General features: G+C 55.4%; 56 protein-coding genes (2 of these 56 cut by a window edge). 38 read left to right on the top strand and 18 right to left on the bottom strand.

The window, feature by feature from the left end:
* Positions 1-82, bottom strand: the beginning of a protein-coding gene (gene rpmB / locus D9N13_RS08065; RefSeq protein WP_290588047.1) for a 50S ribosomal protein L28. 155 nt of this gene lie to the left of the window's left edge; only the first 82 of its 237 coding nucleotides appear in the window; its start codon is at positions 80-82; its stop codon lies beyond the left edge, outside the window.
* A 260-nt stretch (positions 83-342) separates the two neighbouring features.
* Between rpmB and D9N13_RS08070 the strand changes: the two genes are divergently transcribed.
* Together D9N13_RS08070 and D9N13_RS24245 are read left to right on the top strand one after the other, a co-directional pair.
* Positions 343-1,992, top strand: coding sequence for a GMC family oxidoreductase (locus tag D9N13_RS08070; RefSeq protein WP_290588049.1), 1,650 nt, complete (start codon positions 343-345; stop codon positions 1,990-1,992).
* On the top strand, positions 1,985-4,453 hold the full coding sequence (locus tag D9N13_RS24245) for an alpha/beta hydrolase fold domain-containing protein (protein ID WP_317622477.1): 2,469 nt from the start codon (positions 1,985-1,987) through the stop codon (positions 4,451-4,453). Before D9N13_RS08070 ends, D9N13_RS24245 begins: the two co-directional genes overlap by 8 nt.
* On the opposite strand, the gene radC is transcribed toward D9N13_RS24245, so the two are convergent.
* Positions 4,396-5,070 (bottom strand): RadC family protein, encoded by a 675-nt coding sequence (radC, locus tag D9N13_RS08085; RefSeq protein ID WP_290588051.1) that lies wholly within the window; start codon positions 5,068-5,070, stop codon positions 4,396-4,398. The genes D9N13_RS24245 and radC overlap by 58 nt on opposite strands.
* Before the next feature lie 134 nt (positions 5,071-5,204).
* On the opposite strand from radC, the gene coaBC reads away from it, so the two are divergent.
* From coaBC to slmA, 4 genes are all read left to right on the top strand, one after another.
* Complete coding sequence (coaBC, locus tag D9N13_RS08090; RefSeq protein WP_290588052.1) at positions 5,205-6,440, top strand: bifunctional phosphopantothenoylcysteine decarboxylase/phosphopantothenate--cysteine ligase CoaBC; 1,236 nt, start codon at positions 5,205-5,207, stop codon at positions 6,438-6,440.
* Positions 6,441-6,531: 91 nt separating this feature from the next.
* Positions 6,532-9,177: a phosphomannomutase/phosphoglucomutase gene (locus D9N13_RS08095; RefSeq protein WP_290588054.1), complete on the top strand. Its 2,646-nt coding sequence runs from the start codon at positions 6,532-6,534 to the stop codon at positions 9,175-9,177.
* A gap of 61 nt (positions 9,178-9,238) precedes the next feature.
* Positions 9,239-10,141, top strand: coding sequence for an acetylglutamate kinase (argB, locus tag D9N13_RS08100; RefSeq protein WP_290588056.1), 903 nt, complete (start codon positions 9,239-9,241; stop codon positions 10,139-10,141).
* A gap of 2 nt (positions 10,142-10,143) precedes the next feature.
* On the top strand, positions 10,144-10,743 hold the full coding sequence (slmA, locus tag D9N13_RS08105) for a nucleoid occlusion factor SlmA (RefSeq protein ID WP_317622478.1): 600 nt from the start codon (positions 10,144-10,146) through the stop codon (positions 10,741-10,743).
* 1 nt (position 10,744) lies between these two features.
* Here the strand turns inward: slmA and D9N13_RS08110 are convergent, their stop codons facing one another.
* Positions 10,745-11,368 carry a hypothetical protein gene (locus D9N13_RS08110; RefSeq protein ID WP_290588058.1) on the bottom strand — a complete coding sequence of 208 codons (624 nt, stop codon included), beginning with the start codon at positions 11,366-11,368 and terminating at the stop codon, positions 10,745-10,747.
* Between the two features lie 89 nt (positions 11,369-11,457).
* Between D9N13_RS08110 and D9N13_RS08115 the strand changes: the two genes are divergently transcribed.
* Both D9N13_RS08115 and D9N13_RS08120 read left to right on the top strand, forming a co-directional pair.
* On the top strand, positions 11,458-12,216 hold the full coding sequence (locus D9N13_RS08115) for a sulfite exporter TauE/SafE family protein (RefSeq protein ID WP_290588061.1): 759 nt from the start codon (positions 11,458-11,460) through the stop codon (positions 12,214-12,216).
* 134 nt (positions 12,217-12,350) lie between these two features.
* The gene (locus D9N13_RS08120; protein ID WP_290588063.1) at positions 12,351-12,728 is read left to right on the top strand and encodes a PleD family two-component system response regulator; all 378 of its coding nucleotides are present in this window, start codon (positions 12,351-12,353) and stop codon (positions 12,726-12,728) included.
* Between the two features lie 15 nt (positions 12,729-12,743).
* On the opposite strand, the gene D9N13_RS08125 is transcribed toward D9N13_RS08120, so the two are convergent.
* The 3 genes from D9N13_RS08125 to rph form a co-directional block, all read right to left on the bottom strand.
* Positions 12,744-13,595: a CHAD domain-containing protein gene (locus D9N13_RS08125; protein ID WP_290588065.1), complete on the bottom strand. Its 852-nt coding sequence runs from the start codon at positions 13,593-13,595 to the stop codon at positions 12,744-12,746.
* Positions 13,596-13,690: 95 nt separating this feature from the next.
* A complete protein-coding gene (gene pyrE / locus D9N13_RS08130) occupies positions 13,691-14,353 on the bottom strand; it encodes an orotate phosphoribosyltransferase (RefSeq protein ID WP_290588164.1) in 663 nt (220 codons plus the stop codon).
* A gap of 6 nt (positions 14,354-14,359) precedes the next feature.
* On the bottom strand, positions 14,360-15,076 hold the full coding sequence (rph, locus tag D9N13_RS08135) for a ribonuclease PH (RefSeq protein WP_290588067.1): 717 nt from the start codon (positions 15,074-15,076) through the stop codon (positions 14,360-14,362).
* A gap of 160 nt (positions 15,077-15,236) precedes the next feature.
* On the opposite strand from rph, the gene D9N13_RS08140 reads away from it, so the two are divergent.
* From D9N13_RS08140 to D9N13_RS08150, 3 genes are all read left to right on the top strand, one after another.
* The gene (locus tag D9N13_RS08140) at positions 15,237-16,103 is read left to right on the top strand and encodes a YicC/YloC family endoribonuclease (RefSeq protein ID WP_290588069.1); all 867 of its coding nucleotides are present in this window, start codon (positions 15,237-15,239) and stop codon (positions 16,101-16,103) included.
* A 6-nt stretch (positions 16,104-16,109) separates the two neighbouring features.
* Entirely contained in the window at positions 16,110-16,820 is a 711-nt protein-coding gene (locus D9N13_RS08145; RefSeq protein ID WP_290588070.1) for a UPF0149 family protein, read from the top strand.
* Positions 16,821-16,986: 166 nt separating this feature from the next.
* Positions 16,987-18,204 (top strand): EAL domain-containing protein, encoded by a 1,218-nt coding sequence (locus D9N13_RS08150; protein WP_290588072.1) that lies wholly within the window; start codon positions 16,987-16,989, stop codon positions 18,202-18,204.
* Positions 18,205-18,207: 3 nt separating this feature from the next.
* Here the strand turns inward: D9N13_RS08150 and D9N13_RS08155 are convergent, their stop codons facing one another.
* Entirely contained in the window at positions 18,208-18,861 is a 654-nt protein-coding gene (locus tag D9N13_RS08155) for an alpha-ketoglutarate-dependent dioxygenase AlkB family protein (protein WP_290588073.1), read from the bottom strand.
* Between the two features lie 290 nt (positions 18,862-19,151).
* Between D9N13_RS08155 and D9N13_RS08160 the strand changes: the two genes are divergently transcribed.
* From D9N13_RS08160 to D9N13_RS08185, 6 genes are all read left to right on the top strand, one after another.
* Entirely contained in the window at positions 19,152-19,487 is a 336-nt protein-coding gene (locus D9N13_RS08160) for a hypothetical protein (protein ID WP_290588075.1), read from the top strand.
* A 22-nt stretch (positions 19,488-19,509) separates the two neighbouring features.
* The gene (locus D9N13_RS08165) at positions 19,510-20,172 is read left to right on the top strand and encodes a hypothetical protein (RefSeq protein ID WP_290588077.1); all 663 of its coding nucleotides are present in this window, start codon (positions 19,510-19,512) and stop codon (positions 20,170-20,172) included.
* A gap of 183 nt (positions 20,173-20,355) precedes the next feature.
* Positions 20,356-21,504: a mechanosensitive ion channel family protein gene (locus D9N13_RS08170; RefSeq protein WP_290588078.1), complete on the top strand. Its 1,149-nt coding sequence runs from the start codon at positions 20,356-20,358 to the stop codon at positions 21,502-21,504.
* Positions 21,505-21,613: 109 nt separating this feature from the next.
* Positions 21,614-22,033: a hypothetical protein gene (locus tag D9N13_RS08175; protein ID WP_290588080.1), complete on the top strand. Its 420-nt coding sequence runs from the start codon at positions 21,614-21,616 to the stop codon at positions 22,031-22,033.
* 120 nt (positions 22,034-22,153) lie between these two features.
* Positions 22,154-23,116 (top strand): polyphosphate kinase 2, encoded by a 963-nt coding sequence (gene ppk2 / locus D9N13_RS08180; RefSeq protein WP_411268142.1) that lies wholly within the window; start codon positions 22,154-22,156, stop codon positions 23,114-23,116.
* A gap of 16 nt (positions 23,117-23,132) precedes the next feature.
* A complete protein-coding gene (locus tag D9N13_RS08185) occupies positions 23,133-23,360 on the top strand; it encodes a phosphatase (protein ID WP_290588084.1) in 228 nt (75 codons plus the stop codon).
* A gap of 55 nt (positions 23,361-23,415) precedes the next feature.
* Here D9N13_RS08185 and D9N13_RS08190 read toward each other — a convergent pair whose 3' ends face one another.
* Positions 23,416-26,580, bottom strand: coding sequence for a methyl-accepting chemotaxis protein (locus D9N13_RS08190; RefSeq protein ID WP_290588086.1), 3,165 nt, complete (start codon positions 26,578-26,580; stop codon positions 23,416-23,418).
* A gap of 217 nt (positions 26,581-26,797) precedes the next feature.
* Here D9N13_RS08190 and D9N13_RS08195 point away from each other — a divergent pair, with 217 nt between their 5' ends.
* The gene (locus tag D9N13_RS08195; protein ID WP_290588087.1) at positions 26,798-27,193 is read left to right on the top strand and encodes a bacteriohemerythrin; all 396 of its coding nucleotides are present in this window, start codon (positions 26,798-26,800) and stop codon (positions 27,191-27,193) included.
* Between the two features lie 76 nt (positions 27,194-27,269).
* Here the strand turns inward: D9N13_RS08195 and D9N13_RS08200 are convergent, their stop codons facing one another.
* Positions 27,270-27,830 (bottom strand): hypothetical protein, encoded by a 561-nt coding sequence (locus D9N13_RS08200; RefSeq protein ID WP_290588089.1) that lies wholly within the window; start codon positions 27,828-27,830, stop codon positions 27,270-27,272.
* Between the two features lie 233 nt (positions 27,831-28,063).
* Between D9N13_RS08200 and D9N13_RS08205 the strand changes: the two genes are divergently transcribed.
* From D9N13_RS08205 to polA, 6 genes are all read left to right on the top strand, one after another.
* Positions 28,064-28,366: an antibiotic biosynthesis monooxygenase family protein gene (locus D9N13_RS08205; protein ID WP_290588091.1), complete on the top strand. Its 303-nt coding sequence runs from the start codon at positions 28,064-28,066 to the stop codon at positions 28,364-28,366.
* 142 nt (positions 28,367-28,508) lie between these two features.
* Complete coding sequence (gene gmk / locus D9N13_RS08210) at positions 28,509-29,120, top strand: guanylate kinase (RefSeq protein ID WP_290588093.1); 612 nt, start codon at positions 28,509-28,511, stop codon at positions 29,118-29,120.
* A 53-nt stretch (positions 29,121-29,173) separates the two neighbouring features.
* A complete protein-coding gene (gene rpoZ, locus D9N13_RS08215) occupies positions 29,174-29,443 on the top strand; it encodes a DNA-directed RNA polymerase subunit omega (protein WP_290588095.1) in 270 nt (89 codons plus the stop codon).
* A 73-nt stretch (positions 29,444-29,516) separates the two neighbouring features.
* On the top strand, positions 29,517-31,631 hold the full coding sequence (spoT, locus tag D9N13_RS08220) for a bifunctional GTP diphosphokinase/guanosine-3',5'-bis pyrophosphate 3'-pyrophosphohydrolase (protein WP_290588096.1): 2,115 nt from the start codon (positions 29,517-29,519) through the stop codon (positions 31,629-31,631).
* Positions 31,632-31,649: 18 nt separating this feature from the next.
* Complete coding sequence (locus D9N13_RS08225) at positions 31,650-32,033, top strand: Rid family detoxifying hydrolase (protein ID WP_290588098.1); 384 nt, start codon at positions 31,650-31,652, stop codon at positions 32,031-32,033.
* An 11-nt stretch (positions 32,034-32,044) separates the two neighbouring features.
* The gene (polA, locus tag D9N13_RS08230) at positions 32,045-34,744 is read left to right on the top strand and encodes a DNA polymerase I (RefSeq protein ID WP_290588100.1); all 2,700 of its coding nucleotides are present in this window, start codon (positions 32,045-32,047) and stop codon (positions 34,742-34,744) included.
* A 275-nt stretch (positions 34,745-35,019) separates the two neighbouring features.
* Here polA and yihA read toward each other — a convergent pair whose 3' ends face one another.
* Complete coding sequence (gene yihA, locus D9N13_RS08235) at positions 35,020-35,646, bottom strand: ribosome biogenesis GTP-binding protein YihA/YsxC (protein WP_290588101.1); 627 nt, start codon at positions 35,644-35,646, stop codon at positions 35,020-35,022.
* Between the two features lie 198 nt (positions 35,647-35,844).
* Between yihA and D9N13_RS08240 the strand changes: the two genes are divergently transcribed.
* The 10 genes from D9N13_RS08240 to D9N13_RS08285 all read left to right on the top strand — a co-directional run bounded on the left by D9N13_RS08240 (position 35,845) and on the right by D9N13_RS08285 (position 47,268).
* Entirely contained in the window at positions 35,845-36,141 is a 297-nt protein-coding gene (locus tag D9N13_RS08240) for a c-type cytochrome (protein WP_290588102.1), read from the top strand.
* Between the two features lie 46 nt (positions 36,142-36,187).
* Complete coding sequence (locus tag D9N13_RS08245) at positions 36,188-36,826, top strand: c-type cytochrome (protein ID WP_290588103.1); 639 nt, start codon at positions 36,188-36,190, stop codon at positions 36,824-36,826.
* 227 nt (positions 36,827-37,053) lie between these two features.
* Positions 37,054-37,728 carry a thiol:disulfide interchange protein DsbA/DsbL gene (locus D9N13_RS08250; protein WP_290588104.1) on the top strand — a complete coding sequence of 225 codons (675 nt, stop codon included), beginning with the start codon at positions 37,054-37,056 and terminating at the stop codon, positions 37,726-37,728.
* Positions 37,729-37,797: 69 nt separating this feature from the next.
* On the top strand, positions 37,798-38,655 hold the full coding sequence (locus D9N13_RS08255; protein WP_290588105.1) for an endonuclease/exonuclease/phosphatase family protein: 858 nt from the start codon (positions 37,798-37,800) through the stop codon (positions 38,653-38,655).
* A gap of 93 nt (positions 38,656-38,748) precedes the next feature.
* The gene (locus D9N13_RS08260) at positions 38,749-40,467 is read left to right on the top strand and encodes a GGDEF domain-containing protein (protein ID WP_290588106.1); all 1,719 of its coding nucleotides are present in this window, start codon (positions 38,749-38,751) and stop codon (positions 40,465-40,467) included.
* 185 nt (positions 40,468-40,652) lie between these two features.
* Positions 40,653-41,987, top strand: a complete 1,335-nt coding sequence (locus D9N13_RS08265; RefSeq protein WP_290588107.1) for a hypothetical protein — start codon at positions 40,653-40,655, stop codon at positions 41,985-41,987.
* Between the two features lie 4 nt (positions 41,988-41,991).
* A complete protein-coding gene (locus D9N13_RS08270) occupies positions 41,992-44,301 on the top strand; it encodes an efflux RND transporter permease subunit (protein WP_290588108.1) in 2,310 nt (769 codons plus the stop codon).
* A 22-nt stretch (positions 44,302-44,323) separates the two neighbouring features.
* Complete coding sequence (locus D9N13_RS08275; RefSeq protein ID WP_290588109.1) at positions 44,324-45,358, top strand: 3-oxoacyl-ACP synthase III family protein; 1,035 nt, start codon at positions 44,324-44,326, stop codon at positions 45,356-45,358.
* 1 nt (position 45,359) lies between these two features.
* Positions 45,360-46,256 carry a hypothetical protein gene (locus D9N13_RS08280; protein WP_290588110.1) on the top strand — a complete coding sequence of 299 codons (897 nt, stop codon included), beginning with the start codon at positions 45,360-45,362 and terminating at the stop codon, positions 46,254-46,256.
* Between the two features lie 19 nt (positions 46,257-46,275).
* Positions 46,276-47,268 (top strand): NAD-dependent epimerase/dehydratase family protein, encoded by a 993-nt coding sequence (locus tag D9N13_RS08285; protein WP_290588111.1) that lies wholly within the window; start codon positions 46,276-46,278, stop codon positions 47,266-47,268.
* A gap of 39 nt (positions 47,269-47,307) precedes the next feature.
* On the opposite strand, the gene D9N13_RS08290 is transcribed toward D9N13_RS08285, so the two are convergent.
* From D9N13_RS08290 to D9N13_RS08300, 3 genes are all read right to left on the bottom strand, one after another.
* Positions 47,308-47,673, bottom strand: coding sequence for a response regulator (locus D9N13_RS08290; protein ID WP_290588113.1), 366 nt, complete (start codon positions 47,671-47,673; stop codon positions 47,308-47,310).
* Between the two features lie 156 nt (positions 47,674-47,829).
* Positions 47,830-49,926, bottom strand: coding sequence for an ATP-dependent DNA helicase RecG (recG, locus tag D9N13_RS08295; protein WP_317622484.1), 2,097 nt, complete (start codon positions 49,924-49,926; stop codon positions 47,830-47,832).
* Positions 49,927-49,928: 2 nt separating this feature from the next.
* On the bottom strand, positions 49,929-50,840 hold the full coding sequence (locus D9N13_RS08300; RefSeq protein WP_290588117.1) for a hydrogen peroxide-inducible genes activator: 912 nt from the start codon (positions 50,838-50,840) through the stop codon (positions 49,929-49,931).
* Between the two features lie 133 nt (positions 50,841-50,973).
* On the opposite strand from D9N13_RS08300, the gene D9N13_RS08305 reads away from it, so the two are divergent.
* The 4 genes from D9N13_RS08305 to D9N13_RS08320 all read left to right on the top strand — a co-directional run bounded on the left by D9N13_RS08305 (position 50,974) and on the right by D9N13_RS08320 (position 53,845).
* Positions 50,974-51,822 (top strand): NAD-dependent epimerase/dehydratase family protein, encoded by an 849-nt coding sequence (locus tag D9N13_RS08305; protein ID WP_290588118.1) that lies wholly within the window; start codon positions 50,974-50,976, stop codon positions 51,820-51,822.
* 90 nt (positions 51,823-51,912) lie between these two features.
* Positions 51,913-52,509, top strand: coding sequence for a LemA family protein (locus D9N13_RS08310; RefSeq protein ID WP_290588120.1), 597 nt, complete (start codon positions 51,913-51,915; stop codon positions 52,507-52,509).
* Positions 52,503-53,228 carry a TPM domain-containing protein gene (locus tag D9N13_RS08315; protein WP_411268145.1) on the top strand — a complete coding sequence of 242 codons (726 nt, stop codon included), beginning with the start codon at positions 52,503-52,505 and terminating at the stop codon, positions 53,226-53,228. The genes D9N13_RS08310 and D9N13_RS08315 overlap by 7 nt, the downstream gene beginning before the upstream one ends.
* A complete protein-coding gene (locus D9N13_RS08320; RefSeq protein WP_290588124.1) occupies positions 53,228-53,845 on the top strand; it encodes a TPM domain-containing protein in 618 nt (205 codons plus the stop codon). Before D9N13_RS08315 ends, D9N13_RS08320 begins: the two co-directional genes overlap by 1 nt.
* Before the next feature lie 287 nt (positions 53,846-54,132).
* Here the strand turns inward: D9N13_RS08320 and D9N13_RS08325 are convergent, their stop codons facing one another.
* From D9N13_RS08325 to D9N13_RS08345, 5 genes are all read right to left on the bottom strand, one after another.
* On the bottom strand, positions 54,133-54,642 hold the full coding sequence (locus D9N13_RS08325) for a GNAT family N-acetyltransferase (RefSeq protein ID WP_290588126.1): 510 nt from the start codon (positions 54,640-54,642) through the stop codon (positions 54,133-54,135).
* 78 nt (positions 54,643-54,720) lie between these two features.
* On the bottom strand, positions 54,721-55,149 hold the full coding sequence (gene arsN2, locus D9N13_RS08330) for an arsenic resistance N-acetyltransferase ArsN2 (protein WP_290588128.1): 429 nt from the start codon (positions 55,147-55,149) through the stop codon (positions 54,721-54,723).
* Positions 55,150-55,282: 133 nt separating this feature from the next.
* Positions 55,283-56,026: an SDR family NAD(P)-dependent oxidoreductase gene (locus D9N13_RS08335; protein WP_290588130.1), complete on the bottom strand. Its 744-nt coding sequence runs from the start codon at positions 56,024-56,026 to the stop codon at positions 55,283-55,285.
* 161 nt (positions 56,027-56,187) lie between these two features.
* A complete protein-coding gene (locus D9N13_RS08340; protein ID WP_290588132.1) occupies positions 56,188-56,613 on the bottom strand; it encodes a GNAT family N-acetyltransferase in 426 nt (141 codons plus the stop codon).
* A 540-nt stretch (positions 56,614-57,153) separates the two neighbouring features.
* On the bottom strand, positions 57,154-57,274 hold the end of the coding sequence (locus D9N13_RS08345) for a VOC family protein (protein ID WP_290588134.1). Its footprint extends 272 nt past the window's final position; the window shows 121 of its 393 coding nt (coding positions 273-393); its start codon lies beyond the right edge, outside the window — the gene reads right to left on this strand; the stop codon is at positions 57,154-57,156.

The raw sequence follows: 57,274 nt of genomic DNA on the forward strand, positions 1-57,274 counted from the left end.
GGCGCTTGGTTTTGTTGTTTGCGTGTGAAACATTATTACCAGTGATCGGACGCTTACCGGTCACCTGACAAACCTTAGCCATTACTCGTCTCCAAATCGGCCATATCGCTGTCCGACACAACCTATCAATATAAAAACCGTTACCCTGATCTGGGGGGCTGCTTTATACCAAACCCCCTTGTCAAAATCAACAAATCCGTTAAAAACAGTAAACGCCATCCGCCAAAACGACTTTTGTTCACCTGGATTGTCACCTCCGGCCAGTGCCCGGGTGCCGGCTTTCGTTCTACACTGAGACACACAGAGGAAAAAGATCCCGGCATGATAATAAGGAGAAGGGACATGAGCGACAGCTTTGATTATCTGGTGGTGGGTGGCGGTTCGGCCGGCTGTGTCATGGCGGGCCGTCTGAGCGAGGATCCGAATACCAGCCTGTGTTTGCTGGAAGCCGGTGGCAACGGTACCGGCCCCCTGATCACCATTCCCGCGGGCCTGGTGATGATGGGCCCCACCGGGATCAACAATTGGGCCCTCGACACCGTCCCCCAGCCCGGCCTCAACGGGCGCCTGGGCTATCAGCCCCGGGGTAAAACCCTGGGCGGCTCCTCCGCCATCAACGCCATGGTGTACATCCGGGGCCACCGCAGCGATTACGATCACTGGGCCGAGCTGGGCAACCCCGGCTGGTCCTACGATGAGGTGCTGCCCTATTTCCGCCTCAGTGAACACAACGAGCGCATCGACAACCAATACCACGGCCGTAACGGCCCGCTCTGGGTCAGCGATCTGCGCACCGAAAGCCCGTTTCATGAGTACTTCAAGGAAGCAGCCCGGGAATGCGATATTCCCATCAACGACGATTTCAACGGGGCCACCCAGGAAGGCGCCGGGGTGTATCAGGTTACCCAGAAACACGGCGAACGCTGGAGCAGCGCCCGCGCCTACCTGCTGCCCCACCTGGAGAGCCGACCGAATCTCACGGTGGAAACCAAAACCCAGGTACTGCGTATCCTGTTCGACGGCAAGCGGGCCACAGGATTGGAAATCAAGCAGCGGGGCAAAATCCGCACCCTGCACGCCCGCAAGGAAGTGATTCTGTGCGCCGGCGCCTTTCAATCACCGCAACTGTTGCTGCTGTCCGGCGTGGGGGACCAGGGGGAGCTGGCCCGGCATGACATTCCGCTGGTGCAGCATCTGCCCGGTGTGGGCAAAAATCTGCAGGATCACCCGGATTTCATCTTCGGTTACCACACCTCCAGCATGGATACCTTTGGCTTCACCTCCGGCGGCATTGTGAAGCTGCTGCAGGGTATCAAGCGCTATCGCCGGGAGCGACGGGGAATCTGGACTTCCAACTTCGCCGAAGCGGGGGCCTTTCTGAAAACCCGCAAGGCGCTGGCAGCCCCCGATATTCAACTGCACCTGGTGACCGGCCTGGTGGATGACCACGGCCGCAAACGCCATTACGTACAGGGCTTCTCCTGCCACGTGTGCCTGCTGCGGCCCCGCAGCAGGGGCAGCGTGCGCCTGCGCAACGCCGACCCGCTGCAAACACCCCTGATCGACCCGGCGTTCCTGCAGGATCCACAGGATCTGGAGGATATGGTGGCCGCCTACAAGGCCACCCGGCGCCTGATGAATGCCCCCGCCATCGCCCGCTGGATCAGCGAAGACCCTTTTACCGCCAACGTGCACAGCGATGACGAGATTCGTGACATTCTGCGGCAACGGGTGGATACCGTTTACCACCCGGTGGGCTCCTGCAAAATGGGGGTAGACGACATGGCGGTGGTGGACCCGGAACTGAAGGTCAGAGGCCTGGAAGGGCTGCGGGTGGTTGACGCCTCCATCATGCCCACCCTGATCGGCGGCAACACCAACGCCCCGGCCATAATGATTGCCGAGAAAGCGGTGGACCTGATCCGCGGCCACAGCAGGGTGGAACAGGCGCCGCAGGAGGTTGCTCCCGAGCAGGAGTCAGCCAATGCCTGAACTTGATCAATCCGTCATTATCATCGGCAGTGGTTTTGCCGGTATCGGTATGGCCATCAAACTGCAGCAGGCCGGCTTCCCTGACATCCGGATACTGGAGAAAGCCGACCAGTTGGGAGGTGTGTGGCGGGATAACACCTACCCCGGCGCCGCCTGCGATGTGCCCTCGCATCTGTATTCTTTCTCCTTCGAACCCAACCCGGGCTGGACCCGGGCCTTTGCCCCCCAGTCGGAAATTCTGCAATACCTGAATCACTGCGCCGACAAATACAGTATCCGCCAGCGCATTCAATTCGGGGTGGAGGTGGAGCAAGCCTGTTACCAGGAGGACGAGCAACGCTGGCAGGTGCAACTGAAAGGGGGTGCCACCCTGTCCTGCCGTTACCTGATTACCGCCACCGGCCAATTAAGCCGACCGCAGTGGCCGCATATTGCGGGCCTGGACAGTTTCAAGGGGCACCGTTTTCACTCTGCCCGCTGGGATCACGACTACGACCTTAGCGGCAAAACCGTGGCCGTCATCGGCACCGGCGCCTCGGCAGTGCAATTCGTGCCGGAAATTGCCAAACAAGTGCGACAACTGCTGGTGTTCCAACGCAGCCCCAACTACATCATGGAACGCAAAGACCGCGCCTATAGCGGACCGGAGCTGCGCCTGATGCAGCGTTTTCCCTGGCTTACCAAGCTGTATCGGTTGCAGATCTTCCTGAATTTTGAATCCCGCAGCCTGGCCTTCAGCCGCTTTGGCTGGCTCATGACACCCATGGTCGGCTGGCCCTTTCGCCGACTGCTGAAGCGGCAGGTGGATGCGCCGGAGCTGCGGGGAAAACTGATTCCGGACTACCCCATTGGCTGTAAACGCATCCTGTTGAGCAGCAACTATCTGGCCAGCCTGAATCAGGACAACGTCGCCCTCATCAGCACTCCCATCACCCGGATCACGCCACAGGGAGTGGAAACCGAAGACGGCCAACAGCATCAAGTGGACACTCTCATTTGCGGTACCGGTTTCGCCGCCACTGATTTCCTCGCCCCCATGCGCATCAGCGGCCTGGCGGGGCTGGAGCTGAACCAGGCCTGGCGCCAGGGTGCCGCAGCCTATCTGGGCATCACCGTGCCGGGCTTTCCCAATTTCTTCATGCTTTATGGCCCCAACACCAACCTGGGCCACAACTCCATCATCTACATGCTGGAAAGCCAGATCGCCCACGTTAGCCGCTGCCTGACCTTCATGCGCCAGCGCCAGGTTGAGCGCATGACCCTGGAAGAGGACGCCTTTCGCCGCTTCAACTACCGCCTTCAGCAGATGCTCAAACTGACCGTGTGGAACGGCTGCAAAAGCTGGTACATCGACGCCCGGGGCCACAACAGCACCAACTGGCCGGGCAATACCCTGCGTTATCGCTGGTACACCCGATACCGGGCACTTCTGGGGTATCGATTTGAGCGCCGCGACCCGGCAACCCGGGCCAGGATATTGCTCAGCCCCGGCCGCCTGGAGGCGCTCAACGCCCGGCTGCTGCGGCTCTTTCTCAGGCTGACCTTCAAGGCCCTGATCCGGCCATCACTGGGGGTGAAATTCCAGCGCCGCTGGAGCACCCTGCTGGCCGCCACCCTGCCCGCCAGCCCCCAGGCTATCCGTTACCGGTTCCAGGAGCAGATCCACCAGCACCGCCTGCAGGGTGAGATACTGGCGCCGAAAACCACCGGCGCCGGCGGCGCAATCCTGTATCTGCACGGGGGTGCCTATTGCATCGGATCCCCCTATACCTGCCGCAGCCTCACCAGCCATCTGGCGGCCAGTGCCGCCATGGACGTGTGGGTACCGGACTATCGGCTGGCGCCGGAGCACCCCTATCCGGCGGCGCTGGATGACGCCTATGCCGCCTACCAATTGCTGCTGAGCAAAGGTTACCGGCCGCAGGACATTGTGGTGGCCGGCGATTCCGCCGGTGGCGGACTGGCCCTGGCCCTGGCCCTGAAACTGAAGCAGGCGCGCCAACCACAGCCTGCGGGCCTGATGCTGCTGTCACCCCTGGTGGACAACCGCTTGAGTGGCGACACCCTGCCAAGCAAGGCAGCAACGGATCCCATGCTGCGGCAAAGCTGGCTGCGCAGCTGCATTCAACACTATGAAGGCCACTTCCCGGGCAGTTCATTACTGGATCAGGATCTGGCTGATCTCGCCCCCATGCTGATTCAGGTGGGTGATGAGGAAATCCTGCTGGCAGACGCCACCCGCCTGTTGCAACAGGTGCGCCAGGCCGGGGGGCAGGTCAATCTGGAAATCTACCACCAGCGCTGGCACGATTTTCAATTGGCCACCGCCCTGCTGCGATCCGCCCACACCGCCATCCGCGCCCTGGCCGATTTTGCCCGCACCCGGGTGGGCTCCATTGGCGCCTACAGCAAGCCCCGCTCGGCCATGGACACCACCTCACCATCACCGACGATGAAGTGATCCAGCACCCGCACATCCACCAGTTCCAGAGCCGACTGCAGCCGCTGGGTGATGCTGCGGTCGGCATGACTGGGCTCCGCCACGCCGGAAGGATGATTGTGGGCAAAGATAACCGCCGCCGCATTGACTGCCAGTACCCGCTTCACCACCTCCCGCGGATACACCGACGCCCCATCAATGGTGCCGTTAAAGAGCTCCTCAAAACGGATCAGGCGGTTCTGGTTATCCAGAAACAGGCAGGCGAACACCTCGTGGTGATAGGCCCGCAGGCGGGCCTGCAGGAAGCGCCGGGTCAATGCCGGGCTGGTGAAGGCATCGCCACGATCCAGGTTCGCCTCCAGATAACGCTGCCCCAGCTCCAGACACGCCTGTAGCTGGGCCCATTTCGCCTTACCCATACCGTGGATTTCACTGAACTGGGCCGGTGTCGCCTCCATTGCCTGACGCAGGCCACCAAAATGCGCCAGGATATCCCGTGCCAGTTCCACCGCACTTTTGCCTTTCACTCCGGTCCGCAAAAAGATGGCCAGCAGCTCACTGTCCGTCAGCGCACCACCCCCCCGGCACAGCATCTTTTCCCGCGGACGCTCCTCCTCGGGCCAGTCTGTTATTGCCATGACACATCACATCCCATCTCAGCATCTACAAGAGATAGACGCAGCGGAGGAAAAAAATCAAACACTTGTGAAGGGGCGCCGGGGCTTTTAACATGCACTACACTGCAATGAGACGTCACTGGAAGCACTGAAAGATGCATGCACAAGAGGCCGCCACTGAGCTGGGGCTGGCAAATCGCCGCATAATACTGGGCGTGACCGGCGGCATTGCTGCCTACAAGAGCGCCGAACTGATTCGCCGCCTGAAGGACCTGGGGGCCGATGTGCGGGCCGTGATGACCCCGGCCGCGCAGGAATTCATCACCCCCCTCACACTGCAGGCCCTGTCCGGCAACCCGGTACACACCACCCTGCTGGACACGGAAGCAGAAGCCGCCATGGGCCATATTGAGCTGGCTCGCTGGGGCGACCTGATTCTGGTGGCCCCGGCCAGCGCGGATTTTCTGGCACGCCTGGCCCACGGTCACGGCAATGATCTGCTCAGCACCCTGTGCCTGGCCGCCCGCTGCCCCCTGGCGGTGGCGCCGGCCATGAATCAGGCCATGTGGGCGGCGGCCTCCAATCAGGCCAATATGGACTTACTGCAGGCACGGGGGGTCCATGTGTTCGGGCCGGCGGCCGGTGAGCAGGCCTGCGGTGACATCGGCCCCGGACGCATGCTGGAAGCCACCGAACTGGCCCAATGCACCGCCAACCTGTTCCCGCGCCGGATTCTGACCGGCACACGGGTCACCATCACCGCCGGCCCCACCCGCGAAGCCATCGATCCGGTGCGCTACATCAGCAATCACAGCTCCGGCAAAATGGGATTTGCCATCGCCGAGGCGGCCCGGGATGCCGGTGCCCAGGTGACCCTGATCAGCGGTCCGGTGCATCTGCCCACCCCGGACCGGGTCAAGCGGATTGACGTAGTCAGCGCCCTGGATATGCATCAGGCCAGCATGGACGCCCTGAACCAAACCGATATTTTTATCGCAACTGCCGCAGTGGCGGATTTTCGTGTGGAAAATTCACACAACCAGAAGATCAAAAAACAGGATAATAGCGGCCCCGGCATGACCCTGACCCTGGTGGAAAACCCGGACATCGTTGCCGCGGTGGCGCAACACGAGCCCAAGCCCTTTACGGTGGGCTTTGCCGCCGAAACCCGCGATGTGGAAAACTATGCCCGGCAGAAAATCGAACGCAAGAACCTGGATATGATCGTGGCGAACGATGTCAGCCGCCAGGACATCGGCTTCAACAGCGATCAGAATGCAGTGACCGTTATCTGGAAAAGTGGCCAGCAGCCCATGGCGCTGGCCAGCAAAACGCAGATTGCCAGGGACCTTGTGACCCTTATCAGCGAACACTACAAAAATACCCGATAGCCTAAGCAGTGTCGGCCAGAACTGCTACGCTGAAAATAAGCATCGTACGAGATAAGACATGGCCTTGACCAAATTCTGAGCAGGACACCCCATGGTTAAGAAAGCAAAGCCCGAAAAGGCTGCTGCCGAGAAGAAAAGCAAACCGGCACAAGAAACACAAGACAGTCATGCCAGCACCCCCTCCATCAAATCGGGCCTGATCAAGATCATGCTCCCCGCCATGGTCGGGTCTGCCCTGGTCACGGCGGTGTGCGGAGCACTGCTGCTGTTCCTGGTGATCCTCCCCGGTGCCGACAAGCAAATGGCGATCCTGGGCCAGGCCCAGGCCGAAGATTACCTCAACGATCTCACTCAACTGGGCCGCAGCTACCAGGCCAGCGTGCAACAGGCGGCCAACAGCAGCCTGGTGAAAGAAGCAGTACGGGGTGACAACGCCCTGCGCCGGCAACGGCAGCAGCAGTTGATGGAACTGTTCCCGGCTGCCAGCAGCGTACGGATCTATCCTCGCGGCAAGGCCAGAAAAGACGCCGATAGCGTGCCCCCCATCAGCTTTGCCCAGCTGGACATGGTGGCCAAGGCTGAGAAAAAGAATACTGCAGCACCGGAGATTCACCAGCACGACAAAGCGTCTTATCTCACCATCGTCAAGGCCATCAAAGACGGCGAAAAACACCTGGGCAGCCTGTTGGTAAGCTTTGATCTCAAAGACCTGCGCGCCCACATGCCCAACCTGTCAGCGGAGTTGGGTTATGTGGAAATCATCCAGACTTTTGCCAACACCCCCAAGGTGATCTACAGCAGCGGCAACCAGCAGCATAAAATCGGCAGCGGCTACGAAGCCACCGGCAACATTCCCCACTGGAGTGCACGCTTCTACCCTGCCGCCAGCAGCAACATCATTGCCAGCAGCAGCACCATGGTGTGGGTTCTGGTGGGCATCTCCGTGATCATGGTGCTGGTGCTGTCGGCCACCAGTTACTTCCTGCTCAACCGTTCGTTGCAACACAACGCCATGGCCATGGCCGCGTATTTCCAGGCCCGCTTGCAAAACGGCAAAAGCGACAAAGCCTTCACCCTGGGCATCTTCTCCTCCCTGGCGCAAACCCTGGGCCGGCTGTTTGGAGACTATGAAACCAAGCAGGCCCGCCTGCTGGAAAAAGCCAGGGCAGCAGGAGGCGGCCCGCAAGCGGCAGAGCCCCTGCCTGATTACGACCCGTCCTATCGCAATGACGACGTGCTGGATATGGACATGGACCTGGACGGTGATGACGGCGACCTGCTCAGTGCCGCCGCGGAAATCGACGACAGCCCATTGCAGCTGGAAGATGTGCAGATGGCGGAGCCGGAAATGGCCAGCATGGACGTCACCGTCTCCCCCGGCATTTTCCGCGCCTATGATATTCGTGGCATCGTCGGTGAGACCATCGACAAGGACGTGGCCTATGCCCTGGGGGCGGCCATTGGCAGCGAGGCCAGGGAATCCGGCCAGGAGGCGGTGCTGGTGGGCCGGGATGGACGCCACTCCAGCCAGGAACTGGCGGAAGCGCTGGCCGATGGCATTCAGTCCACCGGCTGCGACGCCATTGATGTGGGTATGGTGCCCACCCCGGTTCTGTACTACGCCACCAAAACCCAGCGTACCCAAAGCGGTGTCATGGTCACCGGCAGCCACAACCCGCCGGAATACAACGGCTTCAAAATCGTCATCAACGATGAAACCCTGGCACAGGATCGCATTCAGGGCCTGCGCAAGCGCCTGGACAGCGGCAAACTGATGAAAGGACAGGGCCGGTATGAGGCCATCGACATTGTGCCCGACTACCTGGAGCGCATCTGCAGCGATGTGGTACTGGCCAAACCCATGCGCATTGTGGTGGACACCGGCAACGGCGTGGCCGGCCCGGTCACCTGCCAGCTGCTGGAAGCACTGGGCTGCATGGTGACACCGCTGTTCACGGAGGTGGACGGCGACTTCCCCAATCACCACCCCGACCCCAGTGACCCGGCCAACCTGGAGGATCTGATTCGTACCGTGCAGGCGGAAGGTGCCGAACTGGGGCTGGCCCTGGATGGGGATGGAGATCGCCTGGGCATCGTCACCCAAAGCGGCAAGATCATCTGGCCGGATCGGGTGCTGATGCTGTACGCCCGGGATCTGCTGGCCCGCAATCCGGGCGCCGATATCCTCTATGACGTCAAATGCAGCCGCGACGTGGCGGAACTGGTGAGCAACCTGGGGGGGCGTGCCATCATGTGCGCCACCGGCCATTCGCTGATGAAAGCCAAAATGAAGGACACCGGCGCCGTGGTGGGGGGTGAGTTATCAGGCCATATCTTCTTCAATGACCGCTGGTACGGCTTTGACGATGCATTGTACAGTGCCGCCCGCCTGCTGGAGATTCTCTCCATGGAGCCCTTCGAAGCCGAGCAGGTCTTCGAGGAATTCCCGGAAAAAGTCAGCACCCCGGAGCTGCATATCAAGGTTTCGGACGCCAATAAGTTCAAAATCATGGAAAAACTGGAATCCCAGGGCAATTTTGAGGGCGGGAATCTGGTCAAAGTCGATGGAGTCAGGGTAGACTTCCCCAATAGCTGGGGGCTGGTCCGTGCATCCAACACCACGCCGGTGCTGGTAGCCCGTTTCGAGGGTGATACCGAAGAAGCATTGGAAACGGTAAAAACCGTGTTCCGCGATCAACTGTTGGCCGTCGAGCCCAGCCTGAACATCTCTTTTTAACGATCAAAACCTAACGCACAGAATCGGACGCCGGGCAGTTTGATGCCCGGCGACAAGTATCATGACCCTTAGCAAAGACCAAGCACTGAACATCGCCCAGGTATTGTCAGAAGCCCTGCCCTACATCCAGCGCTTTACCGGCAAAACCGTCGTTATTAAATTTGGCGGCAACGCCATGGAAACCGAAGAGCTGACCAACAGTTTCGCCCGCGATGTGGTCATGATGAAGCTGGTGGGCATGAACCCGGTGGTGGTGCACGGCGGCGGCCCTCAAATCGGCGACCTGCTGAAAAAGATCGGCAAGCAAAGTGAATTCGTCGAGGGCATGCGTGTCACCGACGCCGAAACCATGGATGTGGTGGAAATGGTTTTAGGCGGCCTGGTCAACAAGGACATCGTCAGCCTGATCAATAATAATGGCGGCAAGGCCGTGGGCCTCACCGGCAAAGACGGCCGCATGATCAAGGCCCGCAAGCTGCAGATCAGTCGCAACGCCCCGGGCATGAACGCCCCGGAGATCATCGATATCGGCCATGTGGGTGAAGTGGCTTCGATCGATACGGATGTCATCAACATGCTGGTGAACAGCGATTTTATACCGGTGATTGCCCCCATTGGCGTGGGTGAAGACGGTGCATCCTACAATATCAACGCCGACCTGGTGGCGGGCAAGGTGGCGCAAGCCCTGCGCGCCGAGAAGCTGATGCTGCTCACCAACATCGCCGGATTACTGGATAAACAAGGACAGGTGCTCACCGGCCTGTCACCCAAGGAAGTGGATGCCCTGATCGAAGACGGCACCATATACGGAGGTATGCTGCCCAAAATTCAATGTGCCCTGGACGCAGTGAAAGCCGGCGTGACCAGTTCTCATATCATCGACGGCAGGGTTCCCCACGCCGTGTTGCTGGAGATCTTTACCGACGCAGGCGTAGGCACCCTGATCACCAGCGAGAACCTGTGAACATGGCCATTAGCGAGCGTAAAGCTTCACGCAAAGAACAGATTCTGCAGGCCCTGGCCCATATGTTGGAAGCCAGCCCCGGTGGACGCATTACCACCGCAGCCCTGGCCAAAGAAGTGGGGGTCTCCGAAGCGGCCCTGTACCGCCACTTTCCCAGTAAGGCGAAGATGTTTGAAGGGCTGATCGAATTCATCGAAAACACCCTGTTTTCCCGCATCAGCCTGATCGTCAAAGAAGAACCCGACAGCACCCAGCAATGCGGCCAGATCCTGAGCCTGTTGCTGGGCTTTTCGGAGAAAAACCCCGGCATTACCCGCATCCTCACCGGCGATGCCATTACCGGCGAAACCGACCGCCTGCGGCAGCGGGTGATTCAATTATTCGATCGCATCGAGACCCAGTTGAAGCAGATATTGCGGGAAGCGGAATTGAAAGAAGGCAAACGCACTCAGCTCACCGCGGTGCAGACCGCCAACCTGATGTTGTCAGCGGCAGAAGGACGCATCTGTCAGTACGTGCGCTCCGGCTTCAGGCGCTCGCCTGTTGACGGTTGGGACGACCAGTGGGGATTATTATCGCAGGCCCTGTTCCGGCAGGCTTGATTCACTCACTGCCAGCCTGCTGGCGTTGCTCCATCAGGTATTTAAGGCGCTCAATGTCTTTCTGATATTCCTTGCGGATCACCACCTTTTCCTGTTCCTTCTCGGCAATGGACTCTTCCGCCTCCCGTATCTGGCGGGCAAAACTCTCCATTTTTGATATCAGGAAATCGGGTACTTCCTGCCCGGAGCGCTCCCGCTCAGCGGCCTGTGCCTGGGCGGAATTGAATTCACCCTGCAACTTGGCGATATTGCCTTTGGTGACATTGATGTACACATCGATGGCTTCCAGCTTGCGCCCCAGCGCCCGTTCGGCATCTTTAGGGCTGCTGAAAATGGCCAGCAGCTGCTTGTCGCGCTCCTGCTGTTCGGCCTGCAGCTGCTGCTGCTTTTGTTCATCCGCCAACGCTTCCAGCTCTTCTTCTGTCAGAGCCCGGGGCACCACCTTGATCACCGTGCCCCTTTCATTCAGTACTTCATAGCCCCGATGCACCACATTGGGAGGCAGGGTCTGGGTCATTACCTTGCGCCCGTCATCGTTTTCATAGCGATAGAAGTTTACCGCCAGGGCCGACTGGCTGACCATAAGCCCCACCAAACCCATTACTATCAGCATCGATCCGGTCATGATGTTTTGAACTTTCTCCACTGTATACCCGCTTGTTACCCATCTGGTTTCCGGTATGATCTGCGCCCGTTACCACGCAAGGAATCCACGTGATCGAGCATAGCATTCTGTTTTTGGCGTCCCTGCTGGCCAATACTCTGTCGGCACTGGCCGGTGGCGGTGCCGGCCTCCTGCAATTGCCCATCCTGCTGTTTCTGGGGCTGGGTTTTTCCAGTGCCCTGGTCACCCACAAAATCGCCAGTGTGGCGTTAGGTGTCGGTGCCACTGTCCGCCATCTGAAAGAAAACCGCCTGCAACGGGGCTTTGCTCTATTCATTCTAGCGTGTGGATTGCCCGGTGTCGTATGCGGGGCTCTGATCATTCTGAAATTTGATGATCAGGTCTCGAAGTTGGCACTGGGCGTGCTTACCACCGGGCTTGGGCTCTACTCTGCCTTCAAGAAAGAGCTGGGCCACACCGCCAATCCACAACACCGCACCCTGCCGGGCTATCTGGTGGGCGGTTGTATATTGTTTATCATCGGCACCCTGAACGGCAGCTTAACCTCCGGTACCGGCCTGTTTGTTACCCTGTGGCTGGTACGCTGGTTTGGCCTGGATTATAAAACAGCCGTTGCCTACACCCTGATTCTGGTGGGGTTGTTCTGGAACGGCTTTGGCGCACTGACACTGGCCCTGCAGGCCCCCATTCGCTGGGACTGGCTGCCCGCCCTCGTGCTGGGCTCCCTGGTGGGGGGCTATGCCGGTGCGCATCTTTCTATTATAAAAGGAAATCAGTGGGTTAAGCGCGCCTTTGAGTTGCTCACCCTGGTGGTGGGGGTGAAACTCATCGGTGACAGCCTGCTGTAACCCAAGCCCATGAAACTAATTAATTTATTATTGTAGTGTTGGGTAAACTCACCTGTATTTTTTGTGAACAGGGTCTATATTCAAAATTGGCTGAATAACTACCAAAAGGCCGCTCGCAAATTTAGAGGTGCACTATGCAACGTCAGTTCAATATTCTTTGCGTAGACGATGATCTGGGATTCCGTCGTTATCTGAGCAAGTCACTGGATGACACCTACCAAATCAAGTTCTATGCCTTGGGTTTTGAATGCCTGGCGAAATGCCAGCAATGGGATCACGACCTGATTCTGATCGACGCCACCCTGCCGGATATGGTGTCGGAACAGCTGGTGGAAAAATTGAAAGCCATGCCGGAACTGCACAACACCCCTATTGTTATCGTCTCCTACAAGGATTCCGAGAAAGAGCGTGCCCGCTTCGCCAAATGCGGCTGCGATCATTTCTTAAGTAAGGTGGCCAGCCCCCAGGACATTAAACTGCTGCTGGCCAACCTGATCAATCAGGCGGCCTGAAAGGGCTAGCGGCATTCAGCGCGATGGCCTGACCGGATTATGGGGGCGTGAGAAAACGCCTTCGAACCATTCCTGACACCGTTTCTTGTCCAGCCGTTTTTGCTCCATCAGCCAACTGAGCATCAACAATGCAGCCTGCTCCAGGGGCTCATCGTTGCTGTTCTTGTCCAGCAGGTGGTTCAATGACTGTTCCAGCAGGCAGCGGTCATGAAACTCCCCCAGCAACACACCCAGGGCCTTCAGGTGCTTGATCAGCGCCTTTTCTTTAGGGCTGGGATGTTCCAGCAACATCTGCAGTTGATAGAGATAGTACTTGGTCCACTTGCGGCACTGATGGTACACCTCGTCATCATCGGACGCCTCGGCTTCGTAGGCCAAACGCCGTGCCTTGCGATAAGCGTACTCCAGCCCGGATTCAAAATCCGGTACCCGTTTGCTTTTAAGGCGCGCTTTCCACACATCCAGCACGTCCAGAAAGGCCGCCACCGGATCCAGCGGGGTTGCGTTGGCATCCTCCCGCGCCTGGCGAGCGGCATAGTGGGCCAGCAACGGCTGCAGATCGCTGCTCTGACTCTGCTGGTAAACCTCCACCAAATGGCACAGGGTTTCGTACTGCACCACCGCATCCCGCTGCCCGGCATAGGCTCTGGCAATCACCTTGATGCGTTGATCCACCTTCTTGATGGCGGTTTTACTGGCCACCGGCCGGTACAACTGCAGTAACGCACGCAGACGCTTGGTGCAGACCCGCAGGCTATGCACCAGGGCCGGCGGCAGTGGGGCCTCTGCAGCCTGGAGTTTTTTCACAAGCTTGTTGACCCGTTGTATTGCAATATTCAACACCGGATCGGCACTGGACTTCGTCATGGGCTCCATTGTACCGCACCACCGCCGTTACAATAGAGGGGTTTAACGTGACGATTTGGTGACAGCGCCGCACTTACGCCGGCACGCTGAGGCGGTTACTGAATGCCGTACTGGTCCCGGTACGCTTTCACCTTGGGCAGATACTGGGCCAGATGGCCTGAGGCAGCCCCGGATGCCTGCTCTTCCATAAAGCGGATCAACTGATTCAAATTGATAATACTGATCACCGGGATACCGTAATCCCGCTCCACTTCCTGAATTGCCGACCGCTCCGCCTTGCCTTTTTCCTGCCGATCCAGCGCCACCACCACCCCGGCCGGAAGCGCCGGGGTCTGTGCGATGATATCCATCACTTCACGAATGGCGGTCCCGGCGGTGATGACGTCATCGACGATCAGCACTTTGCCGGTCAGCGGAGCCCCCACCAGGTTGCCCCCTTCACCGTGCTGCTTGGCTTCCTTGCGGTTGAAACACCAGGGCAGGTCGCGCTGGTGTTGCTCCGCCAACGCTACGGCGGTGGCCGATGCAATGGGAATGCCCTTGTAGGCAGGGCCGAACAACACATCGAATTCCACCCCCGCATCGACGATGGCCTCGGCGTAAAAGCGGCCCAGTTTGGCCAGCGCCAGTCCGGTATTGAACAACCCGGCGTTAAAAAAATAGGGGCTCTGGCGACCGGATTTGAGGGTGAATTCCCCAAAACGCAATACGTTCAGGCTAAGGGCAAATTCGATGAATTCACGTTGATAGGGCTTGATCATGGCTCACCACCCCAGTGCTTTCTGCTGCAGCGCAAACAACTCCTTGATGCCCTTTTCCGCCAGATCCATCATGGCATCCATCTCTGCACGCTGGAACGGCTCGCCCTCGGCCGTACCCTGCACTTCCACCATGCCGCCGTGCTGGGTCATCACCACATTCATATCGGTTTCAGCGCCGGAATCTTCCGGGTAATCCAGATCCAGCAGCGGAGTTCCCTTGAACACGCCCACCGAAATGGAGGCAATCAGGCGCTGCAGAGGATCCTGCTTGATCATGTTCTTGTTGAGCATATAGGTGAGGGCATCCACCAGGGCCACACAGCCGCCGGTAATGGATGCGGTACGGGTACCGCCATCGGCCTGAATCACATCACAATCGATGTACACGGTGTTTTCACCCAGCTTCTTCAGATCCACCGCAGCCCGCAGGGAGCGTGCAATCAGGCGCTGAATCTCCAGTGTACGGCCACCCTGCTTACCGCGGGCCGCCTCCCGCCCATTGCGGGTGCCGGTGGCGCGGGGCAACATGCCGTATTCAGCGGTCACCCAGCCCTGCCCCTTGCCCTTCAAAAAACGGGGTACACCTTCTTCCACACTGGCGGTACAAATCACCTTGGTATTGCCGAACGCCACCAGCACCGAGCCCTCAGCATGGCAGGTGTACTCTCGGGTGATGTTTACGTCGCGCATTTGATCCGGTTGACGTCCGCTGGGTCGCATGGTGTAGCTCCTTGAAATAGTGGCTTTGATCTAAAGGCCGCACAGTATACTCAAAATCCGCCGCGGATTTTGAACAATCTGGCCGTGCGGGAGGTAGTGCACGCCAAACTCGGTTAGAATAGGGTTCCTAATCGCTCAATCGACAGACAGGAGCCGCCTGATGATCCGCAGCATGACCGCATTCAGCCGCAAGGAACTCAACGCCCCCTGGGGAACCCTGTCCTGGGAACTGCGCTCAGTGAATCATCGTTATCTGGAGGTGCATCCGCGACTACCGGATACCCTGCGGGACCTGGAAAACCCGGTGCGGGAATCCCTGCGCAGCACACTGAGCCGCGGCAAAGTGGAATGCACCCTTAAACTGAAGGCGGAAAATCTGGCGCCCACCCGCCTGGAAATCAATGAAACCTACGTTAAACAGCTGCTGGAAGCCGCCAACCGGCTTACCCACATGACCGGTGACACCAGCGGCCTGTCGGTAACCGATCTGCTGGGCTGGCCCGGCGTGGTAACCACCCCGGAAGCCGATCAATCCGAAATCCAGCAGGCAGCCCTGGGCCTGCTGCAGGAGGCGCTGCAGGATTTCGTGGCCAACCGGGAGCGGGAAGGCCAGATGCTGAACGACATCATCATTGACCGGCTGGATAAAATCGACGCACAGGTTACCGTTGTACGCCAGCACCTGCCTGAGATCCTGCAGGCACAGAAAGAGAAACTGCTGGCTCGGCTGGAGGAAATCAGCGCCAATGTAGACCAGGAGCGACTGGAGCAGGAAATCGTCTATCTGGCGCAAAAATCCGATGTGGACGAAGAACTGGATCGCCTGGAAACCCACGTCAAGGAAGTGCGCCGCGCCTTGAAACAGGGCGGGGCCGTGGGCCGGCGCCTGGATTTCCTCATGCAGGAGCTGAACCGCGAGGCCAATACCCTGGGCTCCAAATCCATCAACACCCTCACCACCCAGGCGGCGGTGGAACTGAAAGTGCTGATCGAACAAATGCGCGAGCAAATCCAGAACATTGAGTAATTTTCTATGCTGAATTTAAACGACGACCCTCTCACTCAGGAAGAGCTGGATTGGTTGGATGCCGTCCTGGAAAAGTACGGCACCGACGCCGCCATCATCAACGTTTCCGAATTGGATGGCTTTCTGACCGCACTGGTGTCCGGTCCCAATATGGTAATGCCCAGTCAGTGGTTGCCGGCCATCTGGGAAACGGAATCCGGCCCGGATTCCGTGCCTTGGGAAAACGAAGCCGAAGCCAGCCGCTTTATGGCTCTGGTGATGCAGCATATGAACAACAACACCGCTGTGCTGATGGAGTCTCCCGAACAGTACGAAGCCATGTTCATGCAGGCGGAAGAAAACGGTGAGGTTCACACCATTGTCGATGACTGGTGCCTGGGCTACATGCGCGGCGTTGCCCTGGGCGGCGGCTGGGAACAGCTGCCGGAGGAATACGAGCAGCACCTGATGGCCATTGCCATTCACGCCGACCTGGAGATACAGGAAGAGCTGGACAAACAGACACCGGAAATTCTGCAGTTAATGGTGGAGCGCATTGAACCCGCAGCCGTGGCCCTGCACGGTTACTGGTTAAGCCAGCGCATGACGGAAACGGCGGGGATGCCGGCAGGCGTGCCGACCCAGCCCACCCTGTTCCGCGACGAGCCCAAGGTGGGGCGCAATGACCCCTGCCCCTGTGGCAGCGGTAAGAAGTTCAAAAAGTGTTGTTTGCACTAGCCACCGGCACACTCTAATACCCCCTGCGTCACAACGCCCTGATTTAACTTAGGCGCCGCCGTACAGATTGGCCTTTTGCTGCCCAGCCACTATGCTTAAGCAGGTGCCCCTGCGTCTTATGCCCGGGCCCCAACGGGTTATCCAGGGTGAATGCGGACAACTGTGCATGATTCAGAAAATTGTTGTGGTGGATGACAGCCAGGTACAGTGTCAGCATGCGGCTGACGTCTGTGGTGCGGTGTTTGGCAACGCCCATATCGTGATGGCGAGCAACGGCCGCCAGGCCCTGGATCAGCTACAAACCATGGCGGCTGACCTGATTCTGATTGATCTTGAAATGCCGGTCATGGACGGCATTGAACTGATCGGGGAATTATCCAGCCGCCAATTGGATTGCGCTGTGCTGATCATGAGTTCCAAAGATGCGAAATTGATCTCCAGCGTGGGGGTGATGGCGCAAGCCGGTGGCCTGCATGTGCTGGGCTGTTACCAGAAACCGATCACCCAGGCCATTCTGCTGGAAGCCTACAGCAAGTTTAACGGGCGGGCCAACCCTCCCCCTTCCCCGGAAGACAATCAGCAACACATTGATGGTAACGATCTTCAGCTCGCCATGGAGCAGGCGCAGTTTGCGTTGCACTACCAGCCCAAACTCACCTGCAAAGGCATCATTCTCAAAGGCGCTGAAGCACTGGCGCGCTGGAACCATCCCGAGCTTGGATTTATCTCACCATTGCATTTCATTGCTGCCGCGGAACAACACCAGCAGATCACACCGCTCACCTTACATCTGCTGCATCAGGCGCTGCGGCAGAAAGTCTACTGGAACCGCTACGGCCTGCGCTTCTCACTGGCGTTCAACCTGTCGCCGCTGGTGCTGCTGGAAGACAATCTCATCAGCTGGATTGAAGACGCACTGACGCAATACAGTTTAAAACCGGAAGAAATCATATTCGAGGTCACTGAAAACGTGATGCTGGGGGATGTGGCCAAATCATTGCAGACGCTCAACCGGCTACGACTGAAAGGCTTTGGAATCGCACTGGACGACTATGGCACCGGCTTTGCCAACGCCGAGCAGCTCATGCGGGTGCCGGCCACCGAGTTGAAAATCGATCGCACACTGGTGCATGAAATTTCCAGCAAGCCACAATTGGAAACCATTCTCGCCAGCACTGTTGCCCTGGCGGAGGATCTCGACCTTTCCATCGTGGCAGAAGGCGTGGAGACACTGGCGGATTTTATTGTGCTGAGCAAATACCCAGTGAACCAGGTGCAGGGTTATTACTTCAGCCGTCCTCTGGCAGCGGAGACCTTCAGCAACTGGATCACCACCGACCTCACCTTATTGCGCGGCCAGATCAAACAATCACTGGGTGAATAGGGGTTATCTTGCCGCCGGCGGCAGTACCCGACGAAACGTCAGGTTGATCCTGCCGCCGGTCACATCCGGCTGCGGCGGCACACGATGCTGCCACCGACTCTGAAAACCCGCCGCCATCAACAGCAAATCCCCGGCATCCAGTAAAAACGTTTCCTCTTGTTCCCCTTGCCCCTCTTGCCCACCTTGCAGCGGACGCACCTGAAAGCAGCGCGGCTGCCCCAGGCTCAGGGACGCAATCACCGGTGCCGGCCCCATTTCCACCTCGTCATCACTGTGCCAGCCCACATAGTCCATGCCGTCACGATAATAGTTTACCAGCACCGCATTAAAGTCATGACCGGTGAACATTTCCACTCTGCGGCGAATGGACAACAACAGGGACGACCAGCCCCGGGTCTCCAGCAGATTATTACTGTAGCTGTACACTATCCCCGGGTCGGCATGCCAGGTTTGCAGGCGGGGCAGTTCAAAGCGCCGGCCTGACATAACGTAATGATTATCAGGCCAGGACTGTTGTTGCTGCAGACATTGATATATCCAGTCACTTTCATCCCGGGAGTAAAACCCCGCTGCCAGTGTCAACTGACTCGCTGCAGACACGGGTTTCAGATTGCACATTGCTGAGGGCTGTTGCGATGGCAACAATAGACTGGCCATGACATTGATCCTGAACGTTGAAAAATGGGTTGAAAAATGAGTTGCAACTGAAATGGAGCAAACCTTGCGCCAGAATGTTTTACCGCCTGCACTCCCGCTGCAGTGGCGCTGCAGCCAGCAATGCGCCGCCACCATGACGGTGAGCTATCCCACAATGCCCCGTCTGTTCCTGTCACAAACCCGACAAACGACGGGCAAGGCGCGTGTAATGCCCCGCTTTTCAGTCACCAACGGCACTGGCATCCGAATTGCTAATTGCTCCTGGTATAAACACACCGGAGGAGATCACCATGGCATCGGCCCATTTCAAACTGAGCAAAAATGACGAGCAATTGTTTGTCTTTGAATTCTTTGACAAGGAAGGCACATTGCTACTGATGAGCGGTGAGTACGAGTCCAAGGACGACGCTACCCAATCCATCAAGGACGTGCAGGTGGGATCCCTGATGAGCCCGCAGATTGGCGCCGGCAAAACAGCGGAAGGTAATAATTTTTTTGTGATCAAGAATTCCGCCGGCCAGGTATTGGCAAAAAGTGTGTTGTTTGATTCCGAAATGGTGTTCAACAATGCCCTGCATCGCGTAAAAGACAGCGCTTGCATTGCTACCACCATCGACCTCACCTGATCCCCCCCACAGGAGGCCCATCATGCCGGCAACGCCGCTCACCAGCAAACTGGAATTCACCCTGTGTAAAGAGGCGGCCAGTATCGCCACCACCGCAACCGAACTGGCAGCCGTTCGTCGCTTACTGCGCCGTTACCTTACCCAAGCGGATACCCTCGCCATGCTTGACAAGGTAATCCAGCCGCTGGTGGAAAGCTATCAGACACTGGTGTATGTACTGGAGCCCCTGCTGAACATCAAAACAGAATCCGATTTTCAATCCGGTTTTGATAGCGCCTTTGACCAATACCGGTTACGTCTGCAGGAGAAAAACGGATTACCCCGCAAACAAGCGGAATGCGCCTATGAAGCCTATTTGCTTCTGGCGCAAACCCGGGATGCCAATACCCGCTTCCCCATACTGCGCCGCACGTTTGACCGGTTGCTCAACTACATCGACAAATACGTCGACAATGACAGCTGGTTACTGATGAACATCGACAACGTCTACAAAATGCTGAATCTGTTACTGGGTGAAATCACCGAGCTGAACCGCTGTGATCCTGAGGAGGCCTGGCTTAGCTACGATCTGGCAATGGAAAGTCTGCTGCCGTTTATGCAGATCATCAACAATCGGGCCCATTGCATGGCGGGCTACGATACACCTGAGCAGGCATTGCAACCCACAGCGCTGGGGGCAGCCTGACCGGATAACAGCACTCTGCCCACAACCAGTGTGATGCATTTCAGTGCTCTGGGCTTGCACCCGCTCCAATAGCAGGCGCTTACTTGCAACCAGCAGGTGACAAATCAGTCACTTGGCGCGTCCAGATGCGCGGAATAGAAATTGCAGCTTTTGCTGGAACGGATCACCGGGAGCAGGCCGCACATGAGCGAATGGACACTATCAGAGTTGTCGGGTTGGCCAATGGCCACCATCATCTCACTGGGCTCCCTGCTGGCCGTTCTACTGATCAAACGACTGGTGCTCAAGCACCTGCAAAACGTTACCAGCCAATCCCGTTATTACTACGACAGCCTGCTGATCAGCGCGCTCAGTTTTCCGCTTTCACTGCTCATTGTTATTCTGCATATGTTGCTGCTGGAATATCTGTTGCTGGCTTTGAAAGTGGAAGTCTTTTCACTTCAGGCGTTTTCCGAACCAGCCTACAAAATTCTGCTCATCATCGCCGTGGTCGTTTTTGCTGATCGCTTCCTGTTTGGTTTACTGCATCGCCAGACCACCCGGTCCGAGGCATTGGCGAACAGCAAAGGCATCCTGGTGGGCATCACCCGCGGAATTGTCTTCGGTATCGGTGCCCTGGTGCTGCTGGGCACACTGGGCATCTCTGTCACCCCCATCATAGCGTCATTGGGGATCACCTCACTGGCCGTGGCCCTGGCCCTGCAACCCACGCTGGAGAACTTTTTCTCCGGGGTACAACTGGTAATCGACAAGCCCATCAGAGTGGGCGACTACATTGAGCTGGATTCCGGCGAACAGGGATTTGTGGAGAAAATCGGCTGGCGTTCCACCTGGATCAGAATGCTGCCCAACAACACCGTCATCATGCCCAACAGCGTGCTCTCACAATCGAAGATCATTAACTATTTTTACCCCGAGAAAGAGCTGTCGGTCCCTGTGGAAGTGAGTGTGCATTATAACTCTGACCTGGAAGAGGTGGAGCGTATCACCGTAGAAGTGGCCCGGGAGATACTCAAATCCCACAAATGGGGAGTGGATGACTACGACACCTTTGTGGTGTTTCACACCTTCGACAGCTCCAGCATTAATTTTACGGTAATGTTACGGGCGCAGGAGTATTTCAATCGTTTCTTTATCAAATCGGAATTCATGAAAGCCTTGCATCGACGCTATCGCGAGGAGGGTATCGTCATTCCTTATCCCATTCGTGCCATCAATACCCAGCAGGAACCCAACGCTGTATCAGGTTCTGCATTGTCGAGCGAACCCATAGGCAGTGTGGCAAACAACACAAATGAAGCCCATGCTCAAACCACCGCATCGGCGTCCTAGCTTGCTGATTGCAATGGTTTTTTTGAAACAGGCTGACGATTTTGGAAACGGGCGCGTAAATTGCTGCAGTGCCCTGGCCAATCCAGCTCACAACCCGGGGACCACCACCATGACATTCCATATCAGCATCGCAACCGCCAGCAGCGAATTGAGCGATACCCCCATCAATCTTGCCATCACCAAGATGGCGGCCGCCGCACTCAACGCCAGACGCACACACCCTTTGCCGCAGGGCCCCACATTGGACATCAATTTTATGCTTCCGGGAAAACTCGACAAACCGGACTTTTCCGGCATGCGGATGGGTGGGTATACACCAGAGCAAAACACCCTCTATTTTGAAAAAGCCGTACCGGAACAAATGATCTATTCGCAGCGCGCCGATGAATTTGTATCCCTGGTATTGCAGGATGTGGTTGCCAACGCCCATGCTTTTTTCAGCAGCTCCCAGCAGCAGTTCAACCTTCTGGACTGGGAGCTTCTGGTGCAACACATTACCGGCAGCGCACCTCCGGTCATTACGGTTTAAGGCCGTCATAACGTTTCCGTCTAACGCCATTATCTGAAACGTCAAACGGTTATCAGCAACCTTGTATTTACTGATGCAGATCATCGCCTGCAACAGGTTGGGGGGCGCTTTCCCCTGCCTATGCCATACTTTTATTCCCCGGTAATGATCACTATTCCCGTCATTGTGGAGCAGGCAGTGCAGCAAATCAGATGTATCGACGAGATGGCAGAACAGATCAAACAGGAATCCAACAACCGCACAGATAAGAAATCGCTCACCAAGCAGGATATTTTCAGGGACGGTTATTATCCCTACCGCAAAAAGATGACACGGCGGGAATACGAATCCCTCAAACAAGAGCTGCAGGTGGAACTGCTCAAATTTCAGAACTGGGTGAAGACCACCAAACAGAAGGTGGTCATCCTGTTCGAAGGGCGTGATGCCGCCGGCAAGGGTGGCACCATCAAACGAATCATGGAGCACATGAACCCGCGCGGCGCCAGGGTGGTTGCCCTCGAGAAGCCCTCCGAAACCGAGGCGGGACAATGGTATTTTCAACGCTATATTCAACACTTCCCCAGCGCCGGTGAAATCGTCCTGTTTGATCGTTCCTGGTATAACCGGGCTGGTGTGGAGCGGGTAATGGGCTTCTGCAATGAGCAGGAGTATCTTGAATTCATGCGCCAGACGCCGGAGCTGGAACGAATGCTGGCCCGCAGCGGCATCCTGCTCTACAAATTCTGGTTTTCGGTCAGCCGCGAGGAACAATTCCGCCGTTTTCAGGAGCGGCGCAAAGACCCGCTAAAGCAATGGAAACTAAGCCCCATTGATCTGGCATCACTGGATAAGTGGAGCGACTACACCAGTGCCAAGGAGGCCATGTTTTTTTACACCGACACCGCCGATGCCCCCTGGACGGTGATCAAATCCGACGATAAAAAAAGAGCCCGCATCAACGCCATGCGCTATCTGTTGAGCAAAGCCGATTACCCGGACAAGAATCCGGAGGTTGCGGTTGCACCAGACCCGCTCATCGTCGGCAGCGCTCAGGACATTCATGAAAAAGATGAGCAGGTTTTAACACGGGAAGACCCAGCCTGACAGGAGAACTCGGCATATGGCGCAAAAACAAACCCAACATGCGCGGGATGTTGTCAACGCTTTCAAGGAAAAGCTCAGCAGGAGCGGCATCGACCACGTTGGTCAAAAACATTTCGACGAACTTCAGCTACTGATTGAGTCGGCCATTGATGCTGCTGTGTTTCTGGAATTGGACCGGGTGGCCGACCAAATGGAGAATCTGGCAGAAACCATTCGCAACACTGCCGAGCAGTTTGACGATTAAAGCGTAAAAAAGCCCCCGCACCCTTACAGGCACGGGGGCTTTTTTGCTTGGTGGCTCAGAACTCTTCCCATTCATCGTCCGAACTTAAGCTGGGGGCGGCAGGAGTTCGTGCCGATGCATTGGCACCTGGCCGCCGCGCGGCTTTGTTGGGGCTACGCCCCGCCGGGGCAACCGGTGCCGAGCGATGGGATGCCCCCACCGCCGCAGCGGCATGATCCAGCTTGAAGAAACCCACCAACTCCATCAATGCACGGGCTTGCTCCGCCATCGCTTCACCGGCGGCACTGGCTTGTTCCACCAGCGCTGCGTTTTGTTGGGTCATCTCGTCCATTTCACCGATAGCCTGGTTGATCTGAACAATGCTGGAGCTTTGTTCGCTGGCCGCTGCATTAATGTCACCAATCATATTGGTCACTTCTCTCACTGCGCCCACAATTTCCGCCAGGGTGGTACCGGATTGATTGACCAGTTCAGTACCCGCCTCCACTTTGGTAACAGAATCACGGATTAGTTCTTTTATTTCCTTGGCGGCACCGGCGGAACGTTGTGCCAGATTACGCACCTCACCCGCCACCACAGCAAACCCTCGCCCTTGCTCACCGGCACGGGCCGCTTCCACCGCGGCATTCAGGGCCAACAGATTAGTCTGGAACGCGATTTCATCTATGACACCGATAATATCGGAAATACGCTTACTTGAACTGTTGATCTCACCCATGGCCACCACGGCATTTTTCACCACGTCACCGCCGGCCTCGGCTTTGCTGACAGCATTTTGAGATAATTGGTTGGCATGCTGAGCGTTGTCGCTGGTTTGCTGCACAGCGCCGGTCATTTCTTCCATGCTGGAGGCGGTCTCTTCCAGTGACGAGGCCTGCTCTTCGGTACGCTGGCTGAGATCGGCATTACCCTGCGCAATCTCGTTGGCACCGGTGGTGACCGAAGAAGACGACTCAATGATATTGGCGATGACCTCTTCCAGTTTATCCACCGTGGCGTTCGCATCGTCTTTCAGTCGCTTGAACAAACCCTGGTAGTCACCGGTTATTTTCTGCGTCAGATCCCCCGCTGCCAGGGCCGATAACACCCGGGCCACATCATGCATACCGTCGTCGGTGACTTTCATCAACTGGTTCAGTCCACCGGCCAGGTTGGCAAAGAAGCCCTGCTTGCCTTCCATGGGCAGGCTGCGGCTGAAATCACCCTGCGCAGCGGCTTTGACGATTTCATTCACTTCATTTTCCACGATCACTTCCTGGGTACGATCCAACCACTCCACCACCGTGCCCAGGCGCTCGCCATCATCATCCAGCACCGGATTGGCAACCAGCCGGAACGTGCGCCCTCCCACCTTGATCTGGGCTTCGTAGGTGTCTTTCAAATCACGGATGAGCCGTTGCTGGTGGGCCGGGTTTTTATGGAACACGTCCATATTCGCGCCCATCAGCTTGTTGGCCTGAAAGCCCGGCAGATCCTTGCGCAAATCACTTTCTGCGTTCGACATCATGTCGGTCAATGCTTCATTCATGTACACGATATTGTTATCCGGATCGGCGATCATGGTATTGGTGGAACCATTATCCAGCGCAATTCGAACCCGCTTGTTCTCGCCTGCGGCTTTTCTTTCCTCGCGCTCTTTGGCCAGGCGGTCTGTAATATCTTCCCATTCGACAATGGTGCCGGTACGTTCACCTTCGTCATTAAATAAAGGGGTAGCTATCAGAACGAAGGTAAGATCCGCCACCTTGATTCTGGTGCGGTAGACTTCTTTCAGCTTACTGACCATGCCGCGCTGATGGGAAGGGTCTTTATGGAAGATATCCATATTGGCGCCCATCAACTGACTGAGCTTAAAGTTGGGTACATGCTTGGACAGGGTGTCTTGTCTTTTTTCCAGCATTTTTTTCACCGCGCTGTTCATAAACACGATGTTATAGTCCGCATCCGCCACCATGACGGAGGTATCGCAGACCGTCAGCGCATCAGCCAGCCGTTTGCTTTCAACGGCCTTGCGCCGCGACTCTTCTGCGAATCTGTCCAACTCGGCCGCGGCCGCTGCTTCGCGCTCCCGGGTGTCTTTCAACGCCGACTGTAAAGAGCTGACTCCTTGCATCAAGGTGGCAATTTCATCACTGCCTTTCACGTCGATCCGTTCATCCAGGTTGCCCCTTTGTATTTCCGCCAGAGCCCGATTGGCAGCGGACATTCCGGCCAACAAATTACGCACGGTTATAAAGGTGATCAACAACGCCAGGGCAGCGGCCAACACCATCATGATGGCGCTTGAGCGCTGTTCTGCCTTCATGGCATTCAATCTGGATTGCAGAATACGCTGCAGATGGGGCACGGTGTTTTCCTGCAGCGCGTAGCCGGCATTCACCAACTCGGTACCCTTGGCGAACATGGCCCGGCTGTCCAGAGCGGCACGTCCACTGTTAATGATGCCCACTACCAACCTGGAAAATTCAGCATTGGCATTGCGCATGGCACGGATGTCCGCATTGAGTGCACCATCGATGCTGGCACTGGCCTTGTCGGCAGAACGCAGGGCATCCTCCACTTTAGCCACCGCGATGGGGTGCAAGCCGATCAGCGATTCAATAGCGCCTTGAGAAACCGGATCACTGGCAACAGCACCGGCTGTGGCACCGCGCAGGCGGGCAGAATACTCTATGGCGCGCGGCAAAGTGAACGACATAGATTGCATCAGGTAGAAACTGTCCAACTGCGGATCCAAGGTTAAATTGGACTGATCCGAATAGAGCTCTATATAAGTCAGGATACTTTCAATCAAGGCCGAGTGAGCGTCAAATCCTGCCCTTGGCTCCATGCTGGTGTGCGCCTGCTTTAGCGTGTCCCAGGATCGGTTGATGTCGTCGAGCCGGTTACCCAATGCCAGCTCCGCTGCATACTGTTGTTGTAACTGCATCAACCGCTGCATGGCTTGTTCGAACTTCACTGCAGCCGCATCCATGGGGGCTCGGGCCGCTTCAACACCCTGCGCCACCTGAAACGCATTACCCCGGTGCAACTGCGCTGCCTTGATCAAATCAAAGGAGGGTTTATAAAATTCCGTGCCGTAGAGTTCCTTTTGGGAGAAGCGCTCTTGTTTGCCCCATTCCGTAAACACGATGTTGGCGAAGATTGCTACCACCACCGCAAACAGGGCGATCACCAGCCCCATCTTCGCCTTCACACTCAGATACGTCATCCAATTCATATCAGCTTTACTCCCTGCTCCTTTGCTAGCGCGTGTTCGGGTTTGCAAAAATACTCGATAACCTTTTAGTTATAGCATTGGATCTCAGCTTCGCTATTAGCGTCTTCTGTTTGTCCGGCACCATCCATCAGACCGCGCCATGGCACGGCCACTGCAAGGGTGAGCCCAGGATCACCTGCAGCCAACCGAACACTGATACCACGGAGCAATCAACACCATGCCTGGCAGCGCTGAAAAAAAGCCTTTGTTGTTATTGGGTTACGATCCCATCGATGAGGATCACCGGGATTTCATGGCCATTATTGAAGATATTATGGGTGTGGATAATGTAGGGTTTGCCACAATGTTTGAGGCACTGCTGAGCCATACCGAGGCCCATTTCGAGCGTGAAAATAAATTAATGGAAGCCAGTGACTACCCTGCTATGGGCGAACACCGGGGTGAACACGCCCGGGTCATGGGAGAATTTAGGCAATTTCACCAACGGGTAAAGCGGGGCTTGATCCCCTTTGGCCGGGCCTTTGTTGCAGAGCGGCTCCTGCCCTGGTTTGAGTTGCACATCACCACCATGGATGCGGCGCTGGCAGCCCACTTGCGGGCCAGCCATCACTGACGCCCGCACGGAAGCCGTTATCCGGCTCCGCAGCGGGCACTGGGCTACTTCACGACCGGCAGCAAACCGCTAGAAATCAAACCGCGCCCCACACTTCACGCTTGGCCGTGGTGGTGGAGGCCAACGCCTCATCCAGGGTGGCATCGGGGCAGCGCTTGGGCTGGTAAGAGGCCAGCTCAGCGGCCAGGGTGGCGACTTTATCCGCCGGTGATTGCCCTTTGAAGTCGCCTTTCTCCAGGGCCAGCTCTTCCATGGCTTCGTTCCAGGGAACGCCCTGCACCAATGGGATCAACACCAGACTGGCCCCATTCGATTCCACCTTCATCGTGTCCTTCAGATTCACAATAAACAGCATGGCTTTCATACCGGGTGCGAAATCGGCGCCGTACTTCTCCAACAACACCGGTATATCCGCCACATCATCCAGGCCGCCCACCAGCATCCTGAGCTTGTCATCCGCCAACAGCACCGCCCCACGCATGATCAACTCCGGAGGCATGGCGTGCCCCTTGTCATCGTCCGGCCCAGCCACCAGCACCAGGTCACCGCGGTAGCCCCAGGTTCCCGCGCTGCTGGTTTCCTCCAGAAAATTCACCGAGATGAACAACCCATTCTCTTTGTACTGCTGCAATAACATGATCGACTCCTGGCCATTTGTGATAATAGCCACAGGGCAATTCCCGTGCCTTGGGCAGCGGCAGGCAAATCGTCGTAAAAACAACATGTTAACCTGGCGATAAGTTGGCGCATTTACCCCACTTGTCGCGTTCACGACAAACCGCTTGCGCCATTGACCCGCTGCTCCTGATGCCTGTATGTTGCTGTAGCCTTTCCTACCAAAACCCATAACCAGCATCAGGGAGACAACCCATGTATATCGCCATGAACCGGTTTCGCATCGCGCCCGGCCGGGAACAAGACTTCATCAACATCTGGAAGAACCGCGACACCCACCTGGATGAGGTGCCCGGCTTCAGGCAGTTCAACCTGCTGCAGGGCGCCACGGATGAACAATGCACGCTGTTCACCTCGCACTCGGTGTGGGATTCAGAAGAAGCATTCGTCAACTGGACCAAGTCGGAGGCGTTCCGCAAGGCCCACGCCCAGGCCGGGGACAGCAAGGGCATTTACCTGGGCCCACCCCAGTTCGAAGGATTCAAGGCGGTGCTTTAAGCGCCGCCCCACCCTGCCGCCCTGCGCCTAAACCGGTTATAATTCCGCACCAGCACCACCTGGTGGCCCACATCGAAAATTTCGCCACTTGCCACTAAACTGATTATTTAGAATTCACCTGCTCAGATAATAAAGGTACCCCATGCAAGGCACCCTGTTTGTTGTATCGGCTCCGTCCGGTGCCGGTAAAACCAGTCTGGTTCACGCTCTGGTGGAATCCACACCGAATCTGCACGTATCCGTGTCCCACACCACCCGCCCCCAGCGCCCGGGTGAAGAAAACGGGGTGAATTATCATTTTGTGGACAAGGCCAGATTCAGCGCCATGCTCAACGACAATGCCTTTCTGGAGCACGCCGAGGTGTTCGGCAATCTGTACGGCACCAGCATGCAATCCGTCACCGACCAGCTCAATGCCGGCCATGACGTGATTCTGGAAATCGACTGGCAAGGTGCCGAACAAATCCGCCGCCAGGCACCCCAGGCCGTCAGCATCTTCATTCTGCCGCCCTCCCGGGAGGTCCTGCGTGAACGGCTGGTGGGGCGGGGCCAGGATTCCGAGGCGGTGATCCAGGGCCGCATGGCCCAGGCCACCGAGCAGATTTCCCACCATGTGGAGTTCGATTACCTGATCATCAACGATGTGTTCGAGGTGGCGCTTGCCGAACTGCGCTCCGTCATCACCAGCCAGCGCCTGCGCCACGACAAACAGGCAGAAAGGCACCTGGATTTGATCAGCAGTCTCTTGTCTTGATCCCACAAACTTGTACAATGGCCGGCTAGGCCGAAAAAACACTGAGGTAAAACATGGCACGCGTCACCGTTGAAGACTGTCTGACTCGAGTAGACAACCGATTCTCACTGGTACTGGTTGCGAGCAAGCGCGCTCGACAGATTGCCACGGGCGGAAAAGACCCCTACGTTGAGTGGGAAAACGACAAGCCCACCGTGGTTGCCCTGCGGGAAATCGCCGAAGGTTACGTGGATCAATCGATTCTGGCCCGCAAACCGGAGCCGAAACAGTTCCGCGAAGCCTCTTTCCACAGTGCCTTCAACAATCCCGGCATGGAAGAATAAGTCACTTTCATTCTGCTGTTCTCATTACCGCTCAATCCCATTACACTAAATCCTCTGAGGAGGGATTGAGCAGTTGCAAACCGTTGAAACACTTATAGAAAAACTTGACTACCTGCCTCCCGAGCAGCGGGAGGATATTCGGCGCGCTTATTATTTCGCCGAACAGGCCCACGAGGGCCAATACCGGCGCAGCGGCGATCCCTACATCGTTCACCCCCTGGCGGTGGGCAAAATCCTGGCGGACATGCACATGGACGCCCAGAGCGTGGAAGCAGCCCTGCTCCACGACGTCATTGAAGACACCCACGTATCCAAAGACGACGTTACCGGAGCGTTCGGCGCCATCGTGGCGGACCTGGTGGACGGTGTGTCCAAGATCGGGGCCATCAAGTTTGAATCCAAAGCCGAGGCCCAGGCGGAAAACTTCCGCAAAATGGTCCTGGCCATGACCAAGGATATCCGGGTCATCCTGGTAAAACTGGCGGATCGCCTGCATAACATGCGCACACTGGGGGTGCTGCACCCCACCAAACGCCGCCGCATTGCCCTGGAAACCCTGGAAATCTACGCCCCCATCGCCAACCGGTTGGGTATGAACAATATTCGGGTGGAACTGGAAGACCTGTCCTTTACCCACATGTACCCCATGCGGGCCGCCCGCATCAAAAAGGCCACTAAAACCTCCCGTGGCCACCGCAAGGACATGATCTCCCGCATTCAGGAATCCATCGACAACCGACTGGAACGGGATGGCCTGGAAGGCCGGGTCATCGGGCGTGAGAAGCACCTGTACAGCATCTACAGCAAGATGAAGACCCAGCGCAAACCTTTCAACGAGATCATGGACGTATACGGTTTCCGCATTATCGTGGGTTCCGTCGACATGTGTTACCGGGTACTGGGTGCCATCCACAACCTCTACAAACCCATTCCCGGACGCTTCAAAGATTACATCGCCATCCCCAAGGCCAACGGTTACCAATCCCTGCACACCACCCTCATCGGCATGAACGGCGTGCCCATTGAAATCCAGATCCGCACCGAAGAAATGGACGCCATGGCCAACAACGGCATCGCCGCCCACTGGCTCTATAAATCCGACCCGGATCCCGCCGGCGGGGCCCAGAACCGGGCCAAGGAGTGGTTGAAAGGTCTATTGGAAATGCAGCAACGTGCCGGTAACTCCCAGGATTTCCTGGAAACGGTGAAAATTGACCTGTTCCCCGATGAAGTCTACGTGTTCACCCCCAAAGGCGACATTCTGGAGCTGCCCACCGGCGCCACCCCTGTTGATTTCGCCTATGCGGTGCACACCGATGTGGGCAACAGCTGCGTGGCCGCGCGCCTGGATCACCGGCTGGTACCGTTATCCACCCCCATCCAGAGCGGGCAAACCATCAAGATCATCACCGCTCCGGGGGCCTGCCCCAATCCGGCCTGGCTCAGTTTTGTCACCACCGCTAAAGCGCGCGCCAATATTCGGCATTTCCTCAAGAACCAGCGGCGCTCGGAATCCGTGTCACTGGGCCACCGCCTGCTGGACAAGGCCCTGTCCGGGTTCGACCTGGCGCTGGATACCATTCCCCAGGAGCGCATTACCACCGCCCTCACAGAAGCCGGCTTCCGCACATTGGATGATCTGCTGGAAGACATCGGCCTGGGTAACCAAATGGCGCAGATAGCCGCCCGCCGCATGTTGCCCCACGATGAGGAAAACACCGATCCGGACAGCAAAAAACCCAAGCCGCTGGTGATTCGGGGCACCGAGGGCATGGTGATTGCCCTGGCCAAATGCTGCCGCCCGATCCCCGGGGATTCGGTGATGGGCCACTTAAGCTCCGGCCGCGGTATGGTGATCCACCGGGACAATTGCAAAAACATTGTGACCGAGCTGAAAGAAAATCCGGAAAAATGCCTGTCGGTGGAATGGGCCAAGGATTTTGTCGGCGAGTACAACGTGGATCTGCGGGTGCAGATGGAAAACGAACGGGGAGCCCTGGCCAGCCTGGCATCCCTGATTTCCCAGGCCGATGCCAACATTGAAACCATCAACATAAAAGAAAAGGATGCTCACTTGTCTGTGGTCAGTCTGCGCATCTCCATCCGCGACCGGAAACATCTGGCAAAAACCATCCGCCGCATGCGAACTCTGAAAGCGGTACATCGCATTGTTCGTGTGCGCAATTAAAAACACTGGAGACCTCACATGAGCAAACGGAAAATCATTTCCACCGATCAAGCGCCCCAGGCCATCGGCACCTATTCGCAGGCGGTTAAGTGCGGCAGCACCGTCTACCTGTCCGGGCAGATTCCACTGGACCCGGCCACCATGGAGCTGGTTGACGGCGATATGGAAGCCAGTATTGTGCGGGTCTTTGAGAACCTGAAAGCGGTGTGCCAAGCCGCCGGCGGCTCCATGCAGGATATCGCCAAGCTGAACATTTTCCTGATCGACCTGAGCCACTTTGCATTGGTGAACGAGGTAATGGCGCGCTATTTCCAGCAGCCTTATCCGGCCCGGGCCGCAGTGGCGGTAGCCGCGTTGCCGAAAGGGGCGCAGGTTGAAATGGATGGGGTGATGGAGCTGTAACAGTGAACACCATGTCTTCCAAAAAACCCCTGGTGCTTGTTGACGGATCGTCCTATCTCTATCGCGCCTTTCACGCCCTGCCTCCTCTGATCACCTCCAAGGGCCAGCCCACCGGCGCAATCAAGGGTGTGCTCAACATGCTGATCCGGCTGCGCAAGGATTACAATCCGGATTACATGGCGGTTATTTTCGATGCCAAGGGTAAAACCTTTCGTGATGACATGTATCCGGAATACAAAGCCAATCGCCCCCCCATGCCGGATGACCTGCGTTGCCAGATTGAGCCATTGCACAGTGCCATTCGCTTAATGGGATTGCCATTGCTGATTGTGGACGGCGTAGAGGCAGACGATGTGATCGGCACGCTGTGTCACATTGCCAGCCACCAGGGCATCGATACCATCGTGTCCACCGGCGACAAGGACATGGCACAACTGGTAACCGATCACGTCACCCTGATCAACACCATGACCGATTCGAAAATGGATCGTGAGGGGGTTATTGAAAAGTTTGGCATTCCGCCGGAACGCATCATCGATTATCTAACCCTGGTGGGCGACAGCGTGGACAACATTCCCGGTGTACCCAAGTGCGGGCCGAAAACAGCGGTGAAGTGGTTAACCGAATACGGGTCGCTGGATGAATTGATGAACAACGCCGATAAGGTGAAGGGAAAAATCGGCGAAAACCTGCGAGCCAGCCTGGAACAGATTCCACTGTCGAAAGACCTGGCCACCATCAAACTGGACGTCGAACTGGAACAACAGCCCACCGACCTGAAAATTCAGGAACCCGATAACGCCAGCCTGCTGGAGCTGTACAAGGATCTGGAATTCAAGGCCTGGATTGCAGAACTGGCGGATGATGTTGACCCCGGGCAAAGCAATAACGCAGAGATCACCGAGACCCACTACGATTGCATCACGAGCGAAGACGCATTCAACACCTGGCTGCAGCGACTGCAACACTGTGACGCTTTCGCCTTCGACACCGAGACCACCAGCCTGAACTACATGCAGGCGGAACTGGTGGGTGTATCCTTCAGCATCGAGCCCGGTAAAGCCGCTTATGTGCCGGTGGCGCACGATTATCCCGGCGCACCGGATCAACTGAGCAGGGATTGGGTGCTGCAACAACTAAAACCATTACTGGAAGCGGACACGCCGAAAAAGATCGGCCAGAACCTGAAATACGATAAAAGTGTGCTGGCCCGCTACGACATCGAACTGCAAGGTATCGGCTTTGATACCATGCTGGAATCCTATGTTCTGAATTCCACCGCATCACGCCACGACATGGACAGCCTGGCATTGAAATATCTGGGCCATAAAAACATTGCCTTTGAAGACATCGCCGGCAAAGGCAGCAAGCAACTGACGTTTAATCAAATCGATCTGCAACAGGCCAGCGATTATGCCGCCGAAGACGCTGATATAACCCTGCGCCTGCACCATGCACTGTGGCCGCAACTGGAACCGGAAACCGAATTGTGCCGAGTTTTTCACGACATCGAAATGCCGTTGCTTCCGGTGCTGTCCAAAATCGAACGCACCGGAGCACTGGTGGACGCCGATATGCTGCGCCTGCACAGCCAGCAATTGGCCAAACGCATGGTGGAACTGGAAAAGGAAGCCCACGACATTGCCGGTGAACCTTTTAACCTGGGCTCTCCCAAACAGCTGGGCGAGATTCTGTTTGAAAAGCTGGGCCTGCCGGTGATCCAGAAAACACCGAAAGGGGCCCCTTCCACCGCAGAGCCGGTGTTGCAGGAACTGGCACTGGATTACCCACTGCCCAAAGTGCTGATGGAATACCGGGGTTTGAGTAAACTGAAGTCCACGTACACGGATAAACTGCCGGAGCTGATCGATTCCAATAGCGGGCGTATTCATACCTCCTACCATCAGGCGGTGGCGGCCACCGGACGCCTGTCTTCGTCCGATCCCAACCTGCAGAACATTCCCATCCGCAACCAGGAAGGCCGCAAAATCCGCCAGGCATTCATCGCCGCAAAAGGCTGCAAACTGCTGGCGGCGGATTATTCGCAGATTGAGTTGCGCATCATGGCCCACTTGTCCGGTGACGAAAACCTGCTGCAGGCGTTCAACCAGGGGCTGGACATTCACAAAGCCACGGCGGCGGAAGTCATGGGTGTCGCCATCGATGAGGTCACCGGCGACATGCGGCGTAAAGCCAAGGCGGTGAATTTCGGGCTGATTTACGGCATGTCAGCATTCGGTTTGGCAAAACAACTGGGCATCGGCCGTAAGGAAGCCCAGGAATACATCGACACGTATTTCCAACGCTATCCCGGTGTTCACAACTACATGGAAAACATTCGAGAACAGGCCGCAAGCCAGGGCTATGTGGAAACCTTGTTCGGCCGTCGCCTGTACTTGCCGGAAATCAATTCCCGTAATGTTCCACGTCGCCAGGCGGCCGAGCGCACGGCCATTAATGCGCCCATGCAAGGCACCGCCGCCGATATCATTAAACGCGCCATGATCGCAGTAGACGGGTGGTTGGTTAAAAAACAACTGGAATCAAAGATCATCATGCAGGTGCATGATGAATTAGTGTTCGAAGTTCCGGAACAAGAGTTGGACTGCATCACAAAAGAAGTAACGTCCTTGATGGAGGGCGCTGCTGATTTGAAAGTTCCCTTGCTAGTAGAGGCCGGGGTGGGCGATAATTGGGATCAAGCTCATTAGCTTAGGTGGGTTCCCCCAATGCCCGCTTGAAATTCACTAATGAGCCCAAATAATAACCATAACAGCGTGGATAAACGCCTTAGTCCTGTCGGACACTGAAAAAAAGAAATTTTTTTTCGATTTCAGTGAACTTATTCCGACCTTCATCGTCTCAATACATGAAGCTAAGGCAGCAATCCCCAGCCGAGTAAAATCGGCTACAGCAAACCGGCTTTCCCCCAAGAGCCGGACCCTAGGCCGGTAGCTTGCCCCAAGGCTACCGGCTCTTTTTTTTCTTAATCCTGCTGAAATCCAAACCAGGCCGACAACACGGCTCTTGCCTGTTCCACACCGCTTTTATTTAACGATGAAAATAACTGTACGCTGATTTTGTCACCGTATTCCTTAACGGCTTTTTTCACGGCAAACAACGCGTTATTGGCGGGCCCACGTTTCAGCTTGTCGCTTTTGCTGAGCAGAATATGCACCGGCATGTCATAGTGCCGCGCCCAATCCAGCATCATCACATCGAACTCCTTCAGGGGATGGCGCACGTCCATCACCAGAATCAATCCTGCCAGGCATTCGCGCTTTTCCAGGTACTCCCCCATATTGGCCTGCCATTCTTTCTTCAGGCGCTCGGGCACTTTGGCGTAACCGTAACCGGGCAGGTCCACCAGCTTCCATTGCTCATTCATACTGAAAAAATTGATCAACTGAGTCCGTCCCGGTGTCTTACTGGTACGAGCCAGGCCGGAATGATCCACCAGGGTATTCAGTGCACTGGACTTTCCGGAGTTGGAACGGCCGGCAAACGCCACCTCGATTCCGGCCTCCGGCGGACATTGCGCCAGGGTGGCGGCACTGGTCTCAAACTGGGTCTGGCGGAGCAGAGTGGTGAACGGATCCTGTGCTTGGCTCATGGAGAAATACCGGGCTGAATTGAATGATGAATATAGGTGGCGGCATTCTCTCCAATATTCCCCAGTGCTGTAAAGGACATTACCCCTTCGCCACAGTTTGTTATATAATCCACCGGATTTTTTGCATATGTAACACGAGAGAGGGGTTCCGTCGCGGCGGAAACCGAGCCAAATCAAGGGTATATAAGGGGTTCGTCCATGAAAAAACTGATGCTTGCTTCTGCGATGATCGCGTTAGGCCTGTCTGTGAATGTTCAGGCGGAAGCGCCAGCCAAATACAATATGTACTGCATGGCCTGCCATGGCACCGGTGCTGCGGGCGCCCCCAAAGTTGGTGACACTGCAGCCTGGGAAGCTCGAATTGAAGCCGCCGGTGGTATTGATGGCCTGGTGGAAAGCTCCAAAAAAGGCAAAAACGCCATGCCCCCAATGGGCCTGTGCAGCGATTGCAGTGATGCAGAGCTGAAAGAAATCATCGAATACATGTCGAAGTAAGATCGGCGCAACACACTGATTTTCAAGCATTAATTAGGGTTAGACTATGAAATTGGTAGCAAACGTGCTGTTCGCAGCAGCGTTGGTTGCGGGGACAGCTAACGTGGCACAGGCTGCGGGCGACGCCGAAGCCGGCAAAAACAAATCCGCAGTCTGCGGCGCCTGCCATGGTGCCGACGGCAACAGTGCCATCCCCAACTTCCCCAAATTGGCGGGCCAGGTTGAGTCCTACACCATCAAGCAGTTGAAAGACATGAAGAGTGGCGACCGCCAGGTACCTGAGATGGCAGGCATTGTCCCCGGGTTGTCCGAGCAGGACATGGCCGATCTGGCTGCATATTACGCCACACAAGTCTCTACCAAGGGTGCTGCCGATCCCAAGCTGGTCGAACGTGGTCAACACCTGTTCCGCGCGGGCGATGCTGATAAAGGCGTGACCGCCTGCGCCGGCTGTCATGGCGCCAGTGGCAAAGGCATGGCGGAAGCGGGCTTCCCTGCTCTCGCAGGGCAGCATGGGGCCTATCTTGAAGCCCAACTGAAAGCGTTCCGCGCCGCGGGCCGGGAAGATCACGAGGGCAAACGCCGCACCAATGATGGCGAAGGCAAAATGATGCGCGCGACCGCTGCCCGCCTCAGCGATGACGACATCCAGGCACTGGCCAGCTACATCAACGGCATGTACTGAGCGCCTGTACCGAATAAAAAACCCCGGCTAGCCGGGGTTTTTTATTGCACCCTGTGAAGGACTTAACGCTATGATTGGGTTCAGTTTCCATTCAGGTGGAACCCGCTAGCCTATCCATAGTCAGACTATCCATACCATAGTCAGATTATCCACAGACTGACTATCCAGACTCAGTCCGATTCAGGTATAGCCGGCAACCTTAGCCAACAATCCAGGATATCAGCAAGATGAAAAACGATACCAACAACCCCATCAAATCAACCCTTGTTGCCCTCATCGCACTGTGTGCGGCCCTCTGCAGTACCCTGCTGCAGGCGGAGACCTTCCGCGAAGGGGTGGATTATGAGCTGTTGCAGCAGCCCGGTAAGGTCGAGGTACCCGGCAAAATCGAGGTACGGGAATTTTTCTCCTTCAGCTGTCCCCACTGCTTTCGACTGGAAAGCTTCACCACGGAGTGGAAAGCCAAACAGGCCGACGACGTCAATTTTATTATGACCCCGGCCGCCATGCGCAAAGACTGGGAGCCCCTGGCCCATGCCTATTTTGTCGCCGATGCCCTGGGCAAACTGGAGACAATCAAACCTGATTTGTTCGAGGCAATCCACGTCAAGAATAAGAACCTGTACACCCAGGCGGATCTGGCGGGCTTTTTCAAGGGCTATGGTGTCAGCGAAGACGACTTCAACAAGCTGTATAACTCCTTCAGCGTGCGGGTCAAGGTACGCCAGGCCACCGCGCTGGCGAAAACCTATCGGCTGCGGGGGGTACCGGCAATCGTCGTGAACGCCAAGTATCTGGTTAAAACCCAGTCCGGCAAAACCTTCGCCGACCTGCTGGATGTGGTCGACTTTCTGGTGGATAAAGAACGTGCCGCCTCCAAAGTGGCATTGTCGGAACAATAACGCGGCGTTTGTGAAATCCATTCATAGAACAGCCATCATTTAGCGCCTACAATAAAAAGTCCAGGCACGTTGAGTGAGACCCCGTTGAGTTTCGACATCAATACCCACGACCAGTCCAGCTTCTATTCAGCAGACCAGCCCAGTGTGCTGCGTCTGCTGAGTTACAACATCCAGGCCGCCATCGGGACCAGTGCCCCCCATCATTACCTGACCCGCAGCTGGCGTCACGTGCTGCCCGACTGGCGGGGCCTGCAGCGCCTGGACCGTATCGGCCATGTGCTTACTCATTATGACCTGGTGTGTCTGCAAGAGGTGGATGGTGGCAGTTTGCGCAGCGGGTTCGTGAATCAGGTGGCCTATCTGGCGGATCTGGGGCGCTTCGATTACTGGTATCAACAATTGAACCGCAATTTCGGCCGCCTGGGCCAGTTCAGTAACGGCGTGCTGTCCCGCTTCGTGCCCTATGAAATCGAGGACCACAAGCTGCCCGGCCTGAAAGGGCGCGGCGCCATCGTTGCCAAGTACGGCAACGAGAAGGACACCCTGGTACTGGTGGGATTGCATCTTGCCCTCAGTGAACGGGCCCGTTTCCGTCAGTTGGATTACGTGCGGGATTTGATCCAGCACTATGAGCATGTGGTGGTCATGGGGGACATGAACTGCCGCAGCGACCAGATCATCGACACTCCATTACGGGACACCCATCTCAAGCAGGTAAGCGGGGATCACCATACCTATCCGAGCTGGAACCCCACCCGCAACATCGATCACATCCTGGTCTCCCCCAGCCTCAAGATCAATCATGTGAAAGTATTGGATTACGACTACTCTGATCACCGCCCCATCGCCATGGAAGTGTCCCTGCCCGAGCCCCTGGCCGAGGCCCTGGCGCAACAATCCATCCTGCGAGCCACATCTCGCCACTGACGGAACCCGGCCTAAATTTTCTAATTTCTTTACTGGGCTATTCCCACAACTTTCCTATACTTTTAGGGAATTCAAGGAACAGTCTCCCCCCCGATGTCAGACAGCAATACCCTGAACTGGAAAGACAAGTACCTGACTGCACTCGAAGAATTCGAGAATAGCCAGAAAAAAGACCAGCAACGGCTGGACCTGTTGCGCCGTGGCCTGGTGCGCGTCAGTTTAGCCGCCGACGGCCTGGACCCCTCCCTGGACGAACAGCTGGACGAGATCCGCACGGCTCTGCGTGGTGGCCGGGACATCCAGACTCTGGAGCCCGTCATTGCCCGGCTGGAACGCACCATCATGGCACTGGACGACCGCCGTAAAGAGGAGCAACACCAACTACAGGAGATGATCGACGTCCAGTTGGAGCAGTACCTGGAAATGAGTCTGCCCCGTGCAGACAAGTCCACCATCAAGAAATTACGCAAATCCCTGCCCCAACTGCTCTCCGGCAACGGCAAACAGTCCGACATCATCAAAGGCTTGAATCAGACCCACGGCCAGGTCACCCGCCACCTGCTGGAGCGCATTGAAGAACTGGGCCAGAACAACAAGAGCGGTTTGTTGTCGCGCTTATTCGGCACCGTCCCGGAACCGAGCGACATAAAAACCGAGCCCCAGGACAACCTGCCGGTAGAAGAGTATGGCATTGAACTGACTGACCCGGAGCTGGTGGTTGAGCATACAGCCGGCAGGATGGGCTTTGCTCAGGTGGAATCCCATACCGATCCCCAGTTACCCGACCGTTTAAGCCGCATTCTGTGTAATCTGCTGGAACAGCTGGAAGTACCGGCGGACTATACCACCCGCAAAGAACAATTGGTGGATCGCATCAAATCCCAGTTCAAACTGGATTCCCTGCCTGAGTTTCTGGATGAGACCACCCAACTGGTGGCCTCCACCCGGATGGTGGCCCAGAAGGAGTTCGAGGGCTTCCTGGTGGCGCTGCACCAACGCCTGAACGACATCCAGGATTTTCTGGTTACAGCACGCCAGGGCGAAGAACGCTCGCTGCAGAATCAGGAGAAGCTCGATCAGGATGTACGCAGGGAATTGGCGGATATACGTGAGAATGTGGAACGCAGTCAAGATATCAGCAAACTGAAACTGGGAATCGAGAGCATCGTTAACCGGATCGTCGCCGCAGTGGACATGTTCAAAACCGAAGAGTCCAAGCGCCGCGAAGAAGTCTATCAGCACATCGAAACCCTGGGCCAGCGTATGGCCTCCATGGAAGATGAAGCCCTGGAGCTGAAGAGCAGCCTGGAGGCGCAACGCATGGAAGCACTCCGGGACGCACTGACCGAACTGCCCAATCGCGCCGCCTACGACGATTGCATCGAAGCCGAATTCTCCCGCTGGCGCCGTCATGGACATCCACTCTCTATTGCCATTATCGATATTGACCACTTCAAGGCGGTAAACGACAATTTAGGCCACCTGCGGGGGGATAAAGTACTGAAACTGGTTGCCCGGGAAATATCCCGCCGCGTGCGCAACGAGGACTTTGTTTCCCGTTACGGCGGTGAGGAGTTTGTGGTGATCATGCCTGAAACGGATGCGCAATCTGCCTACGCCGCCATGGAGAAAGTACGCGCCGCTATCGAAAACTGTCCTTTCAACTTCAACCAAAAACGCATCCCCATCACCGCCTCCATCGGCATAGCCACCTTTGTGGAGGGGGACGAAATCGAAACCTGCTTCGAACGGGCCGATAAAGCGCTCTATAAAGCCAAGGGTGAGGGCCGTAACCAGGTGGCAAGAGGCTAATCAGGCCAGGGCTTACAAAAGCGATACAGACCAACATCCCATTTGGCCACTACCCCCATCCATTTGGCCAACAATGCCTAGTTCGACCGTTTTCTACATGATCTAATTTTTCTTATTCGGCCACCTCTGGTTACTGAGCCGCTCTGTTCACGAATCAAAAAAACAATAACAGGATTCACCGTGTCATGATGCGTCAACGTCATACAGCTTCCCTCACTCTGCTCGACAAGGTCAACGTCTGCCTACAGGCTTTCGGCGACCATGTTATGCACCTGGTATTTGATGTTCAGGGCCAGATCAACCTGGAGCGGCTGCAACGGGCGGCACGCCTGAGTCTGGTGCAACACCCCATCATGGCCATGCAATTGCAGGAAAGCGGGCTCCAACCCCGTTGGCAGGCGCACCCCGAGCACGTTCTGGACGCCTTCCGTTACTGTGACCTGATTGAAGAATCCGAATGCCAACCGGCGCTGGACCGTTTTCTGGTGCAAGAGCGGGATTACCGGATCGAACCCATGCTGAAAATCCGCGTGATCCGTCACACGGTGGACACGGTTTGCATCAAAGTCAGCTGCGTGCCCATTGATGGCCGGGGCTTTCTGATCTTTGTTGAGGATCTGTTGGCCATATATGAGCATTTGCAACTGAATCCCAACTACCAACCACCGGCCGGCAACCTGGATCTGCGCAGCACTAAAGCACTGCTGCCCTATTTCAAGGTAATCGATGTGTTTCGCCTGCTGATCAGTGGCTTGCGCAACCAGATCACCGACAGCCGTACCGCCAACAACTGGCAATTTCCCAGCCAGCCAGGCCAGCACATTGAAAAACGCTATTACTGTCATCAATGCCGCCCCAGCACCCTGCAGGCCCTGAACCGCTACCGAAAATTACACGACCTGAGTTTTAATGATGTATTGCTCGGCGCGTACTACAAGGCTCTGTATGAGATCATTCAACCTTCAGGCAAAGGGCCTTACTGTGTGCTCAACACCTATGATCTGCGGCGCTATGAACAAGCCGGTGCCCCCAATCGGGTGGCGAACTATTCCAGCTTCATCAACACCAACGTGCGCCTGCAAGCGGACACCAGTCTGGCAGCAGCAGCCCGTGCTGTTAGCCATGCCATTAACACTCGAAAAGCACGCTATCCAGGCATCACTGAAGGGCCGTTCATTTGGCCCCTGTTGACCTTCCTGCCCTTTCCAATCGGCAGTTTCATCGTCAAAGGCTTGCTCAAACACCGGGGCGAAAAAATCCCGGTATTCACCAATGTCGGGGTGATTCATACCGACAAAATGAGAATCAACGGGCAGCCTATTTCCAATGTACAGCCCTTTGCCCCACTGGAGCACCCACCCAAGCTCACCGTGACCCTGGCCACCTCAGGCGAGGTCATCAGCCTGAGCGTGGGCTACAGTGAAAACCATTTTCCCACCACCTTGATTCAGCACCTGTTCCAACGCATGGAGCAACTCATCAGGGAAACCTGTATTCAACCCAATACTGTGGCTGCCTGAAATCATGCTGAATCATCTTGTGGAGAAACGCTGGTATTATTTTACCGCGACTTTGCTACTGCTGCTGGCACTCTCCAGCCAGTTGTTGCACATGGTGTTCAACGGCAACGTCAACGTTATGTTTGACGAAGACGATCCACACTTTCAGCGTCTGCAACAGTTGGACCGGCAGTACGCGGAATCCAACTACCTGATTGTACTGTTCCAACCGCCCCAGCACAGTGTCTACAACAATCAGGCTTTGCAGATCACCCGCGAGCTGACGGATGCCCTGTGGCAACTGCCGCACACGATCCGGGTTGACTCCCTCACCAATCATCCCAGGCTGAATGTCGGCGGCGATACTCTCACTGTGGACAACCTGGTGAGCGAGGCTGCCACTTTAACGCCGCAACAGTTAGACGCCATAAGACAGTATGCCCGCGATGATCAGCAGATCCAGGGGCGACTGGTCTCCCCCCAGGAGAATGCAACGGCGCTGTTCGCCAGTATTGCCCTGCCCCAGGATCATCTTGCAGCGGTGCTGGATCTCAGCCGCCAGGCACTGTTGCTGAAACAGGATTTTGAGGCACGTTACCCCGGCAGTGAATTGCATTTGAATGGTGACATCGCAATTGAGAACGCCATGCTGCAGGTAACCATGGACGACATCCTACGGGTCAATCCCATGGTATTCGGGACTATTTTCGTGCTGCTGGGCATCTTTCTGCGATCCGTCATGGCCATTGCCGCGGCCGGAGCCGTGGTGATCGCCTCCACGGGAATATCCGCCGGCATTCACGTCCTGTTAGGCTTCGAAATGAATCCAATCACCATGATGGCACCGGCCATCATCATGGTGTTGGCGGTGGCGGACAGCATTCATGTGCTCACCGTGTACCGGATTTTGTGCAGCGAAGGCCAGGCCCCGATACAGGCCATGCAGGCAAGCCTGCGTAAAAACCTGAGCCCCGTATTCTGGACCAGCGTCACCACCGCGGTGGGCTTCATGGGAATGAACTTTGGTGATTCGCCTCCATTTCGAACCATGGGTAATATGGCTGCCATCGGCGTGTTGTTCGCATTCCTGGCCACGTTTACGGTGTTGCCGACGGTGGCCCTGTTGTTTCCCACCCGCTTTCGCAACACCTCCTTTACCATGGCCCGCTTTATGCGCCGCATGTCACAGTGGGTCATCGGCACCAGCCGTTCCCTTCTGGTGATCGCATTCGCTGTGACAGTGCTGTTGCTGATGAGCATTCCAAACCTGAAACTCAATGATGATATTTCAGAATACTTCGATCCATCATTGCCGATCTACGATTCCATTCAGTTTGCCCGGCACAACACCAACGGGGTGCAGTACATCCTCTACTCCATGGACAGCGGGGAACAGGACGGCGTCTATCAACCACAGTTCCTGCAAAAAGTGGATCATTTTGCTGAATGGTTACGCCACCAGCCTGACGTCACCGGTGTCTCCAGCTATGTGGACATTGTGAAAAAAATAAACCGGGCCATGAACGAAAATGATCCGGCCTATTTCTCGCTGCCCGACAGTGCCAGTCTGATTGCTCAGTACCACTTGCTGTATGAAATGTCCCTGCCCCAAGGCATGGATCTGACCCGGGATTTATCGCAAGACCATTCCGCGCTCAAACTGACGGTCAATGTGCGCGACAGCGACAACCAAACATTGATTGACCTGGAACAGCGCATCGATCAATGGCTCAACGAAAACTATCCGGAACTCGCCAACCAGGGTTCCAGTCAGCTTCTGATGTTTGCCCATATGGGCACGAACATTATACGCAGCATGGTGGATGGCTCCCTGTTCACCTTGATATTCGTTTCCCTGTTCATGATTATGGGGTTGCGCTCAATCAAATTCGGTCTGCTCAGCATCATCCCCAACCTGTTTCCTCCCATTGTCATTTACGGCATCTGGGCCATCACCGTGGGCCATGTCAATCATGCGGCCGCTATGACTTTCAGTATTTGTCTGGGTTTAGTGGTGGATGACACCATCCATTTTATCAGTAAGTATCTTCATGCCCGACGCACTGGCCTGTCGCCTGCCGAATCTGTGGAATCCAGCTTTATACACTCCGGCACCGCCATCGTTATTACCTCGATCACCCTGACCTGTGGCGTGTTATTGCTGTCCTTATCCAATTTTACGGTCAACGACACCATGAGCGTGATGTTGGCCGGCATTATTATGACCGCGCTGTTGTTTGACCTTATTTTTCTCCCCAGCCTGCTGCTATGGGCAGATCGCTTTGATCTTTCACCCTCGCCATCCGCAGTGCCGGATTCTTCCACCAATACTTGATCGTGATTTGGAGCAACCTGCCATGACTATGACACGTTTCGAAAGTTTGGGGGTGTACCTTCCTGAACGGGAGGTCACTACCCGCGAGCTGCTCGAGAAAATGGACACCGAGCCCATGTTTGACCTGGAAAAACTCACCGGAGTCAAAAATCGACGTTGGCGTGATGACAGCGAAGACTGTCATAGTCTGGCACTGAATGCCATCGAGCGTTGCCTGCAACACTCCAGCTACAGTGCTGAAGACATTGACGTCATCATCTGCACCTCCATTACCCGCTTCAGGGATGGATTGAATTTTGTGCTGGAACCTTGCCTCAGCAGCTACCTGAAGAAGCGGATTGGTATGCGCGCGGATGCGCTGAATTTTGATATCACCAACGCCTGCGCCGGCATGTTCAGCGGCGTCCATATTCTTGATCAGCTGATCAAGAGTGGTGCTGTCAAAAATGGCCTGATAGTCAGCGGCGAATGCATCACCCCCATCAGTGAGACCGCACTGAAAGAAATCAGTAACCCGGTAGATGAACAGTTCGCCTCTCTGACCGTGGGGGATTCCGGCGCCGCTGTTATCATGGATCAGTCAACCAGTGAGGATGAAGGCATCGAATTATTGGAACTGCAGACCATGGCGCAATTCTCAGACTTCTGCTTTGGTATGCCCAGCGATAAAAACGCCGGGGTTGCCATGTACACCAAAGCCATGGAAATTCACGCCACGGTAATTCAGCGTCTGCCAGCGACGCTGGGCCATTTTGCTGACAAGCATCAAATCGGCGGCAGTGACTTCGATCATGTGATACCGCATCAAACATCTGAACGTGCAATCCGGTCTGCCCTTGCTCTATGCGGCGAAACCTTTGGCGATATACCAAACACCTGTGTTGCATTGGATCGGTTTGGCAACACGTCATCCACTTCGCACTTTGTGGTACTCAATGACTTTATGGAGCGGGGTGAAATCAAACCGGGGCAAAAAGTGTTGATGTTGGTAATGGCCTCCGGCATTGTGCTGGGCGTGGCGGCGGTAAAAGTAGGCAATCTGGGAGGAGTAAACTGAAATGGGCACAATTATAAAAAACACAGCAATCATTACCGACAACGGTTATAGCGCCATTGCCAACGCCACGCGGGCAGGAATTGAATGCCTGGAAGGCGCCGGGGTCGACCCCGGTAAAGTTGGGCTGCTGATCAATGCCGGTATCTTCCGCGACGACAATATTATGGAACCCAGTATTGCCAGCCTGATTCAGAAGGAATTGAAGATGGGGCTGGATTTTGACCCTGAGCAACCCAACCAGTCCACCTTTTCATTTGACGTAGTTAACGGCGCCTGCGGTTTTCTCAATGCGGTGAATGTGGCCGACTCGTTTCTCAAAAACGGCAACGTTCAGTATGCACTGATACTGTGTGGTGATGCCCACCCATCCAAAACCAATCATCCGGAGTTTCCTTACAAAGCTGTCGGGGCGGCTGCTTTATTGAAATTCTCTGCCGATGCAAACAAAGGCTTTCAGCGATTTTCTTATCGCAGTAACGGGCACGATCAGGTTTCCAGCATCAGCGCCTACGGCGATATGGTCGCCTTTGGCGACCAAGGTCGAAAACGAGCGACGTTAGTTTTTCAAAACCAGTATCTGAACCAGTTTCGCCAACTGAATATTGAATTGATCAACACATTTTTGGCTGAACACAACCATCCCAATATCGATTTTCTGGTGGGCAGCGATCCGGAGCCCGGTTTCTGCACCTCGGTGTGCCAGGAAAGCAGCCTGAGCAATCAAACCACCCGTGCACTTGAACTGTTCAACCAATTTGACGGCGATGTTCACACAGCGGCGCCCATTGCCGGTTTCCACCATTTGCGTAAGGAAATCGACAGCGGGACACCACAGTCCTTACTGTTCAGCTCAGTGGGCTCCGGCGATGCCAGTGCCTGTGCACTTTACTACACCTAACATGCCACTGGAGTGAATCATGAAAGCACTGGTGACCGGTGGCGGCGGATTTCTGGGGCGCTACATCGCAGAGCAGTTATTACAGCGGGGCTATGAAGTAACGGTGCTGGCGCGGGGACAATACCCCGGGCTGCAGGGGCTGGGAATGACGCTGTTGCGTGGCGACGTGACCTGCGCCGATGATGTGGATACAGCGGTGCAAGGGAAAGACGTGGTATTTCATGTGGCGGCCATGGTGGGTTACTGGGGACGCTACCAGGATTTTTTCAACACCAATGTTAATGGTACCCGCAACATCATTCGCAGTTGTCAGCGGCACGGGGTAAAGAAGCTGGTGTACACCAGTTCCCCCAGCGTCACCATGAATAATATCGACATCCACAACGGCAACGAAGACCTGACCTACCCGGAGCACTATCATTCACATTACTCCGCCACCAAGGCCATCGCCGAACAGGCGGTATTGGCAGCACATGATCCCGAGGGCCTGCACACCACAGCCATTCGCCCCCATCTGGTGGTTGGGCCAAGGGACAACCATTTGCTGCCCCGCTTGCTGGAAAAAGCCAACAGCGGAAAACTGAAGCAGATTGGCCCCGGGCGCAACAAAGTCAGCGTCACCTATGTAGAGAACGCTGCCCACGCGCATATTCTGGCAGCGGAATCAGCCAACACCGGCGGCAAAGCGTATTTCATCAATGAACCGGAGCCGGTCGTGCTCTGGCCCTGGTTAAGGCAAATACTCAGTCGGTTGGATGCCAAACCACCGAGGATGAAAGTCCCCTTTGGTGTGGCGTTCATGGCCGGGTGGGTGTTGGAAAAGCTTTACTCTTGGTGCAATATCAAGCAGGAGCCTCTGGTGACCCGGTTTATTGCGTCAGAACTGTATCGCAATCATTATTTTTCCATCGCCCGGGCACAGCAGGATTTCGATTATCAGCCTCTGTTCAGCTTTGAGCAGGCGGAAGAAAAAACCCTGGCATACATCAAGTCAACACAGTCACCGGCCTGAAGCAGGTGTCCACTCAAACCGGTGGAATGGGGAAGCCGATCAGTTCAGGAGTTTTCGCAAACGCTCCAGCAGCACTTCCTCGTCCAGCGGTTTGGTAATCAAGTCGGTGACCCCGGAAGCCAAAATCTCTTCGTCCTCCCCTTTGATGGCGTGGGCAGTCAGGGCGATGATCGGCAGGCTCTGAAAGCGTTCCTGGGCACGCAGGCGGCGGGTAGCCTCTTTCCCATCAATCCCCGGTAACGATATGTCCATCAGAATAACATCGAACTCTTCGTTTTCTACCCGGGCCAAACACTCTTCAGCGCAGTTAACCCCCGTTACTGAATATTCTTCGTCTTCCAGTATCCAGGTCACCAGCTTCATGTTGTCGGGGTTGTCTTCCACCACCAGAATCTTGTTGCCCATAGCACTGCCTTCATCACCACTTGCATTCTTACAGTGTAGTCGTTTTTGGGCTGGGCATAAAAGAAACAAACCCAGCGCTATCTTATTGATATTTATAAAAACAGACTAGAAAAGACGGGAAACTACAGCCGTCGGCACCCGCAGTGCATCGGGCACTTAGACTTCGCCATACTGGGCGGCATTGCCCAGCCAGCGATGGATGAGCCGCTCTCCCCGCTGCGGATCCTTCTCCAGCAACACGTGCGCCAGCTGTTTACTGTCCTCCAGCAGCCCTTCATCCCTGAGCAAATCGGCAATACGAAAACTCATTTCACCGGTTTGCCGCGTGCCCAGCACTTCACCGGGCCCGCGCAGATGCAGATCCTTTTCCGCAATCACAAAGCCATCATTGGTTTGACGCATGATGTCCAGACGTTCACGGCCCAGCTTTGACAGCGGCTTTTGGTACATCAACAGGCAGAAACTTTCCGTGCACCCCCGCCCCACCCGGCCCCGCAGCTGATGCAGTTGGGCCAGCCCCAGCCGTTCCGGATTCTCGATGATCATGACGCTGGCATTGGGTACGTTAACCCCCACTTCAATAACGGTGGTGGCCACCAGAACCTGCAACTGACCCTGCTTGAACCGATCCATGATGTCGGCCTTTTCGGCGGGCTTGAGCCGGCCATGCACCAGCCCGATGGCCACATCCGGCAGGAACAACTTGAGCTGCTCTGCGGTTTCTTCTGCTGCCTGGCACTGTAACACTTCCGATTCTTCAATCAGGGTACAGACCCAGTAGACCTGTCGCCCCTCACGACAGGCATGGCGCACCCGATCCACCACCTCCGGCCGACGGCTGCTTTCCACCACCACCGTTTTTACCGGCGTGCGCCCCGGTGGCAGCTCGTCAATAATGGAGGTATCCAGATCGGCGTAGGCACTCATGGCCAGTGTGCGGGGAATGGGTGTGGCGGTCATGATGAGCTGATGGGGTACCACACCGCTGCTGAGTCCTTTCTGCTTCAGCGCCAGCCGTTGATGCACACCGAAACGATGTTGTTCATCAATAATGACCAGGGCAAGATTGCGGTACCGGACCTCTTCCTGGAACAAGGCGTGGGTACCCACTACCATGTGGGCGGTGCCGCTTTCTATCAGCGCCAACTGCTCGTTACGCTTCCGGCCTTTCAACTTGCCCGATAACCAGGCGACACGTAACCCCAACGGCTCGAACCACTCAATAAAGGCATGAAAGTGCTGCTCTGCCAGAATTTCCGTGGGCGCCATCATGGCCACCTGATAACCTGCATCTATGGCCAGCAACGCCGCGCGCGCCGCCACCAGCGTTTTACCGGCCCCCACATCACCCTGCACCAGACGCAACATGGGATGGCCTTGCTGCAGATCCTCACAGATCTCCTGATGCACCCGCTGCTGTGCCCCGGTGGGTTCGAACGGCAAGCCCTGCAGCATGCGCTGCTCAAGATCAGACGCCGTCGCCAGTGCCACCGCGGTCTGGGCTTTTACCCGCTGCCGCAACTTGAGCAGGCTCAGATGATGGGCGGTCAGTTCCTCCAGCGATAAACGCTGCTGCGCGCGGTGGGAACCATCCAACAACGCCTGCACCGGTGCATCCGCCGGGGGCCGGTGCACGTAAGCCAACGCCTCGGTCAGTGAAGGCCACCGGGAAGCATGCATGACCTCCGCCGGCAACAGCTCCGCCACTTTTTGCGACTTGCCCAACAGCTTCAACACCTGATCACTGAGCTTGCGCAACGTAGGTTGCTGAATGCCTTCGGTGGCCGGATACACCGCCGTCAGTGCAGCCTCCACCGGCGCCTCGGCAGACTCCATAATGCGATACTCCGGGTGGGCCATTTCCTTGCCCAACCCGGTCAGACGCACTTCACCATAACAACGCACAATGGCACCGGGCTGAAAATGGTTTTTCTGACTGGTGGAAAAATGGAAGAAACGCAGATGGATCTGGCCGGTGCCGTCTTCAATTCGGCAAATCAGGCTGCGGCGTTTGCGAATCACCACATCCGCCATCAACACACGCCCCTGAATCAGCACCTCACTGCCATCACGGGTGGCACCAATGGGCACCAGGCGCGTGCGATCCTGATACCGAAACGGTAAATGGAACAGTACGTCCTGCAGGGTAACAATGCCCAGGCGCGCCAACTTTTCAGCCTGTGCCGCGCCCACGCCTTTGAGCTGAGTCACTGGCGTGTTGGCAAAGAAATCGGGTGTGCCGGCACTTGGCATCATCAGACCGACGCAGCACCCTGCAACGCACAACTGGTGATGGCCTGCACCAGTGCGGCAATGGCTTTGGGCCGCGAAAAGCGTTTGCGCCACACCAGGGACACCCGGCGGTAAGGGGTTTTTCCGGCAAAAGGCCGTTCAACGAGGGTATCCGAATCGTAGATATGCTTATCGGATGAAGAGCTGGGCAGAATCGTGATCCCCAGGCCCGAGGCCACCATGTGCCGCAGTGTTTCCAGTGACGTGCCCTGGGGCAGGCTGGTTTCATCACTGTGTTTTAGAATACCGGGGCAGGCGTTCAACACCTGATCGCGAAAACAATGCCCTTCCCCCAGCATCAGAATGTTTTCCTTCTCCAACTGTTTGCGGGTCACCTTTTCCTGCTTGGCCAGCGGATGCTCCGCCGGGATCAGCACTTCGAAGGGCTCGTCGTACAAATCCTGGATTTCCACATCCGGCTCTTCAAACGGCAGGGAAATAATGATGGCGTCCAGCTCACCATTGCGCAGTTTTTGCCGCAGCACACCAGTGTAATTTTCTTCCAGTATCAGGGGCATTTCCGGCGCAATGGGCTTGATGTTACGGATCAGATGCGGAAACAGGTACGGCCCCACCGTAAAGATCGCCCCCACCCGCAGAGGCAGATTGATCTGACCTTTGCCTTCCAGCGCAATCTGCTTCACCAGTTCGGCCTCTTCCAGCACCTTGCGCGCCTGGGACACAATACGCTCACCGGCCATGGTCACCCGCACATCGGAACGGTTACGCTCAAAGATTGTTACATCCAGTTCATCTTCCAGTTTTTTGATGGCCACGCTCAAGGTGGGCTGGCTCACAAAACAACGCTCTGCAGCGCGGCGAAAATGCCGCTCCTGCGCCAGGGTTACGATGTATTTCAATTCAGTCAGGGTCATGGGGCTGCCATTCGTGTTACAGGATTACTGCTGGTCACCCAGTTCTTTACACGATAGCATAAGGCCATTGCAAGCAGAATAATCCAAAACTTTAACTATCATCAAAAGCGAATCGAAAAAGGCGAATCGAAATATGGCCAGAATCCTGTTGGCCGGTTGCGGTGCCATCGGCACCCAACTGGGTGAAGCCCTGCAAGCCGCTGGACACGAAGTGTTCGGTTTACGGCGCAGCGCGGTTGCCATGCCGTTTCCCACCCTGCACGCTGATTTGACTCAACCCCTGCCGGCTGAGCTGTTACCAGCGCAATTGGATTACGTCGTTCACACCGGCACCCCCGCCCAGCGCAGTGACAGCGGCTATGAAGCCGGTTACCCCCGGGCGCTCAGACATCTGCTGGCAGCACTGGCCCCAGCCACTTCAACAGCATCATTAAAACGGTTTTTCTTCGTCTCCAGCACCGCCGTCTATCACCAGGATGACGGCAGTTGGGTGGATGAAACCAGCCCCACCCGGCCCACCCGCTTCAATGGCATACGGGTACTGGAGGCGGAGAACGTATTGCGGCAATCCGGCGTTGCCGGCACCTGCGTTCGATTCGGCGGCATCTACGGCGCCGGTCGCAATGGATTGATGCGGCGGGTTCAGGCCGGCGCCGAGGTGCAGGTAGCCCCGGCCAAGTACACCAACCGCATCCACCAGGATGATTGCACCGGGGTTCTGCACTATCTGATCAATGAGCAGGAACAGGGGAGGCCACTGCAACCGGTGTACCTGGCCGTGGACGATGATCCGGCCGACGAAAGCACCCTCTGCTCCTGGCTGGCGGACCGTTTGGGCGCCCCGGCCCCTGTGACAACATCGCCCGGTGGCCATACGGGTCAGAACAAGCGCTGCAGCAATCGTTTGCTGCGGACACAGGGCTACCGGTTTATTTATCCCACCTTTCGAGAAGGGTACGCAGCCCAGTGCAAAGTGGATTAACGGTGCCATTCCGTGGTAATCCGCAATGACTTTGCATACACTGGGCGCCACCAGCACAGGCTAAACATTAAGGCACACAGGGAATCCACTATGAACGCAAGAAATACCGTGATGATGTTGCTGATGATCGGCAGTCTGCTGATGCTGTCCGGTTGCGGGATCAACAACATTCCCACCCTGGATGAACAGGTCAAAGCCAACTGGGCACAGGTGGAAAACCAGTATCAGCGCCGTGCGGACCTGGTTCCCAACCTGGTTTCCACCGTCAAAGGCTATGCCGCCCATGAGAAAGAAACCCTGCAGGCAGTGGTGGAAGCCCGCGCCAAGGTCGGCTCCATGCAGGTGGACAGCTCGATTCTGAACAATCCGCAGCAGCTTAAACAGTTCGAAGCCGCCCAGAGCCAGTTAAGCAGCGCGCTGAGCCGCCTGATGGTGGTGGTGGAACGCTACCCGAACCTGAAGGCCAACCAGAATTTTCTGGCCTTGCAATCCCAACTGGAAGGCACCGAAAACCGCATTGCGGTGGCACGGCGGGATTTTATTCAGTCCGTGAGCGCCTACAACACCGAGATACGTACTTTTCCCGGCCGTATCTGGCATAGCCTGCTCTACAGCGATATGCCCATCCGTGAAACCTACGAGGCCACCACCAGTGGCGCGGAAGAAGCCCCCAAGGTGGAATTCTGATGCTGCGCAACACCGCCCTGCTTGCCCTGTGGTTAATCTTCAGTTGCACCCTGCAGGCAGCAGAACCCCGCTTTCCCAAGCTGACCGGCAATGTGGTGGACAACGCCAACCTGCTGAGCAGTGCCGTACAGCAGCGGATCAGCTCGCAACTGACCGCTCATGAAAACGCCACCGGCAATCAGGTGGTGGTGGTCACGCTGCCAAACCTGCAGGGCTACGACATTGCTACCTATGGCTATCAACTGGGTCGCCACTGGGGCATCGGGCAGAAAGACAAAAACAACGGCGCTTTACTGATTGTCGCCAAGCAGGAACGCCGCATGCGCATCGAGGTGGGCTACGGGCTGGAAGGCAAGCTGACCGACGCCATCAGCGCCAACATCATTCAGACGATCATCCGCCCCGCCTTCAAACGGGGCCAGTTTGATCAAGGCATCGAAGCCGGTGCCACAGCCATCATCCAGGCACTGGGTGGCCAGTACAGCATGCGCAAAACCAGCTCGGGTAAATCACAGTTTTCCTGGGTATTCCTGATTTTCATTATTATCGTCGTGTTCTTTAACCTGTTTGGCGGCGGTGGCTTTGGTTTGGGCCGCCGCTACGGTGGCGGACGCTACTACGGCGGCACCTTTGGTGGTGGCGGTTTTGGTGGTGGTGGCGGCGGGTTTTCCGGCGGTGGTGGCGGTTTTGGAGGCGGCGGCGCCTCGGGGGGATGGTGATGACACTGTTGAGTGAACAGGAACTGAAACAAGTTGCCGAGGCCATCGACACGGTGGAAAAAGATACCGATGCCGAACTGGTCACCGTGCTGGCCCGACAAGCCGACGACTATCTGTACATCCCCACCCTGTGGGCCGCCATTATTGCGCTGCTGCTACCGTTGATCCTGAAACTCACACCCTTCTGGCTCAGCGGCGACGAACTGCTGATGCTGCAATGGTTCAATTTCGTTGCCCTGGCGCTGCTGTTCCGTGTACCGGCCGCCACCATGGCACTGGTGCCAAAATCGGTAAAACACTGGCGCGCGGCCAGCCTGGCCCGGCGCCAGTTTCTGGAACACAACCTGCACCACACCAAGGGTGAGACCGGTGTACTGATTTTTATTTCAGAAGCGGAACATTACGTGGAAATCATCGCCGACCGGGGCATCAGCCGACATGTAAGCAACGATCAATGGCAGGCCATCGTCAATGAACTGACCTCCCGTATTCGCAACAAACAAACCTTGAACGGCATTGTGCGGTGCATCGAAGCCTGCGGCGAAAAACTGAAACAGCATGCACCCGCCACTGAAGCAAAGAATGAGCTACCCAATCATTTGATTGTGATCAACTAGAGGCAGTTAATACGGTCTTTCGAGGTAACCTTTCTGCTTTTCGAGGTTTTTTGTACTGAGAGTGGTTTTTACGGTAAAACGTAAGCGCAGTATAATGGCACAAATTCGTGGAGTGCAACGTGTCAGTTACAGTCCATATTATCTGCAAAGAAAGTTTTGATAAATAACCTTATAGATAATTTTGAAGAAGCTCCCTCAATATACAGTAGAGCGCTATATCCCGCGTAATTTAAAGAGGCAAGAAATAACTGGGGTTTAGATGGTGAGTGATAGCAATAATTTATTGTTTAGCCCATTCGCAAATCCTTGGATGAAACCACTGTTTTTCGTGTTCCAACCCTTCTTTTATCGGGATCATAAAATCTGTCTACAACTTGAAACCCAGATTTTTCCATCATTTTCTTTGATGCAATATTTTCTTCATGCCGCTCAATAAACATTTTTTCATAGTTTTCTTTCGCTGCTAGCGTTAGACAAAACTCAACTAATCTGGTACCAAAACCTTGCCCATGCAGCTCTGAACTCACCACGACATCTTTAATAAAACATATTTTTTCTAAAGCGTAATATTTCTTTAGCTTATCAGGACAAGATGTACCATAGATTAAAAAAGCCACACCCAGTATGCTGGTGTCTTCCAGAAACACAATGTCAGCCGAGCCCTCCTTAACCAGTGAAATCTGCTCATCAATAGAACACTCATCAAAGCTGTTCCAATCATTAATTCCATGCTCGTAAAACAAGTGCTTTAAGTTGCCAACATCACCATCTGAAATGGCTCGACTGCTCATCTTCATGATTATGCCCCTGCTCCATGACCTGACACTGCATAACAATTCATTCGATTCACCCACACACACATCCCCACCTTTTCTTTAGACTAATTTTTTCATGAGAAATGCAGCGGACGAAGGACAGACCACAGAGAACTGCTTAGTTGATTTTATTTCTTTAGGTGCATTACTCCGTATTTCGCGATCATATCCCAACCGAGCAAAGTAGCTCTCAGCCGTTGTCGTTAGTAAGTACAGATAGCTGATCCCATTATTCTTCGCGTAGGTCTCAATAAAAAAGACTAAGGAACGGCCGATACCGCGACCATGAGCTTTGGGAAGTACGGCTAAAGATCGCAGCAAACCCGCAGAACCATATTCTTCAATTCCAACGATACCGGTAATACAATTATCTTCCGTTGCCGAAAAAAATGATGTATATGAGAAAGCATCCACTTCGGCTGTGGGAAGATCTGCTTGAGCCAACATTGCTCTTAAGTCATTAATTGAAGTGACCGGGTCTATCTTCATACCGCCGGGTCATACTTACACGAGTAACACGCCTTTAATTTAGGTAGTATGCATTTCACAATACTAAGCCAATCATTTGAACATGACATAAGGATCAACTAACCCCGCTTATCTATGATTGAATGCTCCAGGTTCATGTCAGGTTTAGCCCACCATCAGAAAGTATAATTTCACCCGTCAAATAGCTACTTGAAACAAGCATTGAAGCTGTATGCGCAATCTCAAGGGGCTCGGCTCCACGTTTCATCGGTGATCTTTCAGTCCATAGCTTTTGTGCCTCAACCCAGCTCTCGGCCATGGGGGTATTGACTAAGCCTGGAGCAATAGCATTTACTCGAATCTCCGGCGATAAGGTTAACGCCAATAGTTGTGTCATATGATTTAATGAGGCTTTACTTGCCGCATACGGTATTGAAGCGCCTTTTGGTCGCACACCAGCATGTGAGCTGATGTTGATAATGCTACTCGTATAGTCGGAACATGATGACGCTCTTAACGCTTGTTCAGCTTCTGCGATCAATGTCCAGGGAGCGATAACATTCACCTCGTAAAGCTCCCGCCACACCGCTGGCGATGCTTGCTTTAGAGAACCATGAGGTATCATCGCATTGATTCCAGCGTTATTAACAAGAACATCCATCCGACCATAGAGGGACAAGGCCTGTGATACTAATCCTTTTGCCTGCTCCTGATCAGATAGGTCAGCCTGAATATAGGTTGCTCTCGGTATACTACTGGCTAGCCTTTGACCTTCATCAACAGACTTTTTGGAATGAAACACCACATTAAACCCGTCATCAGACAGCTGCAGCGCGATAGCTTTGCCTATACCTGATGTGGAGCCAGTAACCAATGCAACCCTCTCATTACTTTTCATTGCTCATCCATCTAATTCGCGAATCGAACGCATTTATCATGGGCATGGTGTAATAGAAACGATAAATGGATAAAAAGCAAAACATCCACAAATTTTGGGAGCAATACCACGGCCCGGCCAACGAAATGTCCTGATATCTATCTTTATATTCAGAACAGTTTCTAATAAATATTTCGCTCCATGTAAAGAGTATTTTTATCGGCTTTCACTATGCAGAATCCAACTCTCTCATATAATGCTACTGCTGGATTATCAACAAAGGCACAAAGCCGGAGCAATCTCGATCCATACGTTCTCGCCCTACTGACGGCATAATTGATTGTAATCGAACCGATCCCTCTACCCTGAAAACCAGGCTCAACCTGAAGATCACGAATATAACAGGCAATATCGTCGCTGCTTAACGAAAGTATCCCCACTGTACGATTCTTTACCAGGATTTCATAGTTCTCCAGCTCATTCCAGTTCCTAAAAAAGCGCTCTGAATCCCAAGCAAGTTCATGCCTAGAGTAGTACACAGCCATATTTTTTTGGCTAAGTCTCTGAGCATAGAACATATTCTTGGTTGGAGTAATAATTGGATTCATTCTATCAGGCTTCTGAAACAGCCCCTAATTAGTTTGAATTAAAACCAAGAAAGGATAGGTTGATTTTTTCTTTTCTGGTTTCAACTTTAAAGTATCTAATATAAAAAAGGCATCGGTACTTTTAGATTCCGCTTGATTTTTCTATCTTGCTGGCGAACAGCAATGGTTAGAAACCCATAACACCAAAATAAACCATAAAGAAAACATCTTCCTCGCTCCTCTCTTTTTCTGATTGTTTCACGTGCTTATTTTTCTTTAGGCCTATACAGTTAATGCGCTCTCTCTCCAGATATTTACATGCAATATATAGTTTAGACTTGGTAAAAATCTGAAATTATTCTAATGGACCTGCCCGTCTAGAATGCATTTTACTTTTCCAGCGGAAAGCTGTTTACCAGACAAGTCCTAATAGGCACGCTCTAACGGATACTCATTCAGGCCCTTCCATTTGCTTTGTATGATACTTTCTCTGCGAATTCATATCCCGTTTGGAGCAAACGCAAAAAATCAGTGAGACGAAAGTCGCCTCCCATGTACTTTTTAGCAGTAATATTGCTTGAACTCGCTAGATGGTTCTCGATCCGAATATATGTACACAAAGGTACCAATGGGGTCTATTACCGAAAACCCTCTATCTCCCCAAGGGTGATCTTCGAGCGGC

This window comes from Ketobacter sp. GenoA1, assembly GCF_003671475.1.
Taxonomy (GTDB): Bacteria; Pseudomonadota; Gammaproteobacteria; order Pseudomonadales; family Ketobacteraceae; genus Ketobacter.

What these genes read in the sequence shown, in the direction of transcription:
- D9N13_RS08070 (WP_290588049.1), top strand. Translation starts at nt 343, where the DNA reads ATGAGCGACAGCTTTGATTATCTGGTGGTGGGTGGCGGTTCGGCCGGC.
- D9N13_RS24245 (WP_317622477.1), top strand. Translation starts at nt 1,985, where the DNA reads ATGCCTGAACTTGATCAATCCGTCATTATCATCGGCAGTGGTTTTGCC.
- radC (WP_290588051.1), bottom strand. Translation starts at nt 5,070, where the DNA reads ATGGCAATAACAGACTGGCCCGAGGAGGAGCGTCCGCGGGAAAAGATG.
- coaBC (WP_290588052.1), top strand. Translation starts at nt 5,205, where the DNA reads ATGCATGCACAAGAGGCCGCCACTGAGCTGGGGCTGGCAAATCGCCGC.
- D9N13_RS08095 (WP_290588054.1), top strand. Translation starts at nt 6,532, where the DNA reads ATGGTTAAGAAAGCAAAGCCCGAAAAGGCTGCTGCCGAGAAGAAAAGC.
- argB (WP_290588056.1), top strand. Translation starts at nt 9,239, where the DNA reads ATGACCCTTAGCAAAGACCAAGCACTGAACATCGCCCAGGTATTGTCA.
- slmA (WP_317622478.1), top strand. Translation starts at nt 10,144, where the DNA reads ATGGCCATTAGCGAGCGTAAAGCTTCACGCAAAGAACAGATTCTGCAG.
- D9N13_RS08110 (WP_290588058.1), bottom strand. Translation starts at nt 11,368, where the DNA reads ATGACCGGATCGATGCTGATAGTAATGGGTTTGGTGGGGCTTATGGTC.
- D9N13_RS08120 (WP_290588063.1), top strand. Translation starts at nt 12,351, where the DNA reads ATGCAACGTCAGTTCAATATTCTTTGCGTAGACGATGATCTGGGATTC.
- D9N13_RS08125 (WP_290588065.1), bottom strand. Translation starts at nt 13,595, where the DNA reads ATGACGAAGTCCAGTGCCGATCCGGTGTTGAATATTGCAATACAACGG.
- rph (WP_290588067.1), bottom strand. Translation starts at nt 15,076, where the DNA reads ATGCGACCCAGCGGACGTCAACCGGATCAAATGCGCGACGTAAACATC.
- D9N13_RS08140 (WP_290588069.1), top strand. Translation starts at nt 15,237, where the DNA reads ATGATCCGCAGCATGACCGCATTCAGCCGCAAGGAACTCAACGCCCCC.
- D9N13_RS08145 (WP_290588070.1), top strand. Translation starts at nt 16,110, where the DNA reads ATGCTGAATTTAAACGACGACCCTCTCACTCAGGAAGAGCTGGATTGG.
- D9N13_RS08150 (WP_290588072.1), top strand. Translation starts at nt 16,987, where the DNA reads ATGATTCAGAAAATTGTTGTGGTGGATGACAGCCAGGTACAGTGTCAG.
- D9N13_RS08155 (WP_290588073.1), bottom strand. Translation starts at nt 18,861, where the DNA reads ATGGCCAGTCTATTGTTGCCATCGCAACAGCCCTCAGCAATGTGCAAT.
- D9N13_RS08160 (WP_290588075.1), top strand. Translation starts at nt 19,152, where the DNA reads ATGGCATCGGCCCATTTCAAACTGAGCAAAAATGACGAGCAATTGTTT.
- D9N13_RS08165 (WP_290588077.1), top strand. Translation starts at nt 19,510, where the DNA reads ATGCCGGCAACGCCGCTCACCAGCAAACTGGAATTCACCCTGTGTAAA.
- D9N13_RS08170 (WP_290588078.1), top strand. Translation starts at nt 20,356, where the DNA reads ATGAGCGAATGGACACTATCAGAGTTGTCGGGTTGGCCAATGGCCACC.
- D9N13_RS08175 (WP_290588080.1), top strand. Translation starts at nt 21,614, where the DNA reads ATGACATTCCATATCAGCATCGCAACCGCCAGCAGCGAATTGAGCGAT.
- ppk2 (WP_411268142.1), top strand. Translation starts at nt 22,154, where the DNA reads ATGCCATACTTTTATTCCCCGGTAATGATCACTATTCCCGTCATTGTG.
- D9N13_RS08185 (WP_290588084.1), top strand. Translation starts at nt 23,133, where the DNA reads ATGGCGCAAAAACAAACCCAACATGCGCGGGATGTTGTCAACGCTTTC.
- D9N13_RS08190 (WP_290588086.1), bottom strand. Translation starts at nt 26,580, where the DNA reads ATGAATTGGATGACGTATCTGAGTGTGAAGGCGAAGATGGGGCTGGTG.
- D9N13_RS08195 (WP_290588087.1), top strand. Translation starts at nt 26,798, where the DNA reads ATGCCTGGCAGCGCTGAAAAAAAGCCTTTGTTGTTATTGGGTTACGAT.
- D9N13_RS08200 (WP_290588089.1), bottom strand. Translation starts at nt 27,830, where the DNA reads ATGTTATTGCAGCAGTACAAAGAGAATGGGTTGTTCATCTCGGTGAAT.
- D9N13_RS08205 (WP_290588091.1), top strand. Translation starts at nt 28,064, where the DNA reads ATGTATATCGCCATGAACCGGTTTCGCATCGCGCCCGGCCGGGAACAA.
- gmk (WP_290588093.1), top strand. Translation starts at nt 28,509, where the DNA reads ATGCAAGGCACCCTGTTTGTTGTATCGGCTCCGTCCGGTGCCGGTAAA.
- rpoZ (WP_290588095.1), top strand. Translation starts at nt 29,174, where the DNA reads ATGGCACGCGTCACCGTTGAAGACTGTCTGACTCGAGTAGACAACCGA.
- D9N13_RS08225 (WP_290588098.1), top strand. Translation starts at nt 31,650, where the DNA reads ATGAGCAAACGGAAAATCATTTCCACCGATCAAGCGCCCCAGGCCATC.
- polA (WP_290588100.1), top strand. Translation starts at nt 32,045, where the DNA reads ATGTCTTCCAAAAAACCCCTGGTGCTTGTTGACGGATCGTCCTATCTC.
- yihA (WP_290588101.1), bottom strand. Translation starts at nt 35,646, where the DNA reads ATGAGCCAAGCACAGGATCCGTTCACCACTCTGCTCCGCCAGACCCAG.
- D9N13_RS08240 (WP_290588102.1), top strand. Translation starts at nt 35,845, where the DNA reads ATGAAAAAACTGATGCTTGCTTCTGCGATGATCGCGTTAGGCCTGTCT.
- D9N13_RS08245 (WP_290588103.1), top strand. Translation starts at nt 36,188, where the DNA reads ATGAAATTGGTAGCAAACGTGCTGTTCGCAGCAGCGTTGGTTGCGGGG.
- D9N13_RS08250 (WP_290588104.1), top strand. Translation starts at nt 37,054, where the DNA reads ATGAAAAACGATACCAACAACCCCATCAAATCAACCCTTGTTGCCCTC.
- D9N13_RS08260 (WP_290588106.1), top strand. Translation starts at nt 38,749, where the DNA reads ATGTCAGACAGCAATACCCTGAACTGGAAAGACAAGTACCTGACTGCA.
- D9N13_RS08265 (WP_290588107.1), top strand. Translation starts at nt 40,653, where the DNA reads ATGATGCGTCAACGTCATACAGCTTCCCTCACTCTGCTCGACAAGGTC.
- D9N13_RS08270 (WP_290588108.1), top strand. Translation starts at nt 41,992, where the DNA reads ATGCTGAATCATCTTGTGGAGAAACGCTGGTATTATTTTACCGCGACT.
- D9N13_RS08275 (WP_290588109.1), top strand. Translation starts at nt 44,324, where the DNA reads ATGACTATGACACGTTTCGAAAGTTTGGGGGTGTACCTTCCTGAACGG.
- D9N13_RS08280 (WP_290588110.1), top strand. Translation starts at nt 45,360, where the DNA reads ATGGGCACAATTATAAAAAACACAGCAATCATTACCGACAACGGTTAT.
- D9N13_RS08285 (WP_290588111.1), top strand. Translation starts at nt 46,276, where the DNA reads ATGAAAGCACTGGTGACCGGTGGCGGCGGATTTCTGGGGCGCTACATC.
- D9N13_RS08290 (WP_290588113.1), bottom strand. Translation starts at nt 47,673, where the DNA reads ATGGGCAACAAGATTCTGGTGGTGGAAGACAACCCCGACAACATGAAG.
- recG (WP_317622484.1), bottom strand. Translation starts at nt 49,926, where the DNA reads ATGCCAAGTGCCGGCACACCCGATTTCTTTGCCAACACGCCAGTGACT.
- D9N13_RS08300 (WP_290588117.1), bottom strand. Translation starts at nt 50,840, where the DNA reads ATGACCCTGACTGAATTGAAATACATCGTAACCCTGGCGCAGGAGCGG.
- D9N13_RS08305 (WP_290588118.1), top strand. Translation starts at nt 50,974, where the DNA reads ATGGCCAGAATCCTGTTGGCCGGTTGCGGTGCCATCGGCACCCAACTG.
- D9N13_RS08310 (WP_290588120.1), top strand. Translation starts at nt 51,913, where the DNA reads ATGAACGCAAGAAATACCGTGATGATGTTGCTGATGATCGGCAGTCTG.
- D9N13_RS08320 (WP_290588124.1), top strand. Translation starts at nt 53,228, where the DNA reads ATGACACTGTTGAGTGAACAGGAACTGAAACAAGTTGCCGAGGCCATC.
- D9N13_RS08325 (WP_290588126.1), bottom strand. Translation starts at nt 54,642, where the DNA reads ATGAAGATGAGCAGTCGAGCCATTTCAGATGGTGATGTTGGCAACTTA.
- arsN2 (WP_290588128.1), bottom strand. Translation starts at nt 55,149, where the DNA reads ATGAAGATAGACCCGGTCACTTCAATTAATGACTTAAGAGCAATGTTG.
- D9N13_RS08335 (WP_290588130.1), bottom strand. Translation starts at nt 56,026, where the DNA reads ATGAAAAGTAATGAGAGGGTTGCATTGGTTACTGGCTCCACATCAGGT.
- D9N13_RS08340 (WP_290588132.1), bottom strand. Translation starts at nt 56,613, where the DNA reads ATGAATCCAATTATTACTCCAACCAAGAATATGTTCTATGCTCAGAGA.